Source organism: Streptomyces sp. NPDC051664, from assembly GCF_044453545.1.
GTDB lineage: Bacteria > Actinomycetota > Actinomycetes > Streptomycetales > Streptomycetaceae > Streptomyces.
Genome location: NZ_JBITCU010000016.1, coordinates 110,653 through 167,023 on the forward strand (window position 1 = coordinate 110,653; position 56,371 = coordinate 167,023).

A 56,371-nucleotide genomic window follows, 5' to 3' on the forward strand; every position below is an offset into this window, starting at 1 on the left:
GGCGGGCTCGGGCTCGGTGCCGTTGCCGGAGCCGGTGTCCGTGCCGGGCCCAGTGCTGGTGCCGGCGTCGGCGTCGGTCTTCTGTGCCCCGTCCGTCGCGTCGTGGGCGGGTTCCGGCCGGGCAGCCGGCGCGGGGGCCGCCGCGCTGACCGGGGCGGGTGCCGGGACTCCCGCCGGGGTCCGGGTGATGAGCTCCTGCGGGAGCATCATCAACGCCCCCGTGCCGCCCCGCGCGGACGGCCGGAACGACACCGTCAGACCGTGCTTACGGGCCAGCCGGCCGACGACGGCCAGGCCGAGCCGGGTGCCGGACAGCCCGGCCAGGTCCTGGTCGGTGGCGGACACCGCGCGCTCGGCGCGCCGCAACTGCACATCGCTCATCACCAGACCGCTGTCCTCGACCGTCAGCACGACACCGGCCGGCACCTCCTCGACGTACACATGGACTTCCGCGGTGGGCGGCGAGAAGTTGGCGGCGTTGTCGAGGAGTTCGGCGAGGGCGTGCATGACACCCTCGGCGGCGTGACCGGCGATCGCGACATCACTGGTCGAGTGGAGACGTACCCGCTGATAGCCGCCGATCCGGCCCATCGCACCGCGCAGGATGGACTCCATCACGATCGGCTTCGCCCAGCGGCGCCCGGAGCGGGCACCGGTCAGCACGGCGATGGAGTCGGCCACCCGGCCGACCTGGGCGGTGCGGTGGTCCAGATGCAGCAGATCGCCGAGGATGTCCTCGGCGGAGTGCCGGTGTTCCATCTCGCGCAGGTCGGCGAGCATGCTCGTGGCCAGGGCCTGCATCCGGCCCGCGGCATTGGCGCATGCGGCGACCGCGGCGGAGCGCTGGGTGGCGCTGCGGGCCGCGCGGGCGGTCAGCTGCTCCACCTCGGCGCCCAGCCGGGCGGTGTCGGCAGCCGCCTGCTCGGCGATCCGGGCGGTCTCTGCCGCGGCGGCGGCCTTGATCCTGGCCGTCTCCGCGGTGAAGCGCTGGGCCTCGGCCGCGGACGACGACACCAGCCGCGAGGTCTCCGAGGTGAACCGCTCGGCCTCCACCCGGTGACGCGCGCGCAGCAGGCGCATGGTGGCCCGGGCGTGAACGGTGACGGCCACGGCGACCGACAGGAGCACGGCGGCGGCGCCCGCCCCCCAGGCCAGCGGGGTCCTTACCGAGGCGGGGGCGGCGCCGACCGCCCACAGGCAGCAGGAACCGGTGACGGCCGCCGAGACCAGCAGGGCCAGTGCGGTCGGCCGGGATGAGGAGCGCAAGCGGAGTCCTTGGGGCGGACGGTGACGGACAGGGCGGATCCGGACACTTCGGCACGGGAGAGGGTGAAGGCGATAACTGGAGCTGATAATTCCTAATCAAGTCGAGGTCACTATATGAGAATTGACGATCTGTTTGGGAAGCGCTTGCGGCTTTCTTTGTTACGTATGTGACTACGGGGCTGACGTATTCCGACGTATTCCGACGTACTGACGTATTCAGCGCATTCTCGCGAGGAACCCCGGAGCTTCGGCCCCGGGAGGAATCGCGTCCTGGGCGGGCGGCGCGGAGTGCCGCAGTGTCGCGCCACCGGGCGCGTGCCCGCACAGCCGCCCGGCGGAGCCGGACAAGGCCACGAGCGTTGGAGGCGAACGCGTGGGCGATGGATCACTGGTGCGGGTGGAAGGTGAGCGGACTCCGCCGGTTTGTGCGATTGGCGCACTAGAGTCCGTTGTCATGAAGTTGGTGGTGCGGGTCAAGTTGCTGCCGACGCCGTTGCAGTCGTCGGCGCTTGAGGCGACCCTGACCGCGTGCAACGAGGCCGCGACCTGGGCCGCGACAGTGGCGTTCGAGACGGGCGTGCGCAGGAATCTGCCGCTGCGCAGGCTGACCTATCGGGAGATCAAGTCCCGGTGGGAGCTCGGGGCGCAGGCTGCTCAGCATGCGGTCAAGAAGACCTGCGACGCGTATACCGCCCTGGCGGCGAACTTGCGGAACGGCCGTTGTGGCAGGCCCGGTTCGAAGCGCCGCGCCCGGGTTTCGGGCAAGCCGGTCGCCTTCCGGCCCCAGGCGGCCCAGCCGTATGACGACCGGATGCTGTCCTGGCAGCACGAACGACGTACGGTATCGATCTGGACCACCGGCGGGCGCATGAAGAACGTGGCCTTCACGGGACAGACGGAACAGTTGGAGGTCCTGGCCCGGTATCGGCAAGGCGAGTCCGACCTGCTGTGTGAGGGCGGGCAGTGGTACCTGCTCGCGACCTGCGAGATCCCCGAGGCCGAACCGAACACACACCCGGCCGCGTTCCTCGGTGTGGACTTCGGGATCGTGAACGTCGCCGCCACGAGCGACGGCACCAGGTACTCCGGGCGCAGGATCAACCGCAAGCGGGCCAGGGACCGAGCTCTGCGTTCCAAGCTGCAGAGGAAGGGCACGAAGTCCGCGAAGCGGCGGGCGAAGAAGTACGCGGGCCGCGAGGCCCGCCGCAACAAGGACATCAACCACAAGATCAGCAAGCGGATCGTGGCAGAGGCTGCACGCACCGGTCGCGGAATCGCCCTGGAGGATTTGGGCGGTATCCGGGAGCGGGCACGGCTGAGAAAGCCCCAACGCACCACGCTCCACTCCTGGCCTTTCGCCCAGCTCGGCTCCTTCATCGCCTACAAGGCGAAGCGGGCCGGAGTGCCGGTGGTGCACGTCGATCCGGCGTACACCAGCCAGGAATGCTCGCAGTGTCATCATGTCGAACGCGGCAACCGGCCTTCCCAGGCCGTGTTCGCCTGCCGGTCCTGCGGCTTCGTTGAGCACGCGGACCACAACTCGTCCCACAACATCGCCCACAGAGGGTGGTACGCGTGGGTCCGCGGGGCCGAGTCAACGGCCCCCGCTCTCACGCTGATCGCGTGAGAGCTGGACGCAGCCGGACTCATCGAAGCCACCGATGACCCGAGCAGCAAGCCCGGGAACTTCAATCCGGGTCGTTGACGGGAAACGCGCGGGGCGGCAGCTCCAGTGGCCCGGTCGACGGGACGATCGACGGCATCCTGGGCGCATGACCGACGAGCAGATGCGGACCTCTCTTGTGCGGGCCCTCTCCGGCGCTGTGCGCGGAGAGGTGGAGTTCGATGCCACCGCACGGGCGCTGATGACGATGGACGCCTCCAACTACCGTCGCGTACCGCTCGGCGTCGTCGCCCCGCGCGACGCCGACGACATCGCCGCCGCGCTCGCCATCTGCCGTGCGCACGAGGTGCCCGTGGTGCCGCGCGGCGGCGGAACCTCCATCGCCGGGCAGGCCACCGGCACCGGTGTGGTCCTCGACCTCACCCGCCATCTGCGGTCGATCGTGGAGCTGGACGCCGGGGCCCGCACGGCCGTCGTCCAGCCCGGCGTGATCCTGGACGACCTGCGCCGGGCCGCCGCACCGCACGGCCTCACGTTCGGCCCGGACCCGTCCACGCACAGTCGCTGCACGCTCGGCGGGATGATCGGCAACAACTCCTGCGGCTCGCACTCGGTGGCCTGGGGCACCACCGCCGACAACGTCGAAGCACTGACCGTCGCCCGCTACGGCGGCGACACGCTGCGGCTGGGTCGCGGCCGCTGGGACGGCGCCCCCGCCGGTCTGCGCGAACTGGCCGGCAGTCACCTCGCCCTGCTGCGCACCGGCTTCCCCGAGCTCCCGCGCCGCATCTCCGGGTACGCCCTCGACGCCCTGCTCCCGGAGCGCGGACCGGACCTCGCCCGCGCCTTCTGCGGCAGCGAGGGGACGCTCGGCGTGGTGACGGAGGCGACCGTACGGCTGGTCGAGGCGCCCGAGGCCCGCGCCCTCGCCGTACTCGGGTACGCCGACGAGTCAGCGGCCGCAGAGGCCGCCCCCGGCCTCCTCCCGTACTGCCCCCTGACGGTCGAGGGCATGGCCGCCGATCTCGTACGCGAACCGGCCGGTCTGCCGCGCGGCGGAGCCTGGCTCTTCGTCGAGACGGGCGGTGCCACCCCGGCCGAGGCGCGGGCACACGCCGAACAGATCCTGCGGGCGGCCGACGCGGTGGACGCGGCCGTCGTCACCGACCCGGCCGGGCAGCGGGCCCTGTGGCGCATCCGGGAGGACGCATCCGGCACGGCGACCCGGATGCCCGACGGCAGCGAGGCCTGGCCCGGCTGGGAGGACTGCGCCGTACCACCCGCCCGCCTCGGCCCCTACCTGCGCGAATTCCGCGCCCTGCTCACCGCCCACGGACTGCGCGGCACACCGTACGGGCACTTCGGCGACGGCTGCATCCACGTGCGGATCGACTTCGACCTGCTGAGCGGTGACGGCGTGGCCCGGTTCCGCCGCTTCTCCGAAGAGCTGGCCACGCTCGTCGTCGCGCACGGCGGCTCACTGAGCGGGGAACACGGCGACGGGCAGGCCCGGTCCGAGCTGCTTCCCCGCATGTACGGAGACGAACTTGTCGCGCTCTTCGGGCGGTTCAAGGACCTCTGGGACCCGGACGGCGGCATGAACCCCGGGGTGCTCGCCCGACCGGCCCGGCTCGACGAGAACCTCCGCTTCGACGTCCTGCCGAAGCGCCCGGTGGACGTCACCTTCGGCTACCCGCACGACGACGGCGACTTCTCGGCGGCCGTACGACGGTGTGTCGGCGTCGCGAAGTGCCGTACGGCGCAGGCGCCGGGCGCGGGTGTTATGTGTCCGTCGTTCCGGGCGACCGGCGAAGAGGCGCACTCCACCCGCGGCCGGGCCCGGCTGCTGCACGAGATGCTCGCGGGTGAGGTGATCACGGACGGATGGCGGTCGAAGGAGGTCCGGGACGCGCTCGACCTGTGCCTGTCCTGCAAAGGATGCCGCAGCGACTGCCCGGTGGGCGTGGACATGGCCACGTACAAGGCGGAGTTCCTGCACCACCACTACCGGGGGCGGCTGCGCCCCGCCACCCACTACGTGATGGGCCGGCTGCCGGGGTGGCTGCGGCTCGCCGCCCCGTTCGCGCCCGTGCTGAACACGCTGGCCCGGATCCGCCCGCTCGCCGCACTGGCGAAACGGCTCGCGGGCATTGCTTCGGAGCGGACGATTCCGGTTCTGGCGGGGGAGACGTTCACCCGGTGGGCGGCCAAGCGCAGGCGCCGGGGGACGGCGCTCCTGTCGAACGACCAGGTGGTGACGGTCTGGCCGGACACCTTCACCAACCATCTCTCCCCGGAGGTCGGCAGGGCGGCGGTCCGGGTCCTGGAGGCGGCGGGCCGGACGGCCCTGTACCCGGGGCGGGGGGTGTGCTGCGGCCTCACCTACGTATCGACGGGCCAGCTGGACAAGGCCCGCAGGGTCATGCGCCGCACGCTGGACCGGATGGGGCCCTCCCTCGGCGACCCGCTCGTCGTCCTCGAACCGAGCTGCGCCGCCACCCTCCGTACGGACCTCCCGGAACTCCTCCCCGGCGACCCCCGTGCCGCCGAACTCGCCGCATCCGTACGCACGCTGGCGCAGTACCTGGAGGAGTACACCCCCGGCTGGCAACCGCCGCGCCTGGACCGCCCGGTCACCGGCCAGACCCACTGCCACCAGCACGCGGTCCTCGGCGACGCGGCGGAACGACGGCTCCGCGGACGCGCCGGGCTGGAAGGGGAACTGGCCGGTGGCTGCTGCGGACTGGCGGGGAACTTCGGTTTCGAACGAGGCCACTGGGGGGTGTCGGTGGCATGTGCGGAGGAGCAGCTGCTGCCGTCGGTACGCAGTGCGGAGCCCGGCACGGAGATCCTGGCCGACGGCTTCTCCTGCCGGACCCAGCTGGCACAACTGGCAGGCGTGCGGTCGAGACACCTGGCAGAGCTGCTGGCAGAGGGGCTGAACGGTACCGACACCCACCCGGTCTGACCTCGGCCGCTGCGGCCACACCCCCTGCGGCACCCGATCCAGGCCCTGGCGGCAAGAACCCGAGCCCCTGCGGCGATTGAGCAGCGGGTTACGGGGCGGAGCCCCGGGTTCGGGAAGGGGCGGGGGGCGGGGGAACAGAACCTCCCCCGCCCCGCCCCGCGCCATCAGCCCGTGGCGACCGCCCGTACCGCCGCCGCCACCAACCGCTCGTTCTCCGGCGCCGCCCCGCCAGGAAACGCATATCGCCGCCGCGTGTACCCGTACGCCACCCCACTGACCGGATCGGCGAGCGCCTGCGACCCCGCCGCACCGCAGTGCCCGAACGCCCCCTCCCGGCATTCACAGCACCCCAACTCCCTTGCTGTGCAGGGAAATTTCCTCACCCGGTCAGGTCTTCTCCAATGATTTCGCGGGCCATTGCGGCGAGGTTCGGCAGCGCCGGATGGCCGGGTGCGTCGCGGCGGGCGAGCAGCAGCGGCACGGTCGGGGCGTCGACGAGCGGGCGGTACGCGACCCCGGCGTGCGGATGCATGTCGGCGGTGGAGGCGACCGACACGCCGGAGCCGCGCCCGGCCGCGATGGCGGTCAGCCAGTCGTCGGTGTTGGCGACGGTGAGGGTGGCGGCGGGGCGGGCGTGCGGCGGCCACAGGTCGACCGTGGTGGTGCCGGAGACCGTGTTGAGGACGACCGTGCCGTCCGCGAGATCGGCGAGACGGAGCGTGCTGTGTGCGGCGAGCGGCCCGTCCGCGGTCACCGCCGCCACCCGGTCCTCGCTGAACAGCACCTCGGTGACGAGCCCCGGCGCGTCGACGGGCCCGCGCAGCAGCGCCGCGTCGACCTCGCCGCGGGTGAGCCCGGCCGTGCGGTCGTCGATCCGCAGCAGTTCGAGAGGGGTCTCCGGGTACCGGTCCTGCCAGCCGCGTAGCAGCGGTGTGGTGTACGGGCCGAACGCGGACCAGGCGTGTCCGAGCCGCAGCGGCCGGTGGCGCAGGCCGCCGGAGTCGACCGCCTCGTCGAAGGCGGCGACCGCGGCGGCCGCCTTGTCGCGGAAGACGACGCCCTCGGAGGTGAGGGCGAGGTGATGGGTGGAGCGGTCCACGAGCCGGACGCCGAGATGCTGCTCAAGGGCGGCGAGGGTGCGGGAGACGGCGGGCTGGGTGAGCCGGAGCGCGGCTGCGGCGCGTGTGACGTTGCCCGCGTCGGCGACGGCGAGGAAGGCCCGCAAGTGGCGCAGCTCGACGCTGCGGCCCTGTCCTGTGCTCATGCGTCAGCAGCATAACGGGAGCGCATTCCGCATTTCACGCGCCGCGCGGAGGTCTCTACGGTAAAGAAACGGCCCGCGCCGCAAGAGTGCAGTATCTTCAATCGTGAAGTGCAATACAGTGCACTCTATCCCGCTCAGCCCCTCGAGGACGAAGGCCGCCACGTGAACGACCAGCGCAGTGCCGCAGAGCCGGCCGCAGCAGCCGTCGCCGTACCGGAGGCGGTGTCCGCCCTCGACGGGGCGGGCCTCGCGCGTCCGGGCGCCCGCAGGGCGGCGCTCGCTCCGGTGGCCCTGGTGGTCGCGGGCGGCCTCTCCGTGCAGTTCGGTTCGGCGGTCGCGGCCCTGCTGATGCCGCGGGCCGGCGCGCTCGGGGTGGTCACGCTCCGGCTGGTGGTCGCCGCGGTCGTCCTGCTGGTCGTCTGCCGCCCGAAGCTGCGCGGTCACTCGCGGGCCGACTGGGGCACGGTGGTCGCGTTCGGCATCGCCATGGGCGCCATGAACATGCTCTTCTATCAGGCTCTCGACCGCATTCCGCTGGGTGCGGCCGTCACCCTCGAGGTGCTCGGCCCGCTGGCGCTCTCGGTGATCGCCTCCCGCCGCCTGATCAACTTCGTCTGGGCGGGGCTCGCGCTGGGCGGGGTGTTCCTGCTGGGCGGCGGAGGCTTCGACCGACTGGACCTGCTCGGTGCTGCGTTCGCGCTGGGTGCGGGGGCGATGTGGGCGACGTACATCGTCTTCAGCGCCCGCACCGGCCGTCGCTTCCCGCAGGCCGACGGTCTGGCCCTGGCGATGGTCGTCGCCGCAGTGCTGTCACTGCCGCTGGGCATCCTGGAATCGGGCGCGAAGCTGGCGGTCCCGTCGACACTGGCGATGGGTGCGGCGGTGGCGCTGATGAGCTCGGTGCTCCCGTACACCCTGGAACTGATGGCGCTGCGACGGCTGCCCGCGCACACGTTCGCCGTACTGATGAGCCTGGAACCGGCCATCGCGGCGACGGCCGGCTTCCTCATCCTCGACCAGGCCCTGACGGCCACCGACGCGCTGGCGATCGCGCTGGTCATCGGGGCGAGCATGGGTGCGGTCCGCAGTCAGGTGGGCGCCGGCCGCCGCGCGAAGGCGAACTCCTAGGGGGCCTGCCGTCACCACCCGCAGGCCGCGTCCAGGTCCCAGACCGAATCCGCCAGTTCCGCCGGAGGCGTCGGCCAGCCGGAAGCGTGCCAGTGTGCGATCCGCCAGGACAGGCGGCGGGGCCAGAGCGGAGTGGTGGGCAGGTCGGAGACCGGTACCCAGACCGGGACGCCCCCGTAGTTGTCCAGGGTCTCCGGTGCGCCCACCTCGCCCTTCGCCTCCATCGTGAAGTAGTGGCCCCGGGTGCCGCCCCGCCAGATCCGGGCCACCTCGCGTACGACCGTTCCGTGCAGGCCGGTCTCCTCCCGGAGTTCGCGGACCGCCGCCACCTCCGGTGTCTCGCCGGCTTCGACGCCGCCGCCCGGGATCTCGTAGTGGCAGCCGTCGTCCCCGGGGAAGTGGATCAGTAGCATCCGGCGGTCGCGGATGACGATCGCGCCGCCACGGACCCGCGTCGGTTCGGCTGTCGTCGGGTCGTCCAGGGTGGCCGTGTCCTGCGGCGGAGCCCCCTGCGACCACGCGCGCAGGACGTTCTCCGCGGTGCCGACCGGGCGGATGCGGGCGTGCAGCGCCTCGGTCAGGGAGAGCGCGGCCGATGCGCCCTCGGCGGTCCGGCCGTCGGTGCGGAAGGAGCCCGCGGCGGAGCTCAGGGCGAGGCCCGGGAAGGAGTAGTAGATGCCGGTCTCGTCCCGATACTGCTCCAGGACAAGCCTGTTGTCGTCGAAACGCACACCCGCGGTGCGAGGTTCGTCAGTCATCGGCGGAGGCTAGCAGCCGGGTCCTGGCCCGGCCGTGGAGTCGGACGCATCAAATAATGCAAGCATGCTTGCTTGTTTCCTGGTCCGCTGACATGCTCCTGGGCACACCGCCACGCCCCGAGGGGAGCGCACCCGTGTCCGATGCCGCAGCCGTGCTCGACGATCTGAGCAGCGAGAGCGACGAACTCGACCTGCTGGTAGCGGAGTCGAGTGCCGAACAGTGGGCCGGGCCGACCCCCGCCGAGCGCTGGACAGTCGCCCACCAGATCGCCCATCTGACCTGGACCGACGAGGTCGCCCTGCTCGCCGTCACCGACCCGGACGCCTTCGCTGCGGAGGTGGCCAAGGCGCAGGCGGCACCCGGCAGCTTCGTCGACCAGGCCGCCGAGGAGCTCGTGGCCGAGGAGCCGGCCGCGCTGCTCGCACGCTGGCGCGACGGGCGCGACCGGCTCCAACGAGCCCTGCGCGCCGCCCCGCCCGGTACCCGCATCCCCTGGTACGGGCCGCCCATGAGCGTCGCGTCCATGGCGACCGCGCGGCTGATGGAGACCTGGGCGCACGGGCAGGACATCGCCGACGCCCTCGGTGCCGTACGCGCCCCGACCACCCGGCTGCGCCATATCGCCCGGATCGGGGTGCGGACCCGTGACTACGCCTTTCTCGTACGGGGGATCAAGGCACCCGATGAGGAGTTCCGCGTCGAACTCGAAGCCCCCGACGGCGAGGTGATCGCATTCGGGCCCGAGGATGCCGGACAGCGTGTCACCGGGCCGCTGCACGACTTCTGTCTCCTCGTCACCCGGCGCGCCCACCGTGACGACCTCGCCGTCCGTGCCGTCGGGGCCGACGCCGACCAATGGCTGGACATTGCCCAGGCCTTCGCCGGTCCGCCCGGCCCCGGTCGCGCACCCGGGGGCGGTGCACGGGGCGGCGCCCGATGACCGCCGCACCGCTGCGGATCGGGAACGCCTCCGGGTTCTACGGTGACCGCTTCGACGCCGTACGCGAGATGCTCACCGACGGCCCCCTCGACGTCCTCACCGGCGACTACCTCGCCGAGCTGACCATGCTCATCCTCGGGCGCAGCCGGCTGGCGGACCCCGCCCGCGGCTACGCCACCACCTTCCTGCAGCAGCTCGAAGAAGGCCTCGGGCTCGCCCACGAGCGCGGCGTGAAGATCGTCGCCAATGCCGGGGGGCTCAACCCGGCCGCACTCGCCGGGGCCGTCGCCGAGCTGGCGCGCAAGGTGGGCGTTCCGGTCCGGGTCGCGCACGTCGAGGGCGACAGCCTGCCCGTGCCCGACGGGTTCCTCACCGCCAACGCCTACCTCGGCGGCCACGGCATCGCCGCCTGCCTGCGCGCCGGGGCCGATGTCGTCGTCACCGGCCGGGTCACCGACGCCGCCCTCGTCACCGGCCCCGCCGCCGCCCACTTCGGCTGGGGGCCGGACGACCACGACGCCCTCGCCGGGGCCGTCGTCGCCGGGCACGTCCTGGAGTGCGGCACCCAGGCCACCGGAGGGAACTACTCCTTCTTCCGCGGCCACGACATCCGCCGGCCCGGCTTCCCGCTCGCCGAGATCCACGCCGACGGGTCGTCCGTCGTCACCAAGCACGACGGCACGGGCGGCTTCGTCGACGTCGGGACCGTCACCGCCCAGCTGCTCTACGAGACCGGCGGCGCCCGGTACGCCGGGCCGGACGTGACCGCCCGGCTCGACACCGTACGCCTGACCCAGGACGGGCCGGACCGGGTCCGGATCTCCGGGGTGCGCGGCGAGGCCCCGCCGCCCACCCTCAAGGTGGGGCTCACCCGGCTCGGCGGCTGGCGCAACGAGGTCGTCTTCGTGCTCACCGGGCTCGACATCGAGGCCAAGGCACAGCTGGTGCAGGACCAGTTCGCGCAGGCGGTCACCCGGTCCCGTACCGGGCCGCCCGACGAGGTGCGGTGGGAACTGGCCCGTACCGACAGGGCCGACGCCGACACCGAGGAGACCGCCGCCGCCCTGCTCCGGCTCGTCGTCCGCGACCAGGATCCGGAGGCCGTCGGAAGGTCGGTCTCCGGGGCCGCGATCGAGCTGGCCCTCGGCAGCTACCCGGGCTTTCATGTCACCGCCCCGCCGGGCAAGGGCGCGCCCTACGGGGTCTTCGAGGCGAGGTACGTACCGGCGGAAGACGTCGAGCACTTCGCCGTGGGGCCGGACGGGCGACGGGAGCGGGTGACACCACCCGTACGGACAAAGGCGCTCGAGGAAGTGGACGAGCCCGCTCTCCCCGAACCTCTGCCTGCCGGGCTGACTCAGCTGACCCCCCTCGGCCGTATCGCCGGCGCCCGGAGCGGCGACAAGGGCGGTGACGCCAACATCGGCATCTGGGTCCGCACCGACGACGCCTGGCGCTGGCTGGCGCACGAACTGACCGTCGAACGATTCCAGGAACTGCTGCCCGAGACCGCCGAGTTGACCGTCGTGCGGCACGTCCTGCCGAATCTCCGCGCACTGAACTTCGTCGTCCACGGCCTCCTCGGCGAAGGCGTCGCCGCACAGGCCCGCTTCGATCCGCAGGCCAAGGCGGTGGGGGAGTGGCTGCGGTCCCGGCACCTCCCCATCCCCGTGACCCTGCTCGAAACCACCGACGCACCGGAGGCGCACGCATGACCGTCCTGGCCACCGGGCTCGACACCACGAGTCCCGAATACGCCGCGAACCGCGCCACCATGCTCGACCGGATCGGCGAACTCGACACCGAGCACGGCAAGGCCCTCGCGGGCGGCGGCGAGAAGTACGTCGAGCGGCACCGGGGGCGCGGCAAACTCCTCGCCCGGGAGCGGATCGAGCTGCTGGTCGATGCCGACACACCGTTCCTGGAGCTGTCGCCGCTCGCCGCCTGGGGCAGCGAGTACGCCGTGGGCGCCTCGCTCGTCACGGGCATCGGGGTCGTCGAGGGCGTCGAGTGCCTGATCACCGCCAACGACCCGACCGTACGCGGCGGCGCCTCCAACCCCTGGACCCTGAAGAAGGCCCTGCGCGCCAACGAGATCGCCTTCGCCAACCGGCTGCCCTGCATCAGCCTCGTCGAGTCCGGCGGGGCCGATCTGCCGTCCCAGAAGGAGATCTTCATCCCCGGCGGCGCGCTGTTCCGGGACCTCACCCGGCTCTCCGCCGCCGGCATCCCCACCGTCGCGGTCGTCTTCGGGAACTCCACGGCCGGCGGGGCGTACGTCCCCGGCATGTCCGACCACACCGTCATGATCAAGGAGCAGTCCAAGGTCTTCCTGGGCGGACCGCCGCTGGTGAAGATGGCGACCGGCGAGGAGAGCGACGACGAGTCCCTCGGCGGCGCCGACATGCACGCCCGCACCTCCGGACTCGCCGACCACTTCGCCGTCGACGAGCACGACGCGCTGCGCCAGGCACGGCGGATCGTCGCCCGGCTCAACTGGCGCAAGGCACACGCCGATCCGGGGCCCGCCGAGCCACCGAAGTACGACGAGGACGAGCTGCTCGGGATCGTGCCCGGGGATCTCAAGATCCCTTTCGATCCGCGCGAGGTGATCGCCCGGCTCGTCGACGGCTCCGACTTCGACGCGTTCAAACCGCTGTACGGGACGAGCCTGGTCACCGGTTGGGCGCGGCTGCACGGCTACCCCGTCGGCATCCTCGCCAACGCGCAAGGCGTGCTGTTCAGCGAGGAGTCGCAGAAGGCCGCCCAGTTCATCCAGCTCGCCAACCAGCGCGACATCCCCCTCCTCTTCCTGCACAACACCACCGGCTACATGGTCGGCAAGGAGTACGAGCAGGGCGGCATCATCAAACACGGCGCGATGATGATCAACGCGGTGTCCAACTCCAGGGTCCCGCACCTGTCCGTGCTGATGGGCGCCTCGTACGGGGCCGGGCACTACGGCATGTGCGGGCGCGCCTACGAGCCCCGCTTCCTCTTCGCCTGGCCCGGCAGCAAGTCCGCCGTGATGGGCCCGCAGCAGCTCGCGGGCGTGCTGTCCATCGTCGCCCGGGCCTCCGCCGCCGCGAAGGGACGGCCCTACGACGACGAGGCCGACGCCGGGCTGCGCGCCATGGTGGAGCAGCAGATCGAGTCCGAGTCGCTCCCGATGTTCCTCTCCGGGCGGCTGTACGACGACGGGGTCATCGACCCGCGCGACACCAGGACCGTCCTCGGGATCTGCCTGTCCGCGATCCACACCGCCCCGGTCGAAGGCGCCCGCGGCGGCTTCGGCATCTTCCGGATGTGAGGACGAACATGATCAGCACCCTGCTCGTCGCCAATCGGGGCGAGATCGCCTGCCGGATCTTCCGCACCTGCCGTGCCCTGGGCATCGCCACCGTCGCCGTGTACTCGGACGCGGACGCCGACGCACTGCACGTCAGGGAGGCCGACACCGCCGTACGGCTGCCGGGGGCCGCGCCCGCCGACACCTATCTGCGCGGCGATCTCGTCGTACGCGCCGCCCGCACGGCGGGTGCCGACGCCGTGCACCCCGGCTACGGCTTCCTCTCCGAGAACGCCGGGTTCGCCCGGGCCGTGCAGGACGCCGGGCTCGTCTGGGTCGGCCCGCCGGTCAAGGCCATCGAGATGATGGCGTCCAAGACCCGGGCCAAGGAGCTGATGGCCGCCGCCGGAGTGCCGCTGCTCGCACCCGTCGACCCGGCGCAGGCGACCGCAGGTGACCTGCCGCTGCTGCTGAAAGCCGCGGCGGGCGGCGGCGGGCGCGGCATGCGAGTCGTGCGTGAACTGGGCGCGCTGCCGGGCGAGATGGCGGCCGCCACGGCCGAGGCTACGAGCGCCTTCGGGGACGGCGAAGTCTTCGCCGAGCCCTATGTCGAACGCGGCCGGCATGTCGAGGTCCAGATCATGGCCGACGCACACGGCACCGTATGGGCGCTCGGCACCCGCGACTGCTCGCTCCAGCGCCGCCACCAGAAGGTCATCGAGGAGGCCCCGGCGCCCGGCCTCGACGACGCGCTGCGCACCCGGCTGCACGACGCGGCGACCGCAGCGGCCCGCGCCGTCGGCTACCGGGGCGCGGGCACCGTCGAGTTCCTCGTCGCCGCCGACGGATGCCCGTACTTCCTGGAGATGAACACCCGGCTCCAGGTCGAACACCCCGTCACCGAAGCTGTTTTCGGGCTCGACCTCGTCGCCCTCCAACTGTCCGTCGCCGAAGACGAACCCCTCCCCACCACGCCACCCGCCCCGCACGGGCACGCCGTCGAGGCCCGGCTCTACGCGGAGGACCCGGCCCGCGACTGGCAGCCACAGACCGGAGCACTGCTCACGCTGGACGTACCGGACGAACCCGGTCTGCGCCTCGACACCGGATACACCGGCGGCGACACCATCGGCATGCACTACGACCCGATGCTCGCCAAGGTCATCGCCCACGCCCCCACCCGCGCCCAGGCCGTACGCCTCCTCGCCCGCGCCCTGGAACGCGCCCGCATCCACGGCCCGGTCACCAACCGCGAGCTGCTCGTACGGTCACTGCGCCACCCCGACTTCACCGGCGCCCGCCCCGACACCGGCTTCTACGACCGCCACCTGGACGCCCTCACCCGTACCCCGGGCGACGACGCGGACCGGCACCTCGCGGCCCTCGCCGCAGCCGCCGCCCACGCAGCCCGGCACCCGGACGCCATCGGTACATCCCGCTTCGGCGGCTGGCGCAACCTCCCCTCCCAGCCGCAGACCAGGCGCTACCGCAGCGAACCCGACGGCGCCGAACACGAGATCGCCTACCGCACCACCCGCAGCGGCGCGATCGACGCCCCCGGAGCCCGGATCCTCACCGCCACCCCCGGCCACGTCACCGTCGAAACCGACGACGGCGTCACCCACCGCTTCCGCCTCGCCACCCACCACGACCGGGTCCACGTGGACGGCGCCACCGGCTCGCACACCTTCACCGCCCTCCCCCGCTTCACCGACCCCACCGAACGCACCGAACCCGGCTCCCTGCTCGCCCCCATGCCCGGCACCGTCGTCCGGCTCGCCGACGGCCTCGCACCCGGCGCCGCCGTCCGGGCCGGGCAGCCCCTCATCTGGCTCGAGGCGATGAAGATGGAACACCGCATCCTCGCCCCCGCCTCCGGCACCCTCACCGCGCTCCACGCCGCACCCGGCCTCCAGGTGGAGGTCGGCGCCCTGCTCGCAGTCGTACAAGACGCACAGGAGGAACCGACCCCATGAGCACCGCCCTCGAAACCGAAGAGCAGCAAGCCCTGCGCGCCGCCGTCGCCGCACTCGGAAAGCGGTACGGGCGCGACTACATGACCTCCGTCGTACGCGACGGCGCCCACCCCCGGGAACTGTGGACCGAAGCCGCCAAGCTCGGCTACCTGGGAGTCAACCTCCCCGAGGAGTACGGCGGCGGAGGCGGCGGCATGGCCGAACTCTCCATAGTCCTGGAAGAGCTGGGAGCGGCAGGATCGCCCCTCCTCATGATGATCGTCTCCCCGGCGATCTGCGGCACCGTCATCGCCCGCTTCGGCACCGACACCCAGAAACAGCAGTGGCTCCCCGGCCTCGCCGACGGCACCCTCACCATGGCCTTCGGCATCACCGAACCCGACGCCGGCTCCAACTCCCACCGCATCACCACCACCGCCCGCCGCGACGGTGACGACTGGCTGCTCACCGGGCGGAAAGTGTTCGTCTCCGGCGTCGACATCGCCGACGCCACCCTCATCGTCGGGCGCACCGAGGACGCCAGGACCGGCAGGCTCAAGCCCTGCCTCTTCATCGTCCCGCGCGACGAGCCCGGATTTCAGCGCTCGCAGATCGACATGGAACTGCAGGCACCGGAGAAGCAGTTCGAGCTGGTCCTCGACGACGTGCGGCTGCCCGCCGACGCCCTCGTCGGAGGGGGTACCTCCCGCTCGAGCGAAGCCGGGAGCGGGGGAGAGGACGCGGGCCTCCTCCAGCTCTTCGCCGGACTCAACCCCGAACGCATCATGACCGCCGCCTTCGCCCTCGGCATGGGCCGGTACGCCCTCGGCCGCGCCGTCGAGTACGCCCGGACCCGGCAGGTATGGAAGGAGCCCATCGGCTCCCACCAGGCCATCGCCCACCCCCTCGCCCAGGCGCACATCGAACTCGAGCTGGCCCGCCTGATGATGCAGAAGGCCGCCCGGCTCTACGACGAGGGCGACGACATCGGCGCGGGCGAAGCCGCCAACATGGCGAAGTACGCCGCCGCCGAGGCCTGCGTGAAAGCCGTCGACCAGGCGGTGCACACCCTCGGCGGCAACGGCCTCACCCGCGAATACGGGATCGCTTCCCTGATCACCGCAGCCCGCGTCGCCCGGATCGCACCCGTCAGCCGGGAAATGATCCTGAACTACGTTTCCCACCAGTCCCTGGGTCTCCCCAAGTCGTACTGACACAGGGGACTCTGTCCCTCCAGCCGCCGTTCGAAGGGACCCGCCATGGTGAACGTGTTCCGCAGCGAGTACGCAGACGTCCAGCCGCTCGACCTCCCCATCCATGACGCGGTCCTCGGGCAGGCCGCCGGCACCTACGGCGACACGATCGCCCTGATCGACGGCACCGACGACACCACCACGCTCACCTACCGGCAGCTCGACGCATTCCACCGCCGGATCGCAGCGGCGCTCGCCGCCACCGGGGTCCGCAAGGGCGACGTCGTCGCCCTGCACAGCCCCAACACCCTCGCCTACCCGACCGTGTTCTTCGGAGCCACCCGGGCAGGCGCCACCGTCACCACCGTGCACCCCCTCGCCACGGCGGAGGAGTTCGCCAAACAGCTCCGCGACTCCTCCGCCCGCTGGATCGTCACCGTCTCCCCGCTCCTCCGAACCGCCCGCCGCGCCGCCGAACTCGTCGGCGGCATAGAGGAGATATTCGTCTGCGACCGGGCCGACGGACACACCTCCGTACTCGACATGCTGGGCTCCACCGCCCCCGAACCGCGGATCACCATCGACCCGGCCGAGGACATCGCCGCACTGCCGTACTCCTCCGGCACCACCGGCACACCCAAGGGCGTCATGCTCACCCACCGCTCCATGGCCACCAACCTGGAGCAGCTGCGGCCGTTCATCCCCATGAACCCCGGCCACCGGATCCTCGCCGTCCTCCCGTTCTTCCACATCTACGGGCTGACCGCCCTGATGAACGCCCCACTGCGGCTCGGCGCCACCGTCGTCGTCCTGCCGCGCTTCGACCTCGTCCAGTTCCTCACCGCGATCGAGAAGCACCGGATCAGCGGACTGTACGTGGCCCCGCCGATCGTCCTGGCCCTCGCGAAGCACCCGGCCGTCGCCCAGTACGACCTGTCCTCGCTGGAGTACATCGTCAGCGCCGCCGCCCCGCTCGACGCAGGACTCGCCGCCGCCTGCTCCCGGCGCCTCGGACTGCCACCGGTACGGCAGGCGTACGGCATGACGGAACTCTCGCCCGGCACCCACGTCGTCCCGCTCGCCGCCGAGAACCCGCCGCCCGGCGCCGTCGGGAAACTCCTGCCGGGCACCGAGATGCGGATCGTGTCCCTCGACGACCCGGACCGCGACGCCGGCATCGACACCGACGGCGAGGTACTCATCCGCGGCCCGCAGGTGATGAAGGGCTACCTCGGCCGGCCCGAGGCCACCGCCGAAATGATCGACACCGAGGGCTGGGTGCACACCGGCGACATCGGCCGTGTCGACGCCGACGGCTGGCTCCGCGTCGTCGACCGGGTCAAGGAACTCATCAAGTACAAGGGCTACCAGGTCGCCCCCGCCGAACTCGAAGCCCTGCTGCTCGGCCACCCGTCGATCGCGGACGCCGCCGTCATCGGGGTGTACGACACCGACGGCAACGAAGTCCCCAAGGCATATCTGGTCCGGCAGGCGGGAGTCGCCCCCGACGACCTCACCGCCGACGACGTCATGGCGTACGTCGCCGAGCGCGTCGCCCCGTACAAGAAAGTCCGGCGGGTCGAATTCATCGGCGCCGTACCCCGCGCCACCTCCGGAAAGATCCTCCGGCGCGAACTGCGCGACCGGGAAAACACCGACGAAGAAGTCATCGAGAAGGCGGCAGAGGCATGAAACTGGTCCGCACCGGCCGAGAACGTGGCATCGCCACCGTACGGATGGACTCGCAGACGAACCGCAACGCACTCTCCGCGAGGCTCGTCGCCGAACTCCGCGAAACCCTCGCCCGATACGGCGAGGACGACACCGTACGTGCCGTGGTCCTCACCCACACCGGCAACACGTTCTGTGCCGGCGCGGACCTCGGCGCACCTCCCGACCCGGCAGCGTTCGTCGCCCTGATGCGGGAGATCGTGTCCCTGCCCAAACCGGTGGTGGCCCGCGTCGACGGACACGTCCGGGCGGGCGGCCTCGGACTCCTCGCCGCCTGCGACATCTCGGCCGCCGGACCCGCCTCCACCTTCGCCCTCACCGAATCCCGGCTCGGTCTCGCCCCGGCCGTGATCTCCCTGCCCCTGCTGCCCCGCACCGACCCGCGCGCAGCCGCCCGTTACTACCTCACCGGAGAACGTTTCGACGCGACCGAAGCCGCCCGGATCTCCCTGATCACCCTCGCCGCCGACGACGTGGACAAGGCGCTCGTACCCGTACTCGACGGACTGCGCCGAGCCTCACCACAGGGGCTGGCAGCATCGAAGGAGCTGGTCACAGCTACTGTGCGGGAAAGTTTCGACCAGTACGCCGAAGACCTCATCGCCCGCTCGGCAGCGCTCTTCGCCTCCGCCGAGGCACGGGAAGGGATGACGGCCTTCCACGAACGACGGGACCCCGCATGGGTGTTGTGACGCCCCCCACCGACAGGACCCCCAAGCAGGACCGCAGCCGCGCCACCCGCCGACGGCTGCTCGAAGCCGCGGTCGCCTGCCTCGCCGAACACGGCTGGGCAGGCTCCACGGTCTCCGTCGTCGCCGAACGCGCAGGCGTATCGCGCGGCGCCGCCCAGCACCACTTCCCCACCCGCGAGGACCTGTTCACCGCAGCCGTCGAATACGTCGCCGAGGAACGCTCCGCCGCCCTGCGCACCCTGCCCGTCCAGGGCCGCGCAGCCGTCGTCGCCGCGCTCGTCGACCTCTACACGGGACCGCTGTTCCGCGCCGCACTCCAGCTCTGGGTCGCCGCCTCCAACGAGGCGTCACTGCACCCCCGCGTCAGCGAACTCGAAGCCCGCGTCGGCCGCGAGACCCACCGCATCGCCGTCGAACTCCTGAAGGCCGACGAATCCCGGCCCGGCACCCGCGAAACCGTCCAGGGCCTCCTCGACATGGCCCGCGGCCTCGGCCTGGCCAACGTACTGACCGACGACACCGCCCGGCGGCAGAGGGTCGTCGCACAGTGGGCGGCCCTGCTGGACGACGCACTGAACTGAGCCCCGGGGCGGCGACCGCCTCGTGGCGTACGTCAGCCCCGGCTCCCCCTGCCGGGGACGGGCCGGCCCGACCCACCACTTCCGCACCGGGTCCGACCCGACCGGACACAGAGGGCGCGGCGCCCGACATCGGACACCGCACCCGTCCGACACCCGGCCGGCTCATCCCGTGATGTCGTCGTACCCCTCGATCGCCCGCGGATCACGCGGCCCCGGCCCGACATACCTCGCCGACGGCCGCACCAGCCGCCCCGTCCGCTTCTGCTCCAGAATGTGCGCCGACCAGCCCGCCGTACGCGCACACGTGAACATCGACGTGAACATGTGCGCCGGTACCTCCGCGAAGTCCAGCATGATCGCCGCCCAGAACTCCACGTTCGTGGCCAGCACCCGGTCCGGACGCCGCGCGTGCAACTCCTCCAGGGCCGCCTTCTCCAGCGCCTCCGCCACCTCGAACCGCGGCGCGTCCAGCTCCTTCGCCGTACGCCGCAGCACCCGCGCCCGCGGGTCCTCCGCCCGGTACACCCGGTGCCCGAAGCCCATCAGCCGCTCACCCTTGTCCAGGGCCTTCTTCACATACGCGGTCGCGTCACCGGTCCGCTCGATCTCCTCGATCATTCCGAGGACCCGGGACGGCGCACCGCCGTGCAGCGGCCCCGACATCGCACCCACCGCACCGGACAGCGCCGCCGCCACGTCGGCGCCCGTCGACGCGATGACCCGCGCGGTGAACGTGGAGGCGTTCATGCCGTGCTCGGCGGCCGACGTCCAGTACGCGTCGACGGCCTTCACATGCTTCGGGTCCGGCTCACCGCGCCAGCGGATCATGAACCGCTCCACGACGGACTGCGCCTTGTCGATCTCGCTCTGCGGAACCATCGGCAGCCCCTGCCCGCGCGCCGACTGGGCGACGTACGACAGCGCCATCACGGCAGCGCGCGCCAGATCGTTGCGCGCGGTCTCCTCGTCGATGTCGAGCAGCGGCTTCAGACCCCACACCGGCGCCAGCATCGCCAGCGCGGACTGCACGTCGACCCGGATGTCACCCGAGTGGACCGGGATCGGGAACGGCTCGGCGGGCGGCAGACCGGGGTTGAACGCCCCGTCGACCAGCAGACCCCACACGTTCCCGAACGACACCTGACCGACGAGATCCTCGATGTCGACCCCGCGGTAGCGGAGCGAACCGCCCTCCTTGTCGGGTTCGGCGATCTCCGTCTCGAACGCGATGACTCCCTCGAGCCCGGGTACGAAGTCGGACATCATGCGGCTCCCTCGGATCGGCGGCTGTACGGAGGCCACACTGGCCTGCCCCAAGATATTGGCGGGTTCCCACGACGCGGGGAAGCGTGACATCCCGCACAGCGCCCGGCATTACCGATGCGCGGTTGACACCCCACCTCGCCGGGCAGACTGGGCCGCTGCGGCAGGATGACCCCGTGCCCACCGCAGATTCCCCTTCCGATGCCGCCACCGATCCAGCCGCGATGCGCGAGCAGTACCGCTCCGAGGCCTTCACCGAGGACACACTCGCCGCCGACCCCATGCATCAGTTCGCTCACTGGTTCCGGCAGATCGCCGCAGGTGGAATGGTCTATGAGCCGAACGCCATGGTGGTCTCCACCGCCACCCCCGACGGCCGCCCGTCCTCCCGCACTGTGCTGCTGAAGAAGTACGACGCCCGAGGCTTCGTCTTCTTCACCAACTACAACTCCCGCAAGGGCCGCGAACTGGACGCCGACCCGTACGTCTCGCTGCTCTTCCCCTGGCACCCGCTGGCCCGCCAGGTCGTCGTCACCGGCACCGCGGCCCGCATCGCCCGCGAGGAGACGGTCGCCTACTTCCGTACCCGCCCCCACGGCTCCCAGCTGGGTGCCTGGGCGAGCGAACAGTCGTCGGTGATCGGCTCCCGCCAGGAACTCATCGACCGGTACGAGGAACTGGCGGCCCGCTACCCCGAGGGCGAACGCATCCCCGCACCCCCGCAGTGGGGCGGCTTCCGAGTCGTACCGGAGACCATCGAGTTCTGGCAGGGCCACGAGAACCGGCTGCACGACCGGCTGCGGTACGTACGCGAGGGCGACGGCTGGCGCGTCGAGCGCCTGTGCCCGTAGCAAGCCCCTCCGCACACGCAGAAACCCGCAGGCTCTGGTTCCTCCTTGCGGAGGAGCCGGCCGGACTTACCGGCGAGCCTGCGGGTCGGTGACTGCTTGGGATTGGCCGATGACCGGCCTGCACTGCAAAGAGCGCGACAACGGGCGTCAGCCCGCAGTCACCTCACGAGTCCGAGAAGAAATCACTTCCGGAACACCTCCTTTCTTCGCTGGCAGCAGCCTAGGAACCCTCGGCGAATGTCTCAACCCATTTATTCGGTGACTTCCTGCCGGTAGCTGTACGCGTATCCGGGACACGGTGCAGCGACCCACCGGCCTGCTGAGACTGTGTTTCCCGGAAGCGCGGACGGAGATGCGTCCGGTCCGAGTGCCTGCCCACTTGCCCCTGGATATGGAGGCGTGGACGAGGTCGCCGGTGGCGAAGCCGTGAATGCCGCTTCTGGCGCGCGCGGGCGAGCCGGGGGAATCCGTACCGGTCGGGGGTGGTGCGGGCGTGGCTTCCGCGCCCCGTTGCCGTAGCGACGTGGACCTGCTGGGGTACGCGGACGGTCCCAGCCCCGCCTCGTGGTCGAGCTGCCCGACGCAGAGGGCGTCGAGTGTGTGTTCGGCGTGTCAGCAGGACGGATCCTGCTCCGGGGACGGGGCGGATTTCCTGGAAGTCGATGTGTGCTGGGTCACGTTCGAGTTCAATGGTCTGACGTGCGGCAATGGCGGACACGTCCTGCAGGGGGTCCGGGATGAGCGCTTCCACGAGCAGTGGGACCACTGATGCCCTCGGCCCCGACCCGATCCCCGGGTCGGAGCTGCTTGCGGCGTTGCTCGACGGGATGGACGCGGCGCTCTGTGCCTTCGGCGCGGACGGCACGGTCACGCACTGGAACCGTGAGGCGGAGCGGATTCTCGGCTGGTCGGCCGAGGAGGCCGTGGGGCGGCCCGGGTTCGCGGGGTGGGCGGTGCGCAGTGCGGACGTGGGTGAGGTGCAGGGGCGGCTGATGGCGGCCATGGATGCGCCGGGGCGTCAGGTGCATGAGTTCGCTCTGCTGCGCAAGGACGGCGGGCGCGTGCTCGTGCGGATGCAGTCGGCCGGGGTCCGGGGTGCGGACGGGAAGCCGGCCGGGGTGTACTGCGCGTTCAGCGAGGTGCATGCGCAGATCGATCTGGAGCGGTCGATCGCGCTGAGTGAGGCGCTGTTCGAGGACGCGTCGTGGGGTGTGGTCCTCGTCGATGTGGATCTGCGGCCGACGGTCGTCAATGCGTGTGCGGCGCGGGCGCTGGGCGGTGGGCGTACGACGCTGTTGGGGCGTCCGCTCGCCGAGCTGGTCGTGCAGGGGGTGGAGGAGCTCGAGGGTGCGCTGCAGCATGTCCTGGCCGAGGGGCAGCCGCCCGCACCCACCGAGTTGTGGGTGACGCTGCGGTCGGCGGACGGGGACCGGCGGCGCTGCTGGCGCAGCGGGTTTCTGCAGCTGGCGTCGCCGCTCGCGGAGGAGCCGGTGCCGTTGGGGGTCGGCTGGCTGTTCCAGGATGTGACGGCGGAGAAGCTGGCGGCGCAGGAGGCGGACCGGGTGCGGTTCCGGTCGAATCAGCTGTACCGGGCGTGCCGGTCGGCGGCCGAGTGCGAGGACCCGATGGAGGCGGCGACGTCGTATCTGGATTTCGCGCTCGCGGGTTTCGCCGACCATGTGCTGATCGATGTGCTGGTGGGGGAGCGGCTGGTGCGGGCGGCGGCGACGCCGGCCGATGCCCCGGGTCCGTGTCTGCCGGTGGCGGGCGGCGGCCTTCCCCTGCGGTACGCGCCGGGGCATCCGGCGCTGCAGGCGGTGGACCGGACGGGTGCGGTGCGGTCGAGCGCCGGTCCGGGTGCGGAGGCCTGGGCGGATGAGCGTCAGTGGCCCAAGGGGTCGGTGCACGCGCTGTGCGCGGTGATGCGCAGCCGGGGCCGGACGCTGGGTGTGGTGACGTTCCTGCGGGCGGCGCATCGCACGGCCTTCGAGCGCCCGGACGCGGCGTACGCGGAGAGCGTCGCGATCCGGGTGGCGGGCGCGGTGGACCTGGCGCAGGTGCTGGGCGGCTGAGCCGGCCCGACCAGGGGCGAGATCGCCCGGGACGGGTCTGCCGGCCGGTCTCTACCCGGCCTGGCGGGCGTCGCGGGTCCCGTCGGCGGAGGCGCTCCGGCGTTGAGTGCGGTTGCGTGCCGGGCCCGGTGCGTGCCGGGTGCCCGCACGCACCGGCTCCGGGTGCGTGCCGGGCGCCGGTTCCGCTACTGCCGGTAGAAGATCCGGTCCGCGTACTCCGTCATCACGTGCCCGTTCCACTCGTGCCCGCCGTCGACGTTCCCGGACCGCAGCAGCGGCGGCTCGATCCCCCGCTCCACCAGCCGCTCCGCGGCCGCCGCCATCATCGCCTGCATCAGCGCACTGGTGACCACCGTCGAGGCGGGCGCGAACGGTGCCTCGATGCCCTCCGCGGTCAGCTCCGCGTCACCGATCGCGATCTTGCTGTCGACGACGATGTCGCAGTGGTCCCGCAGGAATCCGCCGGAGCTGTGCCGCGACCGTGTCGCGTCCGCGTAGGCCACCGAGGTGACGCCGACGACCGTCAGTCCGAGCGCGCGGGCGTCCCGCGCCATCTCGACAGGCAGCGCGTTGCGTCCGGAGAGCGAGATGATCACGAGCAGGTCGCCCGCGCTCGCCGGGCTGGAGTCCAGCACGGCACCGGCCAGACCGTCGACCCGCTCCAGTGCCGAGCCGAGGGTCGCGGGCATCACGTCGACGCCGAGCGTGCCGGGCACGGCGAGAAGGTTCATCAGCGCCAGACCGCCGGCCCGGTAGACGACGTCCTGGGCGGCGAGCGACGAGTGGCCGGCGCCGAACGCGAAGAGCCGGCCGCCGGCCGCGACGGTGTCGGCGATCGCGGCCCCGGCGGCCGCGATGTTGCCGGACTCCTCGTGGCGTACGCGCTCCAGCAGGCCGATCGCTGCGTCGAGGAACTGACCGGCCAGCTTGCTGTCGCTCATCGAGGAGGCCCTTTCGGCGGGGGTGGGTGGCCGTGGGGTGTCCGTGCCGCGGATCACGTTGCGGTCTGGACCAGTGACCTGTCAATACCGCCCGGGCCCGCACGCGCGGTCCAGGGTTCGGTCGGCGCGGCACGGTTGTCCGAGGTATGCGTCAGAATTGGCTGAGGGCCAGCGCATGGCGTTGACGGCGTTTTTCATGTCACAGCATCGAGGGGCACGAATGTCCGGACTGATCGACACAACGGAGATGTATCTCCGCACCATCCTCGAACTCGAAGAGGAAGGCGTCGTCCCCATGCGCGCCCGGATCGCGGAGCGGCTGGACCAGAGCGGTCCGACGGTCAGCCAGACGGTGGCGCGCATGGAGCGCGACGGGCTGGTGCAGGTCGCGGGCGACCGGCATCTGGAGCTGACGGAGGAGGGCCGCCGGCTGGCGACCCGGGTGATGCGCAAGCACCGGCTCGCCGAGTGCCTGCTCGTCGATGTGATCGGCCTGGAGTGGGAGCAGGTGCACGCCGAGGCCTGCCGCTGGGAGCACGTGATGAGCGAGGCCGTGGAGCGCCGGGTGCTGGAGCTGCTGCGGCACCCGACGGAGTCTCCGTACGGGAATCCGATCCCGGGCCTGGAGGAGCTGGGCGAGAAGGCCGAGGCCGACCCGTTCCTGAACGCGGACATGGTCAGCCTGTCCGAGCTCGACCCGGGAGCCGAGGGCAAGACCGTGGTGGTGCGGAGGATCGGTGAGCCGATCCAGACGGACGCCCAGCTGATGTACACGTTGCGGCGGGCGGGCGTGCAGCCCGGCTCCGTGGTCAGCGTGACCCAGTCGCCCGGCGGGGTGCTGGTCGGCAGCAGTGGCGAGGCGGCGGAGCTGGACGCCGAGGTCGCTTCGCACGTCTTCGTCGCCAAGCGCTGACCGGGATCTGAAGCGTAACGTCCGCTTTCCGTTTTTCCGTCCGGAATTGCAGCGCTCGGGCGGATCGCGTGCCAGGCTGTGGCTGAGGCATACCTGAGAGTGGCGGCGGCCTGGCCACGCGGTCGGGGAGGGAGCAGGAGATGCGCCCGTCGTACTGGCATGTGCACCAGAAGGTGACTGCCGCGAGCCCAGCCGCCCCGACGACCGCGCCCGGCCGGCCTGCCCCACCCGCACACGCTCCGGCGCCCGCAGGCCCGGTCACCCCGGCTGACCGCACTCCGGCGCAGACCGCCCCGCACGCCCCCCTGGCATGGGAGGGCCCCGGCGCCGCGCGGCGCCGGGGCCTGTCCTCCCCTGTTCCGACCTGGAGCCCCGAGCTCTCAAGGTCGGTCCCCGCGGGCCCTCATCCCCGAGTGGTCCGCCTCCCGAAGAAGATCTCCCCGCCGAGGCCGACGTCAATCCTTGGGGGCTGTCACTCGAACGAGGGGTGTTGCGAGCCGGAACCCGTTGTTCGAATAAAGGTTCGATAGTCTGGCGTGACGCGACCGCACGGTGAGCGAGCGGTGATCGAGGACCAGAAGGGGGTGCCAGGACATATGGTGCGGCGCATCGATGTGACGGGATCCGACGGCGTACGCCTCGCGGCCTGGGAGTTCGCCGATCCGCCCAAGGGGCGCACGGAGGGCGAGCGCGCCCCCGGGGTCTTACTGCTCCACGGACTGATGGGCCGGGCCTCCCACTGGGCCCCCACCACCCGCTGGCTCGCCGAGCGGTACCGGGCCGTGAGCCTTGACCAGAGGGGGCACGGCCGCAGCGAGAAGCCGGCCGAAGGCCCGTACACCCGCGACGCGTACGTCGCCGACGCCGAGGCGGCGATCGAACAGCTCGGCCTCGGCCCCGCCACCGTCGTCGGCCACTCGATGGGCGCCCTCACCGCCTGGCAGCTCGCCGCGAAGCGCCCCGATCTCGTCCGGGCCCTGATCATCTGCGACATGCGGGCCTCCGCGCTCGGAGCCGCCTCGCAGCGGGAGTGGGAGGACTGGTTCAAGTCCTGGCCGCTGCCGTTCGCGACGCTCTCCGACGTACGGAAGTGGTTCGGCGAGGACGACCCCTGGGTGGAGCGGCCGAACCCGTCCCGCGGCGAGTTCTTCGCCGAGGTGATGGCCGAGCGGGCCGACGGCTGGCGGCCGGTCTTCTCCCGCCGCCAGATGCTCCAGTCCCGCGCGACCTGGGTCCACGACGCGCACTGGGAGGAGTTGGCGCAGGTCCGGTGCCCGACCCTGGTGGTCCGTGGCCTGGACGGCGAACTGGGCCGGGCGGAGGCCCAGGAGATGGTCCGCGTACTGCCGCGCGGGCAGTACGCGGAGGTGGCGGACGCCGGTCATCTCGTCCACTACGACCAGCCGGAGGGCTGGCGCGCCGCGGTCGAGCCGTTCCTCGAGCAGTTCGCCGAGGACCCCCAGGACGACCGCGAGCCCGTCTCCTCGTAACGAGAGCAGCACCCCGGCCGGACCTGCTCAGGTCACCCCTTGCTGACCGCCGCCAGGATCTCCGGAAGCCGGTTCGCCGTGCGGGGAGCCGCCAGCCGCAGCCCCGCCCAGGCGATCAGCGTCCCGTACACGCCACCCACCGGTAGCAGCAGCCACAACCAGTCCTCCGCATCGGCGAGATGCAGCCAGATCGTCGCCACGATCACCGGCGCGCACAGCACCGCCGCCGAGACCATGCCGCCGAAGATCGAGATCCAGGCGAGCCCGGCCTGCCCCGGTGCCACGTTCTTGAACGCGCCGTCCTGCGGGATCGAGTACGGGAAGTTGGCCGATGCCACCGCGCCCGTCGCCAGCATCGCGCCCAGCAGGGCGAAGGAGAGACCCATGACGCCCGGCAGCGGCTCCCAGTCCCCGAGCACCGCCGCCGTCACGACGGTCACCAGGATTGTGTACGGGAGGGTGATCACCAGCAGCGCCAGCGCCCGCGCCCGCAGTTCGAGGTACGCGTCCCGGGTGGAGGAGACCGTCAGCGCCACTATCCAGAACGCGGAGGTGTCCTGCCCGAACTGGTTGTACATCTGGATGCCGAGCATCCCGGCGGCGAAACACGCGAAGTAGACCGAGCCGGTGCCCTGCACCGCGTTGAGCAGCGGCACGATCAGGCCGATGGCGAGCGCCGTCACCCAGGCGGCCTTGGTCTTCGGGTCCCGTGCGACGTACCGCAGACTGCGCCACATCACCGTCCCCGTGCGCCCCTCGGGCAGCAGCGTGGAGAGCCGGGAGCCGGCCGCCGCGGACTTCTTGCGGGCCGGTTCGGCGGCGGCGAGCGTCGAACCGTCCGGGGCGGTCATCAGCTTCACCAGACTCCGCTGCCACAGCCACAGCAGTGCGACCAATCCCGCGACGGAGAGCAGCAGTTGCAGCACGGCCCGGCCGTACGAGCCCTGCGCCGCGGAGTCCACCGCGCCGATCGCCGAGGCCGGCGGCAGCCAGCGCACCACGTCCGCGGCCGGGTCGAGCGCGGACAGCCCGCCGGACCGGCCGAGCCGCTGCGCACCGAAGTTGACGACCTGGATGCCGACCGCGATCACCAGCCCGCTGAGCACCGCCAGGTCGCGGCCCTTACGGGAGGTCAGCAGCCGGGTGTTGGCCGTGGCGACCGCCCGGGCCAGTGCCACGCACACCAGCAGGGTCAGCGGCGCGGCCACCACCGCGCACGCCACGGCCGCCGCCCCGTGCGCCACCGCGAACGCCGAACCGACCGCCAGGCAGAGCGTGAACAGCGGACCGATGCCGACCAGGGACGCCATCAGCAGCGCCCCGATCAGCGGACGCGGCCGCAGCGGCAGCATCACCAGCCGGCTCGGGTCGAGGGTCTCGTCGCCGCTGGGGAAGAACAGCGGCATCACCGCCCAGCCGAGCGCCAGCACCGCCATGAGGAGCACCACGAGCGAACCTGCGTGGGCGTTGCCGCGCAGCGCGATGAGCCCGATGACCTGGCCGGCGGCGATCAGCAGGGTGACGACGACGGACGAGATGTAGGCGGCCCGCCGGCCCGACGACTGCCGCAGCCCGTTGCGCAGCAGTGTCAGCTTGAGCCGTACGAAGACGGAGACGAGTCCTTCACCGCCCCGGCCGTCCGACGGGCGGGGAGCGGGGATGACGGGGGTGTCGAGCACGCTCATCGGGCGCCGCCCAGCCAGTCGAGGGACTCGCCGGTGTCCCGGTCGCCGGCGCCGACGAGTTCGAGGAACGCGTTCTGCAGCGACGACGCCGAGCCGCGCACCTCGGAGAGGGTTCCTTGGGCCCGGATCGTGCCGTTCGCCATGACGGCCACCCAGTCGCACAGCGATTCGACGAGCTCCATCACATGGCTGGAGAAGACGACGGTCGCCCCCGAGCCGGTGTACCGCTCCAGCACCCTGCGGATGGTCTGTGCCGAGACGGGGTCGACGCCCTCGAACGGCTCGTCCAGGAAGAGCACTTCGGGGTTGTGCAGCAGAGCCGCCGCGAGCCCGATCTTCTTCCGCATGCCGGTCGAGTAGTCGACGACCAGCTTGTGCTGGGCGCCCGCCAGATCCAGTACGTCCAGGAGCTGGGTGGCACGCTTGTCGACCTCGGCGCCCGGCAGCCCGCGCAACCGGCCGGTGTACGCGAGGAGTTCACGCCCCGAGAGACGCTCGAAGAGCCGCAGCCCCTCCGGCAGGACGCCGATCCTGGCCTTGACGTCCACCGGGTCTCGCCAGACGTCGCGCCCGCCGACCTCGATCGTGCCGTGGTCGGGGCGGAGCAGGCCGGTCACCATCGACAGCGTGGTGGTCTTGCCTGCGCCGTTGGGTCCGACCAGACCGATGAACTTCCCGGCGGGCAGCTCCAGATCGATCCCGGCGACCGCGGTCTGCTCGCCGAACCGCTTCCAGAGGCCCTGCACGCGAACGGCTGGCGGCGCCGTCACCGCCCCGCTCGCTTCCACTGCTGTCCGGTCCGACATGGTGCACTGCCTTTCGGTGTCCCCGTATGTGGTGGACAGCCTACGAAAGGCGTGCGCGCGCGGCGGCTGCTTCCCGCCCGCAGGCGTACGCGAGCGGGCTGATGACCTCCGCCGCGTCCGGCAACCACCGGTTTGCGGGGGTGGGGCGGCGCGCCCACTGAACCGCACCGCGCCCGCCGATCCGGGTCGGCGGCGCCGCCACGTAGTCACCGTCGCCGCGTCCGGACAGATCGATCGCGGCGGCGCTCCAGCCCAGCTTCCGTACGAGATCGTCCACCTTGGCCGCCGCCCCGGGCAGTACGAAGAAGAGCATCCGGCGGCCGGGGGTGCAGGTGACGGGGCCGAGCGGCAGGTTCATCCGCTCCATCCGGGCCAGAGCGAGGAAACCGGCCGACTCCGGTACGTCGATCGCGTCGAAGCTGCGCCCGGTGGGCAACAGGACCGATGCCGTGGGGCACTCGGACCACATCCGGCGGGCTGCGGCGCCGCTGCCGGTCGACCGGCCCGCCCAGTCGGGCCGGGTGGGGTGGGCTCCGGGGGAGGCGCAGCCGGCCTCCCCGCACGAGCATCGCTCCGCCCCTCCCACCGCCTCGAGCCAGGTGCCGGGGAACACGTCCCAGTGGCGCCCTTCCGTGTATCGCACTACGGCGTCGAGCAGTAGTTCTCCAAGCTGCCTGGGGATCTGTGCGGCTTCCATGACATTGATGGGCTCTTCCACGAACACCTCAACTGCCGCAACCACCTGGGGTTACGGGCGGGGCGAACGCGGTCACGGTGCACCGATCCGGCATATGGGGCGCATGGATGCATAGACGGGGGCGCGCATGAGGCGGTGCGTCGATGGGCGGGTAGCCACTTGGGAGGAATCCGGAACAGTTCACCCAAGACGAATACGTACCAAAAGCGCTCAATGACACGATGAACACGCGAACACCCTGAACAACGTGAAACGACCAACACGATGTATGTGTGCATTTCTTGTGTAATCGCCGGGCAGTGATCTCCCCATCGATCACTGCGGTCTCAGGGGGAAACATGGCAGCCAGGCCTCTCGTCGCCCGCCAGCCGAACGAACGGCTCCAGGGACTCATTCAGGAAGCCGGATGCTCCAACGCGGGCCTGGCCCGCCGCGTCAACATGGTCGGAGCGGAGCGTGGCCTCGATCTCCGGTACGACAAGACGTCCGTAGCCCGCTGGTTGCGCGGACAGCAACCCCGTGGCCGGGCACCGGGAATCATCGCCGAGGCGCTCGGCCGCAAGCTCGGCCGCACGGTCACGATCGATGAGATCGGGATGGCCAACGGCAAGAATCTGGCGTCCGGCGTCGGCCTGCAGTTCGCGCCGACCGTGACCGGCGCGATCGAGCAGGTCTGCGAGCTGTGGCGCAGCGATGTCGGCCGCCGCGACTTCCTGTCCGGATCGGCGGTCGCGTCGTCGGCGCTGGTCGAGCCCAGCCGGGACTGGCTGATCACCGCCGCCGACCCGCAGGTGGCGCGGGCCGCCGGGGCCCGGGTCGGGATGCCGGACGTCGAGGCGGTGCGGGCGATGACGGCCGCGCTGATCGACCTCGACCACCGGTTCGGCAGCGGGCACGTCCGGCCGGTGCTGGTGCACTACCTGAACAGCGTGGTCTCCGGGCTGCTCGCGGGCGCGTACCGCGAAACGGTCGGGCGGCAGCTGTTCGCGGCCGTCGCCCGGCTCACCGAACTCGCCGGGTACATGGCGGTCGACACGGGCCAGCCCGGGCTCGCCCAGCGGTACTACATCCAGGCGCTGCGGCTGGCGCAGGCGGCGGGCGACCGGGCGTACGGCGGCTATGTGCTGGCTGCGTCGATGAGTCATCTCGCCGCCCAGCTCGGCAACCCACGGGAGATCGCGCAGCTGGCGCGGGCGGCGCAGGAGGGGGCGCGGGGGCGGGTCACCCCGCGCGCCGAGGCGATGTTCTACGCGGCGGAGGCCCGCGGGCACGCCCTGCTCGGCGACGCCCGCACCTGCCAGCAGGTGACGGGTCGGGCGCTGACGGCCCTGGAGAACGCCGATCCTGACACGGGCGACGACCCGGCGTGGATCGCGCACTTCGACCACGCCTATCTGGCCGACGAGCTGGCGCACTGCCACCGCGACCTCGGGCAGGCCGAGGCGGCCGTCCGCCGGGCGACGGAGTCCCTGGAAGGCCACCCGGAGTCCCGGGCCCGCCGCCGCGGCATCGGCCTGGTGCTGCTCGCGACGGCGCAGGTGCAGCTGCGCGAGGTGGAGCAGGCGTGTCATACGGGGATGCGGGCGATGGAGCTGCTGGGGACGGTGCGGTCCAGCCGGGGCACGGAGTATCTGGACGATCTGCAGCAGAGGCTCGTGCCGTACGGGGACGAGCCGGCGGTACGGGAGTTCGGGGCGCGACTCGAACTCCAGGCGGCCTGACCGGGGCGTCCCTTAACTGCGCCGTGCGGGCGCTGTGTGTTACTGCCCCGGTGCAGCGGCGGCGAGCGACAACGGGCGCTTGGCAAAGGGTGGCAACCACCCGATAGCGTGGGCCGACGATTCCGTAGGTTTACACGTAGGAGTCCCGGTGACGCAGAGCGGACAGGGTGACGAGCAGCTCCCTGCTGTACGGCCCACGCACGAAGGTGTCGTGCTGCCCGCAGATGGCGGAGAGCCCTGGATACCGGGCGGAGCGGCCGACCAGGCCGCTCCGGCGGGTGGGCAGCCGTGGGGCCAGCCCTGGGGGCCTCAGGCGTCACAGGGGCAGTACGGCCACGACCAGTACGACCAGCAGGTCCCGTACGACCAGCAGGGCCGGTACGACCAGCAGGTCCCGTACGGCCAGGAGCCTCCGTACGGACAGCAGCCCCAGGGGCAGCCCCTGCCCCAGCCGTATGCGCAGCCGTTGCCCCCGGAGGTCGTGCCGGGCATGGGCATGGGCGCGGGTGCGGACGCCGATGCGACGCAGTACATCGCGCCGGTGCCGGCCGGTCCCGCGCCGGGCGGACTCCCGCCCGAGAGCCCCGCGGAGGCCACCCAGTTCCTGGCCCACACCCAGCCGCCCGCACCGGCTTCCGACGCCGAGGCGACCCAGTACATGCCGCCGGTGCCCGGCGGCGCTCCGTACAGCATCAGACCCGGGACGCCCGGCGAGCGGCAGCCGCCCGCCGAGTTCGACAACCTGTTCCGCAGCGAGGAGCCCGCGGGCGCCACGCAGCAGATGCCCCGGTTCGACCCGGGACAGGCCGCACCGTACGGAGGCGCCCAGCAGCCGCCGTTCCAGCAGCCGCAGCAGCCGCAGCGCAGCGATCCGCCGCAGGGGCGGGCCGGGCAGCGCAAGAAGTCGTCGCACGTCCCGCTGATCGCCGCGGTCGTGGTCGGCTGCGCGATCATCGGGCTGGGCGCGGGTGCGCTGATGAGCGGCGACGACAAGGGCAAGGACGACAAGCAGCCGGTGGCCGCGGCGAGTTCACCCGCCGCGCGGCCCTCCACGCAGGCGGCGGCCGACCCGGCGAAGCCGCAGGCCGAAGCGCTCGACAAGCTGCTGGCGGACAGCAACAACAGCCGCTCCGCCGTGATCGGGGCCGTCGAGAAGACCAAGTCCTGCACGGACCTGGACCAGGCGGTCACGGATCTTCAAGGAGCCGCTCAGCAGCGCCGCGAGCTGGTGACACGGTTGCAGGGGCTGTCCGTCGACAAGCTCCCCAACCACGCGCAGCTGACCGAGGCGCTCAGGAAGGCCTGGCAGGCATCGGCCTCCGCCGACGCGCACTACGCGGCGTGGGCGCGCCAGGCCAAGAACGGCAAGAAGGTGTGCAAGCACGGGAAGGCCCGTCCGACGTCCGAGACGGCTCAGGCCACCGTGGCGAGCGGTGAGGCGAGCACGGCGAAGCAGCAGGCGTCAGGGCTGTGGAACTCGATCGCGACGAAGTACGGGCTGACTCGGCGATCGTCGACAGATCTCTGATCCGGAAACCGGCCTGCCCGGGGGCGCAGCCCCCGGGCATCGGGCAGGGAGGCGGGCCTTGTGCCCCACCCCTCACCCCTTCGCGCTGGCGTCCGCCAATGTCTTCGTCACGTCCACGAATCCCTTGTTCTCCGCCACCAGCCGACCCTTCCGCACCACCTGGAACGTCACCTTCCGGTTCACGATCCGCGGGTACGCCGACGACCCCAGCATGTCCTGGAACCGCCACCTCAGCACCGGAGTGAGCCCGCCGGTGTCCACCCGGGCACCCCGGTTCAGGGCAACCGTGAGCTCGCCCGCGGTGACCTCCGGTTCGTCGATCGCCGCGACGAGCTCCTTCAGCACCGTGTACGCGATCCACGTCGTCTGGACACCCGTGTTGTCCGGGTCGATCCGGTTGTCGCCGAAGGCGTGCTTCCGGATCACCTCGCGCATCTCGTCCCAGCGGGTGTCCCCCGCGTCCGGGTACCAGCCGGTGACGTACGCCCCCTCGAACGGGCTCTCCCGGCCTCCGGTGCGGTCGATCAACGGCTGGTCGACACTGCCGAGCACGGAGGAGATCCGTACGTCCCCGTACGACGGTTCGAGCCGGCGGAAGGAGTCGAAGAACGTCTCGGTGCGGTCCCCGAGCACCGCCGTCACACACCCGTCGGCCGTTCCGGCCCCCTGCAGCGCCTGACCGGCCGCCTCGTCGTACGACGTCGCCGCCTCCGCGGCCCGGACGTCCGTCGCAGCCGGACGTTTCGCTTCCTTGAGGCCGGTGTTGAGCAGCCACGCCTGGTTGTCGCCGCCCAGCGTGTCGGGCCGCACCACGGAGACCCGCTCGCAACCGCGGGCGAGCTGCTTGGCGTTGCCCGCGAGGAGCGCCGGCTGGCCGCCGTTGACCGGGTACGAGTCGTAGCTGCTGAACTCCTCCTCGGAGGCTCCGTAGCCGCCGATGTACGGGATCCCGGCGACCTCCAGCGGCGCCATGAAGGCCTGCCCGTGCCGGCTGTACGAGCCGACGACCGCGACCGCCTTCTCCTTGACCGCCTGCCGGGCGCAGTTCCCCGCTCCGGCCGGGGTGTCGCCCTCGTTGCATGTGACGACGAGCAGCTTGTGGCCGTCGAGCCCGCCGTTGTTGTTCACCCAGCGCGCGTACGCCCGCGCCATGGCGGTCATACCGGCCATGTTCGCCGCATCGGGGCCGGTGGAGCCGTTGGGGGCCCAGGTCATGACGGTGACGGGCTCCCTGGAGTCCCCCGAGGCCCCAGGGAGCACGCCACAGCCGGTCATCAGCAAGGCCCCGACCGCCGCCGTACATGTGAGGACTCTGTAGGGACGGGGGGAGGTGAGGCGTCGCCATCCGGTCATGGGCATGAACATTTCCGCGCTCCGGGTAACGCAGACGTGTGCTTCGCTCAACGCTCGGTGACATCCAAGTGAATTGCAGGGGCCGATGCATGCCCGGCGGCAGGGAACGTACGATCGACAACCGTGCAGCAAGGTTCGGAGAACACTTCCCGTCGCGGCCGTCGCTCCTCCACCATGGGCGGCATGCCGCTCAATGACGTTCCCTGGTGGCGCTGGCGCAGCAACGTGCGCTCGGCGCTGCACATGCTCTCCGACCCCGTCTTCCACCACGAGTGCTGGCTGGCCGGCCGGGAAGGGTACGGCGACATCACCGACGCCGTGTACCGCCTGGTCGAGGACACCTGGCTGGACAACTGGTCCGCCGAGAAATACGTCGGGACGGTCTTCCGTGACTCCGGCGAGGCCGCTCTCGTCGACGTCGCCGTGCTGCGGGTGCTGCGCATCATGCACCAGATCGGTGCGGACGCGCCGGTCTCCGCCTATCTGGAGCACCACGGCTGGCCGGAGGCCGTACGGGCCGCCCGCGAGGCCCATGTGCTGCTCGCCACGAACGACGGCGAGGACCCGGACGTTCCGCCGCGTTCACTGGATGTGCTTCGCATCATGACCAGGACCGCCTGAACCGTGGTCGGTATGGCACGCTACGGGCATGACCGCGCCGCAGCCTGTCGAGACCACCCCCGAGCAGTACGTCCTCACCCTCTCGTGCCCGGACAGACAGGGCATTGTGCACGCCGTGTCGAGTTATCTCTTCATGACGGGCTGCAACATCGAGGACAGTCAGCAGTTCGGTGACCACGACACGGGTCTCTTCTTCATGCGCGTCCACTTCTCGGCGTACGCCCCGGTGACCGTGGAGAAGCTGCGGGCCAGCTTCGCCGCCGTCGGGGACTCGTTCCGGATGGAGTGGCAGATCCACCGGTCGTCGGATCGCATGCGGGTCGTGCTGATGGTCAGCAAGTTCGGCCACTGCCTCAACGATCTTCTCTTCCGCGCCAGTATCGGGGCGCTGCCGGTCGAGATCGCGGCCGTCGTCTCCAACCACACGGACTTCGCCGAGCTCGTCGCCTCGTACGACATCCCGTTCCGGCACATCCCGGTGACCAAGGACAACAAGGCGGAGACGGAGGCGCAGCTGCTGGAGCTGGTGCGCGCGGAGAACGTCGAGCTGGTCGTCCTCGCCCGCTACATGCAGGTCCTCTCGGACGACCTGTGCAAGCAGCTCAGCGGTCGGATCATCAACATCCACCACTCCTTCCTGCCCAGCTTCAAGGGCGCGAAGCCGTACCACCAGGCGCACGCCCGCGGGGTGAAGCTGATCGGTGCGACGGCGCACTACGTGACCGCCGACCTCGACGAGGGGCCGATCATCGAGCAGGAGGTCGAGCGGGTCGGGCACGGTGTGACGCCGGACGAGCTGGTCGCGATCGGGCGCGATGTGGAGTGCCAGGCACTGGCCCGCGCGGTGAAGTGGCACGCGGAGCGCCGCATTCTGCTCAACGGCCGACGCACGGTGGTCTTCGCGTAGCGCGCCTGGCGGTACGGCTCAGAGGCGGCTGAGGGACGCCGCGGCGAACAGGACGTCGCGGATCGCCTCGCGGTCGCCCTCCTGCCCGGCCGCCGCCTCGACGGGCGACACATGGCCCGCGACCAGCTGGCAGAACTCGGCGCCGTCCAGTGCCACCTGCGCGACCGCGTGGGCGGGTGAGCCGAGCGCGGCCGGGGAGTCCAGCGCGATGTACCAGTCGCCGCCGCCCGAGCCCTCGATCTCCAGATGGAGCGAACGGCCCGGCGAGCCGGCCGTCACCAGATGACGGGCGGGCCCCGCGAGCCCGGCCCGGCGGCGTCCGGCGAGGGCGGCCGGGAGGAGCCGCGCGGCCAGGTCGATCATCCGGTGGAGATGGGCGGCCGACGGGGCCTCGTACGGATAGTCCACCGCGTCCGCGATGTCGCCTCCGTGCACCCAGCACTCGAAGGCACGGTCCAGCATGGAGTCCTGCAGCGGAAGGGCGAAGTCCCCGTACGGGACGGAGAGCTCGGCGGCCCCGCGGCCGGCGAAGGACACCGTGCGGATGAGGGCGTGGCTCTGCTCGCGCCAGGGCTCGCGGACGGCCCGGGTGGGCGGGCGCCGGGCGGCCGACCAGTAGGCCTCGGTGCGCGCGCCGGGGGAGAGCAGGACGCCACTCGGGGCGGAGCCGCTCCCGCCCCGTTCGCCGATGGCGTTGCCGAGCGGATCGTCCAGGCCGAGGGCCGTGCTGACCAGTCCGTCGACGGTCATGAGATGGCCGATCACGCCGGCGACCGTCGTCTTCCGGTTGACCGCCCGCTCACGCTCGAACCACTTCAGCCGCACCGGCGCGTGCCACTCCGAGCCGCCGATGTCCCGGAGCAGCGCATCGAGCCGGGCCGTCTCCGCGTCGTACGGAGCAGCCCAGTCCGGCACCGGGATCTTGGCCGGGCGGCGGCTCAGACAGGCGTCGAGCACCCGGGAGCGCAGCATCGGATCGAGGTCCAGGCTGCCGTCGGTGTGCAGCAGGCCGACCGCGTCGCGCAGCCGCAGCGCCTCGTCCGCACAGGCGGCGCACTCGGTGAGGTGTGCCTCGACGGCTTCGGTCTCCTCGGCGGAACAGGCGGCGAGGGCCCACGCACCGAGGAGGGACTTGAGGATGCGGTGGGGGAGCACCAGGGCAGGCGAGGTGGCCAGGGCCGGCGGTGCCGGGGGTTCCATGGGTGCCGTACGTCCCGTGGGCGCCATCTGCCCCGCCGGTTCGGCCGTGGGCTCAGGCTCCGCTTCCGGCTCCGGTGCCCTCTGCTGTGTGGGGTCCGTGCGCGGGGCGGGCAGCGGCACGGCGTCGAGGTCGAAGTCGTCCGCGGCGGCGCGCGGTCCCGGTATGAGCCGTGCGCCCTGCGCCTCGTCGTCGTGCCCGTTGCCCTCGCGCCCGTCCGCGTCGTCGTTCGCGCTCACAGGGCCCGTCCGTATCCGGGTGGCGAGGACCCTTCGAGCGGGCGGGTGTCGGCGGTGGAGAGCAGCTGCAGCCCGAGCCGCAGGCGACGGCGGGCCTCGTCCTCGGTCACCCCGAGGTCGGCCGCGGTCTGCCGGTAGTCCCTGCGCTGGATGTACGCGAGCTCCAGCGCGGCCCGCAGCGGTGCGGGCATGGAGGCGACGATGTAGTCGGCGCGGGCCGCGGCCGTGGCGCGCCGCACCCGCTCCTCCAGTTCCTCCTGGGCCACGGTCTCTTCCGCACCGCCGGTCCTGCCGTCGTCGTCGGTCCCGTCCTCGTATCCCTGCGCGAACGCGGACGGCGCCGTCCCGCGCAGCCGCCGCACGGACTGGCGGTGGGTGAGCCGGGCCACCCAGGACCGCATCGAGCCCTGCTTGGGGTCGTACGCGTCGGGGTTCTCCCAGACGTAGCCGAAGACTTCGCGGGTCACCAGGTCGGCGGCCGACTCGTCGTCGAGCATCCGGTGGGCCTGGCTGTGCACGAGCGAGGCGAAACGGTCGTAGAGCTCGCCGAGGGCTGCCGCCTCGCCGCGTGCCAGCCGTTGCTGCATCCTGCGGTCCCAGCGGGGTGGTGTGTCTTTCGCCATAGGACCCCCAGCCCTGTACCCCTCGTCACGTCGAATGTAGTCGGCCGTACTGACCATGCACGTCTCTTTGCGGCAAGTACGCCCCCGCGAACGCCCTGGATGGTAGGGAATGCGGCGTCGAGGGTGTTGGAATCGGACCTGAAGTGATCATTTCTGCCTGAAACCAACTGTGCCTTCCTCGGCGGGCCGGTGTTTCATGGGCGCGTGGCAGGGCAGCCGCGAGGAGGAACGGATACTTCCGGATCACTGGGATCCCTGGAACGAGAGGCCGAGTTGCGTGACTCTGCAAGTGGCCGAGACCGAGCAGGGCCCATGGACCGTACTGCGCATATACGGCGAACTGGATCTGGTGACGTCCCCGGTCGTCCGCCAGAGCATCCACGACGCGGTCGCCCTCGGGCGGCACGATGTGGTGCTCGACCTCTCCGGGGTGCTGTTCTGCGATTCCAGCGGCGTCGGCGTGCTGGTCGCCGCCCGCCGCCTGATGCGCTCCTGCGGCGGCCGGCTGCGACTGATTTTGCCCGCCCGGGGCGCCGAGGAGGGCTCCCACGTCAACCGGGTGCTGGCCGCCCTCGGCGTACGACGGCTGTTCGAGGTCTACCCCGACCGGGACGCGGCCATCGACGAACAGGCCCCGCCGCTCTCGGCCTGAAACGTGTCCGCCACCCGGCGTTAAGACCAGGTTGTAACACCGGTGGCGCGCGTAAGTGACACGTGACGCCGTTCGGCGTCGTACGCTCCCCGCATGGACAGCGCAGAGTACGAGCGCAAGATCGCTTTCCGGTTCGCCGCCTTCGACCAGGACGGCAACGGATACATCGATCGCGCCGATTTCAATGCCGCCGCGGCCCGTCTGCTCGCCGAATTCGGTACGACGGCCCGCTCCGACAAGGGCCAGGCGCTCTACACCGGGGCCGAGGCCTTCTGGCAGGGCATGGCGGGCATCGCCGATGTCGACGGGGACCAGCGCGTCACCCGTGAGGAGTTCGTGGGCGGGGCCGTGAAACGGCTGCGCGACAACCCAGAGCGCTTCGCGGAGATCGCCCGCCCCTTCCTTCGCGCGGCGATCGCCGTGGCCGACAACGACGACAACGGCGCGGCCTCGGTGCCGGCCGTGGAGCGCGCGCTGAAGGTGCTCGGTGCGAGTGCCGAATCGGCGAGTTTGGCGGCACGGAGCCTGGATGCGGACCATGATGGCCGGATCGCCGAGGAGGAGGCGGTGGCCGCGTTCGCCGTCTACTTCACGGTGATCGAACCGGACGCCTAGGGCTTTCCCTTCGGATCGGTCCGCAGCGCGTCACCGACCGGGCCGGGTGGGTGGCCTCCTCGCCGGGGCCCCACCCCGGCGCGCCGGGGTGGGGTGTCCCGCGTGTCCGCGGGGGCGTGTCCCGGCGGTCCACGGGTGTGCCCCGTGTGCGCGTATCAGGAGAACTGCTCGCGCAGCTTGTACTTGAGCACCTTGCGCAGCGTCTCGTTGCGCGGCAGCGCGTCCACCACCTCCAGCTGCTCCGGCAGCTTGTGCACCGCGAGCCCCTCCGCGCGCAGATACCCGGCGAGCTCCGCCAGCGTCAGCGTCCCGGCCCCGGCCGGCTGCTCGACGACCGCGCAGACGCGTTCCCCCCGCTCCATGTCCGCCAGGCCGATCACGGCCGCGTCGGCCACGCCGGGGTGGCGGTGGAGGAGGTCCTCGATCTCCTTGGCGGAGATGTTCTCGCCCTTGCGGATGATGATGTCCTTGAGCCGGCCGGTGAGGACCAGATGGCCGCTCTCCCGGAGACGGCCGACATCACCGGTGATGAGGAAGCCGTCCCGGTCGAAGGCGTCCCGTGTCGCGGCCGCGTCCAGGTAGCCCTGGCAGACGGCCTCCCCGCGCAGCCGTACCTCGCCGTCCGTGCCGTACGGCAGCGGCTTGCCGTCCTCGTCGGTGATCCGTATCTCCATGCCCTCGGGCGGCCGGCCCTCCGTCTCGGCGAGGTGCTCCACCGTGTCGTCCGGGGCACCCATGGTGATCATGGGGACCTCGGTCATGCCGTAGCCGTGGGTGAGCTGGACGCCCATCTCGCGTACGACCGCGTGGTAGATCTCCGGCGGCTTCGGCGCCCCGCCACCCGCCAGCAGCCGCAGGGTGGGGACCACCCTCGCCGTGGGGTCCTTGCGCTGTTCGGTCAGGAACATCGAGTAGAACGCGGTCGAGCCGCCCGCAACCGTCACTCCGTGGCGCCGGTAGGCGTCCAGCGCGCCGGGCATGGCGAACTGCTCGAAAAGGACCGCCGGGAAGCCGTAGAGCAGCAGCATCACGGTGTAGTCCGGCCCGGCGATATGGGCGAACGGGAACGCCATCGAGCCGATGTCGTCGGCCGACAGGTGCAGCGCGTGGGCCAGGCACGAGCCGCCCGCGATCAGGCTCCGGTCGGTGTGCAGGACGCCCTTCGGATCGGAGGTCGTCCCCGACGTCCAGTAGATCCAGCGCACCGCCGTGCCGTCGGTCGGCGGTGCGGGCAGTACCGCCGGGTCGGCGTCCGGCAGCTGGTCGTACGCCTCGAAGATCAGCGGTGGACGGTCCAGCTCCGCGGCCAGCCGGTGCGCCATCGCCGTGTGGTCGAAGCCGCGCCAGGTGCCGGGTACGGCGAAGAAGCCGGCCTTCGACTCGCGCAGCGCGAACCCCACCTCACGGTCCCGGTAGAACGGGATGACGGGTGTCTGGACAGCCCCGATCCGGGTGAGGGCGAAGGAGAGCAGCGCCGTTTCGAGGCGGGTCGGCAGCTGCCAGGCGACCACACTGCCGGGGCGCACCCCCAGCTCGTACAGCCCGGCCGCGACCCGCTCGCAGCGCTCGCGCAGCTCGCCGAAGGTGAGGGAGCGGTCGTCCTGGAGCAGGACGGGACGGTCCGGGGTCAGCGCGGCGCGGCGCTCGATGAGCTCCCAGAAGGTGGCCGATGCGCCCAGGGCGTGTGCGGTCTCGTTCACTGCGTTCCCCGTTCCCTCATAACTGACGGGTAGTCAGATCGTGCGGAGAGCGTAGAGCGCTGCGCCTTGTCGGTCCAGGGGTGCGGGGCTAGCCTGGGAGTCGGACTGAATCTGACGGGTCATCAGATATGTATCGGATGCGTACCGGACGCGCGTCCGGTACGAGCCGTGTGCGCCGAAGGGGACACCATGACGGAACTGCCTCGGATCGTCAGCGTCGACGACCATGTGATCGAGCCGCCGCACCTCTTCTCGACCTGGCTGCCCGCCAAGTACCGCGACCGCGGTCCGCAGCCGCTCACCGCGGGCATCGGCGAGCTGGCGTACACGGGCGGCAAATACGTGATCACCATGGATCCCGACGGCCCGCCGACCGACTGGTGGATCTACGAGGACCTGAAGTTCCCGTACAAGCGGAACATCGCCGCCGTCGGCTTCGACCGCGACGACATGACGCTGGAGGGCATCACCCGCGCCGAGATGCGCCGGGGCTGCTGGGACCCGGTCGCACGGCTCGAGGACATGGACCTCAACCACGTCGAGGCGTCGCTCTGCTTTCCCACCTTCCCGCGCTTCTGCGGCCAGACCTTCGCTGAGGCGCAGGACAAAGAGGTGGCGGTTGCGTGTGTCCGCGCCTACAACGACTGGATGGTGGAGGAGTGGTGCGGCGACAGCGGCGGCCGCCTGATCCCGCTGTGCATCATCCCGCTCTGGGACATCGACCTGGCGGTCGCGGAGATCAAGCGAAACGCCGCGCGCGGGGTGCGGGCGGTGACCTTCTCCGAGATCCCGACCCATCTCGGGCTGCCGTCGATCCACACCGGCCACTGGGACCCGTTCTTCGCGATCTGCCAGGAGACCGGCACGGTCGTCAACATGCACATCGGGTCCAGCTCGCAGATGCCGGCCGCCTCGCCGGACGCCCCGCCCGCCGTACAGGCCTCGCTCTCCTTCAACAACGCGATGGCCTCGATGATGGACTTCCTGTTCAGCGGGGTGCTGGTGAAGTACCCACGGCTGAAGCTCGCCTACAGCGAGGGCCAGATGGGGTGGATCCCGTACGCCCTGGAGCGCGCCGACGACGTGTGGGAGGAGCACCGGGCGTGGGGCGGGGTGCGCGATCTGATCCCCGAACCGCCGTCGACGTACTACTACCGGCAGATGTTCTGCTGCTTCTTCCGCGACAAGCACGGTGTCGCGTCGCTCGATGTGGTCGGGCGGGACAACGCGACGTTCGAAACCGACTACCCGCACGTCGACTCGACCTTCCCGCACACGAAGGAGGTCGCCCTCGACCACGTCAAGGGACTGGACGACGAGACCGTCTACAAACTGATGCGCGGAAACGCGATCCGGATGCTGGGCCTGGACCTCGACCGGGACCTCGGCAAGTGACGGATCTGTCGTACACGCCCGAGGAGGAGGAGTTCCGGGCGCGGCTGCGGGAGTGGCTCGGCGACGTGCTGCCCGGACTGCCCGTGAAGCCCCGTCCCGACGACTGGCCGGGGCGGCGGGCGTACGACACCGCCTGGCAGCGGATGCTGTACGACGCCGGGTACGCGGGCCTGCACTGGCCGGTCGACGCGGGTGGGCGGGGCGCCACCCCCACCCAGCACTTGATCTTCCTGGAGGAGACGGAGAGGGCCGGGGCGCCGTACGTCGGCGCGAACTTCGTCGGACTGCTGCACGCCGGGCCGACGATCGCCACCGAGGGCACGGCCGAGCAGCGGGCCCGCTGGCTGCCGCCGGTCCTGCGCGGCGACGAGATCTGGTGCCAGGGGTTCAGCGAACCGGAAGCGGGCTCCGACCTGGCCTCGCTGCGGACCCGGGCGGTCCGCGACGGCGACCACTACGTGGTCGGCGGCCAGAAGATCTGGACCTCGCACGCGGAGGTCGCCGACTGGTGCGAGCTGCTCGTGCGCACGGATCCGGCCGCGCCGAAACACCGCGGGATCAGCTGGCTCGCGATGCGGATGGACGCCCCCGGCGTCACCGTCCGCCCGCTGCGCACGCTCGCCGGGTCCACCGAATTCGCCGAGATGTTCCTCGACGAGGTGCGGGTGCCGGTCTCCGACCGGGTCGGCGCGGAGAACGACGGCTGGCGGGTCACCATGGTCACCCTCTCCTTCGAGCGCGGTACGGCGTTCGTCGGCGAGGTCGTCGCCTGCCGTCGTACCCTGGCCGCCCTGGCCGCCGAGGCCCGGGCGAACGGCCGCTGGGACGACCCGGTGCTGCGCAGGACGCTCGGTAGGCTGAACGCCGAATTCCGGGCGCTGTGGCGGCTCACCCAGTGGAACGTCAGCGAGGCGCAGCGGGCCGGGGGCACCGGTGGCGTGCCCGGCACCGGTGGCTCGGTCTTCAAGCTGCGCTACTCGCAGGCCCGCCAGGAGCTGTACGACGCGGCGGCCGAGGTGCTCGGCGCGGACGGGGCCGATCTGGACCGGGAGTGGGTCCTGGACCGGCTGACCTCGCTCTCGTACACGATCGCCGCGGGCACCTCGCAGATCCAGCAGAACATCGTCGCCGAGCGGATCCTCGGCCTGCCGAAGGGGCGCTGAGCGGACTGTGGACTTCCAGCTTTCGGACGATCAGCGGGCTCTGCGGGCCGGGATACGGGAGCTGCTCGCCGGCCGCTTCGGCAGGGACCGGATGCGGGCGGCGCTCGACGCGGGCACGGACGTCGACCGGGTGCTGTGGGGAGAGCTGGGCGCGGCCGGGTTCTTCGCGCTGCGGCTGCCGGAGGCGGAGGGCGGGGTGGGGCTCGGGCTGCCCGAGTCCGTCCTGCTGTTCGAGGAGGCGGGGCGGGCGCTGCTGCCCGGACCGCTGGCGGCCACGCATCTCGCCGCCGGTGCGGTGAAGGGGGCGGCGGAGGGCGGGACGGTGGTCGCGGTGCTGGACGAGGGCCGCCCGGTCGCCCACCTGGGCTCGGCGGACGCACTGATCGCCCTGGTGGGAGGGGAGATGCGGGTGTTGGAGGGGGCTGCGCTGCGCGAGTTCGTACGGGGCGCCGCCCACCCCGTACGGTCGCTCGATCCGCTCACCCCGCTGCACCGTGTGACGGCACCGGCCGCGCTCGGGGACTCCCGGGCCGGGGCCGAGGCGGCGCGGTTCCGCCAGGAAGGCGTTCTGCTGGCCGCCGCCGAGCAGCTCGGCAGCGCCGCCCGCACCACCGAGATGGCTGTTCAACACGCCCGTGGGCGCGAGCAGTTCGGCTCGCCGATCGGCGCCTTCCAGGCGGTCAAACACCTGTGCGCCCAGATGCTGGTACGCGCCGAGCTGGCCCGTACCGCGGTGTACGCGGCGGCCGTGACCGCGGACCCGGCCGAGATCGCCGGCGCGAAACTGCTCGCCGACGAGGCGGCCGTCCGCAATGCGCGGGACTGTCTCCAGGTGCACGGCGGGATGGGCTTCACCTGGGAGGCGGACGTCCATCTGCACCTCAAGCGGGCGTGGCTGCGGGCCGGGCAGTGGCTGACGGCGGCCGAGGCCGAGGAGACGCTTGCGGCCGATCTGCGCTGAGCGCGCGGCGGACCGAGGGCTGACCGTGTACGGGTGCAGCTGCGGTCGGGAGATGGGTGCGGAGTGCATGCACGTCACGCGAAAGCCCCCTGAACTTCACGCTGCGGAGTCACGCAGTGCAGTCGGTAAATGCCGATACCGGCTTGTGTCCTTTGCGTGATTCGTCACGGGCCGCAGTTGCCGTCGGCTCGGGTACGCTCCGTTGGATGCGAGTGGTTGTGGAACCCGACGATCCGGGTGTTGCCCGTGGGGCGACTCCGGTCCGGACGAGGTGCCCTGCTCGCGTTCCCGTCAGAAGCGCCGGGCCTGCCCGTGGGGCGATTCCCGCGCCCTCCGTGTGCTTCTGTTCGACCCCCCGCAGCGTGCGTCGCACAGTATGCACCACGCGTACTCCTTCGCGCTGGAATATGCCCGAAGCGCTTGTTGCGGTGACTGTACGTCAACCATGCTGTCTCGTAAGGGAATCACGTTCCGTGACCCTGAGGAGGCGCGAGGCGATGTGTCCGCCGGTTCGGATGGTGTGAGCGGTGCAGGTGCTTCAGGTTCAGTTGGAGGTCGGGCCGGATCCCGCAGAGGTCGGGCGGGCCCGCAGGTGGGCGCGGTCGAGACTGGTCGGGTCCGGAATAAGGGACGACGAGCCGCTGGCCGAGACGCTCATCCTGCTGATCTCGGAGCTGGTCACCAACGCGGTCGTCCATACCGGCTGTCCGGCCGTGCTGCGCATGCTGTTCGGCGCGGCTGAAACGGCGGGGGCAGCCGGGACCGTACGGGTCGAGGTGACCGACACCAGCTGCCGCCCGCCGCAGCAGCGGCACGCGGCGGGCGAGGACACCGGCGGCCGGGGCCTGGAGCTGGTCGACGGCCTCGCCGACCGCTGGGGCTGGCAGCCGGAAGGCGCCGGCAAGCAGATCTGGTGCGAGGTGGACCGCGGGGCGCCCGTGGTGCAGGTCCAGATGCAGGTGGGGGCGCACGGGGCCGGCGTGCATGAGCCGTCGCCCGCCGTCGTCACCCATCCCGCTTAGGAGTCACAGGACGGCCACCGGGGCGACCGGGGTGCCGGTGGCGCCGACGAACGGTTCCGGCATCGCGGCGAGCAGGAAGCCGTAGCGCCTCGCCTCCGCGCAGGCTGTGGACAGCGCTTCCAGATTCCAGTTCTGGCCCTGCAGCATGCCCATCTCGACCAGGTCCAGCGCATGCACACCCAGCCACAGATCCTCGATCTCCGGCGGGAAGATCTCGAAGGTCAGGGTGTCATCGGCGACCGCGGCGACATCGCGCGCGTGGAACCACTCGGGCGTCCGGATCGACAGACCGGGAGACGGATAGGCGTACGCATGCTTGTCGCCCGCCAGATAGACCTGGATCTGCCCGGTCCGTACGAGGGCGATATCACCGGCCCGGACCCGGATCCCGCCGAACTCCTCGGCCGCGTCCAGGTCCTCCGGGGTCACGGCGTGGTCGCCGGGCAGCCGGTCCACACCGCGGGCGCGCGCCACGTCCAGCAGCACGCCGCGTGAGACGAGGTGCGGGGGTGCGGCGATGGAGCTGAACTGTGCGCCGCCGTGCGCGGTGACAGTGGCGGCGGGGCGGCCGTTGTAGATCTTCCCGGAGTGCGAGGCGTGCGTGAGCGCATCCCAGTGGGTGGCCGCCTGCAGGCCGAGTGTCACGACGTCGTCGCTGGTGGCGACCGTGCCGGGGCCGAAGATCTCCTGATTGATCTGGACCATGGCATGCAGCGGATTGACCCGCCCCGGAATCAGCCCGCTCTGCACGCCGTCCTGCTGGAGGGCGAGCGCGAGAGGGATCCGCTGCCCGGTGCGGACGGTCGCCGCCGCGTCCCGGACCACCGCGTCGGTGATCAGGTTGAGCGTTCCGATCTCGTCGTCCGCGCCCCAGCGGCCCCAGTTGTTCACGCGCTTGGCGATCTCGTGGAACTCGGCCGGCAGTGGCATGGGGGCCTCCTGGAATCGATGGGTCGCCGGTCTTGTGCTGACGGAGCCGACTACCCGTAAAATCTAACGGTCCGTCAGAAACCGCGGGAAGGGGCCGGGCATGGGGAACTTCTTGGCAGGCAAGGTGGTGGCCGTGACCGGTGCCGGCCGTGGCATCGGACGAGCGGTCGCGCTGGCCGCGGCGGCGCAGGGGGCCCGGGTCGTCGTCAACGACTACGGCGTCTCCATCGAGGGCGGCGAACCGAGCAGCGAGATAGCCGAGTCCGTAGTGAAGGAGATCGAGTCGGCGGGCGGCGAGGCCGTAGCGGTCGCCGACGACATCTCCACGATGGCGGGCGGACAGCGGATCGTGGATACCGCGCTGGCGCGGTTCGGACGGATCGACGGAGTCGTGTGTGTGGCCGGGATCCTGCGCGAACGAATGCTGTTCAACATGTCCGAGGAGGAGTGGGACCCCGTCGTCGCCACCCACCTGAAGGGCACCTTCACCGTCTTCCGGGCGGCCTCGGCGGTCATGCGGAAGCAGGAGGGCGGCGGCACGCTGGTCGGCTTCACCAGCGGCAACCATCAGGGCAGCGTCGCCCAGGCCAACTACAGCGCAGCGAAGGGCGGGATCATCTCGCTCGTCCGGAGCGCGGCCCTCGGTCTGCACAAGTACGGCGTCACGGCGAACGCGGTCGCCCCGGTGGCCCGGACCCGGATGTCCGCGAACGTCCCGATGGAACTGAAGGAGATCGGCGAACCCGAGGACGTGGCCGCACTCGTCGTCTACCTGCTGAGCGATCGGGCCCGCGAGGAGAAGATCACCGGTCAGGTCTACACGATCGCCGGCCCGAAGATCGCCGTCTGGGCGCAGCCGAGGGAACTGCGGGCGGGGTACGCGGAGGGGGCCTGGACGCCGGAGCGGATCGCCGACTTCCTGCCGGGGACGGTGGGGGTGGATCCGATGCCGATGCTGGCGCAGCTGGAGGCGATGGCGGCCGCGGCGTCGGCGAAGGCGAGGCCCAACGCGTGACCTCCCGCCGGGGCCCCGCCCCGGACCCCGCTCCTCGATCGACGGAGGAGCTGGACTTTCCGCCCGACCCCAAGGAGTGGACCGTGGACTTCGCGTTCGACGCGGCGGACGACGCCTTCCGCCAGGCGGCCCGGTCCTGGCTGGAGGCCCACCTCACACAGCCCTGCGCCATCGAGGGCGGCCGCGCCTGGGAGCAGGAGCTGGGCCGCGCCGGCTGGATCGGCCTCGGCTGGGACACCGGGGCAGCCGACTACGGAAACCGGCACGCCACCCTCACCCAGCAGGTCGCCTGGGCGGAGGAGTACGCGCGCACCACCGCCCCCGCCCGCGTCGGCCACATCGGCGAGAACCTCCTCGCCCCCACCCTCGTCGCGTACGGAACCGACGCGCAGAAGCAGCGGTTCCTCCCCGCCGTCGCCCGGGGCGAGGAGCTCTGGTGCCAGGGCTACAGCGAACCGGGCGCCGGCTCCGACCTCGCCGGGGTGCGGACCACCGCCGTGCCGGACGGCACCGGCCGGTACCTCGTCACCGGCCAGAAGATCTGGACCTCGCTCGCTCAGGACGCCGACTGGTGCTTCGTCCTCGCCCGCACCACCCCCGGCTCGCACCGTCATCACGGACTGTCGTTCCTGCTGGTGCCGATGGACCAGCCGGGTCGTGTCGAGGTGCGCCCGATCCGTCAGATGTCCGGGACGAGTGAGTTCAACGAGGTCTTCTTCGACGGCGCGCTCGCCGAGGAGGTGGTCGGCGGCGAGGGCAACGGCTGGACCGTGGCCATGGGGCTGCTCGCCCTGGAGCGCGGCGTCTCCACCCTGGTCCAGCAGATCGGTTTCGCCGCCGAGCTGGACCGTGTGGTCCGGGCCGCCGTCGCCGGCGGCGCGGTCGCCGACGCCGTACTGCGCGAACGGCTCGTCCGGCAGTGGGCCGAACTGAGGACCATGCGCTGGAACGCCCTGCGCACCCTGGGCGGTTCCGGCGACGCGGGCGCCCCGAGCGTCGCCAAGCTGCTCTGGGGCGGCTGGCACAAACGGCTCGGCGAACTCGCCGTGGAGATCAGGGGCGCCGCCGGAGCCGTCGGCCCGGACGACTGGTCGCCCACCACACCGTACGAACTCGACGAGGCACAGCGCCTGTTCCTGTTCACCCGGTCCGACACCATCTACGGCGGCTCGGACGAGATCCAGCGGAACATCATCGCCGAGCGGGTGCTCGGCCTACCGAGGGAGCCGAGATGAGAGGCGTCGTCTTCGACGGCAAGCAGACCGAGGTCGTCGACGACCTGGAGATACGTGACCCCGGACCCGGCGAGGTGCTCGTCGCGGTGGCCGCCGCCGGCCTGTGCCACAGCGATCTGTCGGTCGTGGACGGGACCATTCCGTTCCCGCTGCCGGTGGTGCTCGGGCACGAGGGTGCGGGCGTGGTGGAGGCGATCGGCGCGGGCGTCACGCATGTCGCGCCCGGCGACCATGTCTCGCTGTCCACGCTGGCCAGCTGCGGCGCGTGCGCCCAGTGCGACCGGGGCAGACCGACGATGTGCCGCAAGGCGATCGGGATGCCCGGTCAGCCGTTCTCGCGCGGCGGCAAACCGCTGTACCAGTTCGCCTCCAACTCGGCGTTCGCCGAACGGACCCTCGTCAAGGCCGTGCAGGCGGTGAAGATCCCCGCCGACATCCCGCTGACGTCGGCCGCCCTGATCGGCTGCGGTGTGCTGACGGGAGTCGGAGCCGTACTCAACCGGGCCAAGGTCGACCACGGCGACACGGTCGTCGTGATCGGCACCGGCGGCATCGGGCTCAATGTGATCCAGGGCGCGCGGATCGCCGGCGCGCTGACGATCGTCGCGGTGGACGCCAACCCGGCGAAGGAGGCGGTGGCGCGGCAGTTCGGTGCGACGCACTTCCTGCCGTCGGCGGACGGCGTACGCGAGATCCTGCCGACCGGCGCCGACCACGCCTTCGAGTGCGTGGGCCGCACGGAACTGATCCGGCAGGCGATCGACCTCCTGGACCGGCACGGCCAGGCGATCCTGCTGGGTGTCCCGGCGGCGACGGCGGAGGCGTCGTTCCTGGTCTCGTCGATGTACCTGGACAAGTCGATCCTGGGTTGCCGGTACGGCTCGTCGCGCCCGCAGCGGGACATCACGCTCTACGCGGACCTGTACCGGGACGGGCGGCTGCTCCTCGACGAACTGGTGACGGAGACGTACCCGGTGGAGGACTTCGCGAAGGCGGCGGACGACGCGCACCACGGGAGAGTGGCGCGCGGCGTGCTGGTGTTCTAGGCGCCGCATCCGCATCCGCGCCCTCACCGACCGCCCACCCCCGCCCGGAACGTCCGCCGGTACACCGTCGGTGACACCCCCAACGCCGCCTGGATGTGCTGACGCAGCGACGTCGCCGTCCCGAACCCCGCTTCCCGTGCCACCTGGTCGACCGACAGGTCCGTGGCCTCCAGCAGCCCCCGTGCTCGCTCCACCCGCTGCTGGGTCAGCCACTGCCCGGGACTGATCCCGACCTCCTCACGGAACCGGCGCGTGAACGTCCGTACGCTCATCGACTCCTGCTGCGCCATGTCGCGCAGCAGGATCGGCCGGTCGAGCCGCCCGAGCGCCCAGGCCCGCGCGCTCGTCGTGGTCGCGGACTGTGCCTCGGGGAAGGGGCGTTGGATGTACTGCGCCTGCCCGCCGTCGCGGTGCGGCGGTACGACCGTGCGGCGGGCGACGTCATTGGCGACGGCCGTGCCGTGGTCGCGGCGCACGATGTGCAGGCAGAGGTCGATCCCGGCGGCGACCCCGGCGGATGTGAGGACGTCCCCGTCGTCGATGAACAGGACGTCGGGGTCGACCCGGACCTGCGGGAACAACTGCTGGAAGTGGTCGGCGGACGACCAGTGCGTGGTGGCCGGGCGTCCGTCGAGACGCCCGGCGGCGGCAAGCACGTAACTGCCGGTGCAGATCGAGACGAGCCGGGTGCCGGGCCTGATGTACGCGAGCGCCGTGGCCAGCGCGTCCGTCAGCCTGCCCTCCTCGTAGACGGGGCCGAGTTCGTAGGAGGAGGGGATGATGACCGTGTCGGCGGTGGCCAGCGCCTCGGGGCCGCGCTCGACGGCGATGGTGAAGTCCGCGTCGGTGGCGACCGGTCCCGGTGGGCGGACGGAACAGGTCACGACTTCGTACAGCTTCCCGCCCCGGTCGCCGGGTTCGGAACCGCGCGCCAGGCCGAAGATCCTTTGTGGGATGCCCAGTTCGAAAGGGAGCAGCCCGTCGAGGGCCAGGACGACGACTCGATGCCGCATGGGCGGACTCCCTTCACCCCTAGTGGTATAGACCTTAAACTGATACATGTCACTGACGTGAAGGAAAAGTCAGCAGAGCACGAGTGCATTCCCGGCGCGATCCGCGAGGGCGCCCCACCCCCTCCGTCCTCCCTCGGCCCTACGGCTTCCTTGCCGCCCCTGGCTGCGCGACGGGACGGCGACCGACCGGGGAGCGAGCTCTGGAACCGTAACTTCCGGCTCTTCTTCATCGCCCGTACCGCTGCACTCTTCGGTGACGGCATGATCCCCGTGGCGCTCACCGCGGGTCTGCTGGGAGCCGGCCGGCCGCACTCCTCCGTGGGCTTCGCGCTGGCCGCCTGGATGGGGCCACTGGCGCTCTTCGTGCTCTTCGGCGGCGTACTGGCGGATCGGTTCACCCCGCGCCGGATGATGATCATCGCCGACGCGCTGCGCCTGGTCGGGGCATCCGCGCTGGCCGTCTCCTTCGCCAGCGGCAACCCGCCGCTGTGGGCGGTGTACGCACTGAGCTCGGTGGCCGGCGTCGGCGCCGCGCTCTTCCAGCCGGGCGTCGCATCGACGGTGCCCCGGGTGGCGCTCGACGTGCAGCGCGGCAATGCGGTGCTCCGGGTCTCCGAGGCGCTGATGACCATGGCAGGCCCTGCCTTCGCGGGACTGCTGGTCGGGTTGGCGAGCGCCGGAGCGGTGTACGCGGCGAACGCGTCGACGTTCGCGGTCTCCGGCGCCTGTCTCTTCCTGCTGCGCCTCGCCCCGATGCCGGCGGACGAGGCGCCACGCGGCACATTCGTCGCCGAACTGGTCGATGGATGGCGGGAGTTCAGGGCGCGCAGCTGGTTGTGGGGAGTGATCGCGATCTGGACGGTGTACGGCTTCACCGTGATGGGTCCGATGCTCCCGCTGACCGCGGTCGAGGTCACCGAGGCGCACGGCTCGGGCACGTACGGCGTGATGATGGCGGTGAACGGCGCGGGCAGCGTGGTCGGCGGCCTGCTGGCCCTGCGACTGAGACCGCGCCGCCCGCTCGCGGCGGGTGCGATGGCCCTGACCGGGGTGTGCGTGAACCTGGTGGTGCTGGGCCTCGAGATGCCGGTGTTCGCGCTGGGGGCCGGGCAGTTCGTGGCGGGTGGGGTGTTCGCGTTCTGGCTGGTGATGTGGTCGACGACGGTCCAGACGCACGTCCCGCCGGAGGCCCTGAACCGGCTGCACGCCTACGACGTGGCGGGCTCCCTGCTGATGCTGGCGGCGGGCCGCGCGCTGGCGGGACCGGTCGCGGACGCGGTGGGCGCTTCGGAAGTGCTGCTGGCCGGAGCGGTGATCAACGCGCTGGTGGTGGGGGTGCTGCTGGCGGCCCGCCCGATCCGCCGCCTGGAGCGGATCGGGTGAGCCGGGCAACCGCGGCGGCAGCGGTGGCGCTGACGGTCGCGGCCGGGCTCGGAATCCGGGCGGTGGCGACCGGCGGCCTGGCCAAGTACGCCGGGGACGCGCTCTACACCGTGCTGATCTACGCGCTGGTGGTGCTGATCGCGCCCCGCGCGAGGCCGCAGGCGGTGGCCGGGGCGGCGCTGGCGTTCAGCTGGGCGGTGGAGCTGCTGCAGCTGACGGGGGTGCCCGGGGTACTGTCCCGGCACAGCACGGTCGCTCGTCTGGTGCTGGGCTCGACGTTCAACGCGCCGGATCTGTTCTGGTACGGGGTGGGGGCGGGTGCGGCCTGGGCCGTGCACCGCGTGGCGGCTGCTCGGACGGCCGGCTGACCGGCCGGGCCGACGACCGTCAGCGCTTCTGGCGGTCCCGCTCCTCGGACTTCTGCATCTCGATGACCTGGAAGACATGCGCACTGGTCTGCCTGCGCACACTGCCACCGACGAGCAGCGCGGAGCCGAGGACGGACAGGACCCCGGAGACCGCCAGGACGGTGAGCTGCTTGGGCAGTTCCGACACCACCGTGCACTGCATGGTGACGCGGTAGCAGTACGCGTCCGCCTGATCCGCCAGCAGGAACGCCAGCCAGATCCAGAGCCCGGCGGCGACGAGCAGCAGACCGGCGCCCCACGCCTGCATCAGTGCGGAACGGTGATGGAACTGCTGACGCGCGACCCATTGCATGAGATCCCCCGGTTCGATCGGCTCGTCCGTCTCATCAGGCCGGGTGAGCGATGGCCCCGGCCGACGGATGATCGTACGCCTTCCCCTGTGGCCCGATCCCTGCGAACCATGTCCTTCGGGCCACTCGCGAGGACATGCCCCGGGACCGGATGCTGAGTGACGTGACCCAGACAACCGATAGCGCCGCCGCAGGTCCCGCGCAGGACGACGGCCGCCCGGTCGACCGCACGCCGTCCCGCCTGCGTATCCACCGTGCCTGGATCGTCGCCGTCGTCACGTTCGTGACGATCATCGGCGGCGCCGCGTTCAACTCCCTGCCCGGCCTCCTCATCGACCCGCTGCACACGGAGTTCGGCTGGTCGCGCGGGGAGATCGGGCTGGCCGTCTCGATCGACATGGCGCTGTACGGACTGACCGCGCCGTTCGCCGCCGCGCTGATGGACCGGTTCGGCATCCGCCGGGTCGTCGTCGTGGCCCTCTCCACGGTCGCGGCGGGGGCCCTGGCCAGTGTCTGGATGACGGCTTCCTGGCAGCTGATGATCTATTGGGGCCTGCTCGTCGGTCTCGGCACCGGCTCGATGGCGTTGGCCTTCTCGGCAACGGTCACCAACCGCTGGTTCGTCGCCAGGCGCGGCCTGGTCACCGGCATCCTCACCGCGGCCGGCGCCTCCGGCCAGCTGGTCTTCCTGCCGCTGTGCGCCTGGATCGTCGAGGAGCACGGCTGGCGCCCGGCCTCGGTGACCGTCGCGCTGGCCGCGCTCGTCGTCGTCCCGTTCGTCTGGCTCCTGATGCGCGACCACCCGGCCGATGTGGGCCTGGCTCCGTACGGCGGTGCGTACGTGGAGAAGCCGGCGCCGGCCCGGGGCGCGGCGGCCCGTACCGTACGCGTCCTGTTCGACGCCGCCCGCACCGGACCTTTCTGGCTGCTCGCGGGCACGTTCGCGATCTGCGGCGCCTCGACCAACGGCCTGATCCGTACGCACTTCGTGCCGTCGGCCCACGACCACGGCATGCCCATCACGGCAGCCGCCTCGCTGCTCGCGGTCATCGGGGTCTTCGACATCATCGGCACGGTCTTCTCCGGCTGGCTCACCGACCGCTTCGACGCCCGCCGGCTCCTCGCCGTCTACTACGCGCTGCGCGGCATCTCACTGCTCTTCCTGCCGATGCTGATGGCGCCGACGGTGCACCCGCCGATGGTCTTCTTCATCGTGTTCTACGGCCTGGACTGGGTGGCCACGGTCCCGCCGACGCTGGCCCTGTGCCGCGAGCAGTACGGCGAGGACAGCGCGATCGTCTTCGGCTGGGTCCTCGCCTCCCACCAGGTGGGCGCGGCGCTGGTGGCGTTCCTGGGCGGTGTGGCGCGCGATGTGTTCGGCTCGTACGACATGGTCTGGTACGCGTCGGGGGCGCTGTGCGCGACGGCGGCGCTGATGGCGCTGGTGATCCGGCGGCAGGCGCAGACCCCGGAGCCGGTGGTGCTGACCGGCACCGGCTGAGGCGGTCACCGACCCGTACGCGAAGAAGCGGACAGGCGGATACGCATGCTGAGCCCGGAGGGAGAGGGCGCGCGCCGCGCCACCGTTACCAAAGCTGTGGGGCCCGTCCGAAGCTCGGCGGGAGTGCGGCGGCATCGACGCACCGCGCCGGTACTCGCTCACCCGCTGAAGCGCCCGAACGCCCCTCGGTGGAACAGCAGCGGACCGACCCCGTCCGCCGCCCCCAGTGCCTCCACCCGCCCGACCACGATCAGATGGTCGCCGCCCGTGTGGACGGCCTGGACACGGCAGTCGACCCAGGCCGGTACGGAGGCCAGCAGCGGCGACCCGGTCGCGGGAGCGGCCCCGTACGTCACCCCGGCGAACTTGTCGGCCCCGCTCACCGAGAACCCCCGGCACAACGCGCCCTGCTCCGCGCCCAGGATGTTGACGCAGAACGCCCCGGCGCGGGCGATACGCGGCCAGGTCGTCGACGTGCGGGCGACCATGAAGGTGACGAGCGGCGGGTCGAGGGAGAGCGAGGCGAACGACTGGCAGGCGAACCCCGCAGGGCCGTCCGGGTCGTCAGGGTCGTGGGCGGTGACGACGGTGACACCGGTCGCGAAGTGACCGAGCACGCGCCGGAACTCGGCCGGATCGACGGGCAGCCGCTCGCCGTCGGCGACGGCCCGCAGATCGGGGCGCGGCAGCGGATCGACCGGCGCCGGACCGGCGGTTGTGGCGGCGCCGACGGACCTGAGGTACCGGACGGCGGTGGCGGCCATGCCTGCGTGTCCCATCACATCTCCCATTTAAACTGACGGATCGTCAGATCAGAAGGGCTGGGTCCGGATCGTCACAGCCCCCGGTACTTCGGTGCGCGGCGTTCCACGAAGCTCGCCACGCCCTCGCCCGCGTCCTGCGTCGTCATGTTGATCTCCTGGGCCATCGCCTCGGCGGCGAACGCCGTTGCGCGGTCGGCGTCCAGGGATGCGTTGACCAGCTGTTTGGTGAGGGCGAGGGCGCGGGTCGGGCCGTCCGCCAGGCGTTGCGACCACGCGCGGGCCGTTGCCGTCAACTCCTCGGCCGGCACCACCCGGTTGACCAGACCCAGGCGTTCCGCCTCCGCCGCGGGGAGTGCGTCGCCGAAGAACATCAGCTCCTTGGCGCGCTGCGGTCCGATCAGGCGGGGCAGCAGGTACGCGCCGCCGCCGTCCGGTACGAGGCCGCGGCGTACGAACACCTCGATGAATTTCGCCGAGTCGGCGGCCAGCACCAGGTCGCAGGCGAACGCCAGATGCGCGCCGATGCCCGCCGCCGTGCCGTTGACGGCCGCGATCACCGGCTTCTCGCAGTCCAGGACCGCCGCGATCAGACGCTGCGCGCCGAGCCGGATGGTGCGGGCCACATCGCCGGCGATCCGGTCGCCCGTGGACGGGGCGCTGCGCAGGTCGGCGCCCGCGCAGAACCCGCGGCCCGTGGCGGTCAGGACCACGGCCCGGACCGCCGGGTCGGCGGAGGCCCGGGCGAGGAGGGCGATGAGGCGTTCCCGCTGGTCCCAGGTCACGGCGTTCATCGCTTCGGGGCGGTTGAGAGTGATCCATGAGACGCCGTTGTCAGTGGCGTGGAGTACCAATGAGTCGAGCGGGTCGGCGGACCCGGTGGTGTCTTCGGGGGAGGACGGCATGAGACGGCTCCTCGACAGGTGGCGTGGGCGGTCAGCAGCAGACGGCGAGGGCGTCCAG

Annotated in this window: 49 protein-coding genes and 1 pseudogene (2 of these 50 running past the window's edge); 31 read left to right on the forward strand and 19 right to left on the reverse strand. The window is 71.6% G+C overall.

Features of this window, described 5'->3' with window-relative positions:
• On the reverse strand, positions 1-1,266 hold the 5' portion of the coding sequence (locus ACIA8E_RS26815; protein WP_399301855.1) for an ATP-binding protein. The gene continues 195 nt to the left of window position 1, outside the view; only the first 1,266 of its 1,461 coding nucleotides appear in the window; it begins with the start codon at positions 1,264-1,266; its stop codon lies beyond the left edge, outside the window.
• Positions 1,267-1,720: 454 nt separating this feature from the next.
• Between ACIA8E_RS26815 and ACIA8E_RS26820 the strand changes: the two genes are divergently transcribed.
• On the forward strand, positions 1,721-2,893 hold the full coding sequence (locus ACIA8E_RS26820; RefSeq protein WP_399301856.1) for an RNA-guided endonuclease InsQ/TnpB family protein: 1,173 nt from the start codon (positions 1,721-1,723) through the stop codon (positions 2,891-2,893).
• Between the two features lie 145 nt (positions 2,894-3,038).
• Entirely contained in the window at positions 3,039-5,858 is a 2,820-nt protein-coding gene (locus tag ACIA8E_RS26825; protein WP_399301857.1) for an FAD-binding and (Fe-S)-binding domain-containing protein, read from the forward strand.
• Between the two features lie 164 nt (positions 5,859-6,022).
• On the opposite strand, the pseudogene ACIA8E_RS26830 reads toward ACIA8E_RS26825, so the two are convergent.
• Positions 6,023-6,187: pseudogene (locus ACIA8E_RS26830) on the reverse strand (EstA family serine hydrolase); the annotation flags it as partial.
• Positions 6,188-6,237: 50 nt separating this feature from the next.
• Complete coding sequence (locus ACIA8E_RS26835) at positions 6,238-7,122, reverse strand: LysR family transcriptional regulator (RefSeq protein ID WP_399301858.1); 885 nt, start codon at positions 7,120-7,122, stop codon at positions 6,238-6,240.
• Between the two features lie 162 nt (positions 7,123-7,284).
• Between ACIA8E_RS26835 and ACIA8E_RS26840 the strand changes: the two genes are divergently transcribed.
• Positions 7,285-8,250: an EamA family transporter gene (locus tag ACIA8E_RS26840; protein ID WP_399301902.1), complete on the forward strand. Its 966-nt coding sequence runs from the start codon at positions 7,285-7,287 to the stop codon at positions 8,248-8,250.
• 11 nt (positions 8,251-8,261) lie between these two features.
• Here the strand turns inward: ACIA8E_RS26840 and ACIA8E_RS26845 are convergent, their stop codons facing one another.
• Complete coding sequence (locus ACIA8E_RS26845; RefSeq protein WP_399301859.1) at positions 8,262-9,008, reverse strand: NUDIX domain-containing protein; 747 nt, start codon at positions 9,006-9,008, stop codon at positions 8,262-8,264.
• Between the two features lie 134 nt (positions 9,009-9,142).
• Here ACIA8E_RS26845 and ACIA8E_RS26850 point away from each other — a divergent pair, with 134 nt between their 5' ends.
• Genes ACIA8E_RS26850 through ACIA8E_RS26885 form a run of 8 tightly spaced genes read left to right on the forward strand, consistent with a single transcriptional unit; the run spans position 9,143 to position 19,390 of the window.
• The gene (locus tag ACIA8E_RS26850; protein WP_399301860.1) at positions 9,143-9,949 is read left to right on the forward strand and encodes a TIGR03084 family metal-binding protein; all 807 of its coding nucleotides are present in this window, start codon (positions 9,143-9,145) and stop codon (positions 9,947-9,949) included.
• Positions 9,946-11,664 carry an acyclic terpene utilization AtuA family protein gene (locus tag ACIA8E_RS26855; RefSeq protein WP_399301861.1) on the forward strand — a complete coding sequence of 573 codons (1,719 nt, stop codon included), beginning with the start codon at positions 9,946-9,948 and terminating at the stop codon, positions 11,662-11,664. The genes ACIA8E_RS26850 and ACIA8E_RS26855 overlap by 4 nt, the downstream gene beginning before the upstream one ends.
• A complete protein-coding gene (locus ACIA8E_RS26860; protein ID WP_399301862.1) occupies positions 11,661-13,259 on the forward strand; it encodes an acyl-CoA carboxylase subunit beta in 1,599 nt (532 codons plus the stop codon). Before ACIA8E_RS26855 ends, ACIA8E_RS26860 begins: the two co-directional genes overlap by 4 nt.
• 8 nt (positions 13,260-13,267) lie before the next feature.
• Complete coding sequence (locus tag ACIA8E_RS26865; RefSeq protein ID WP_399301863.1) at positions 13,268-15,214, forward strand: acetyl/propionyl/methylcrotonyl-CoA carboxylase subunit alpha; 1,947 nt, start codon at positions 13,268-13,270, stop codon at positions 15,212-15,214.
• A complete protein-coding gene (locus tag ACIA8E_RS26870) occupies positions 15,211-16,407 on the forward strand; it encodes an acyl-CoA dehydrogenase family protein (protein ID WP_399301864.1) in 1,197 nt (398 codons plus the stop codon). The genes ACIA8E_RS26865 and ACIA8E_RS26870 overlap by 4 nt, the downstream gene beginning before the upstream one ends.
• Before the next feature lie 45 nt (positions 16,408-16,452).
• Positions 16,453-18,078: a 4-coumarate--CoA ligase family protein gene (locus ACIA8E_RS26875; protein ID WP_399301865.1), complete on the forward strand. Its 1,626-nt coding sequence runs from the start codon at positions 16,453-16,455 to the stop codon at positions 18,076-18,078.
• On the forward strand, positions 18,075-18,809 hold the full coding sequence (locus tag ACIA8E_RS26880) for an enoyl-CoA hydratase family protein (protein WP_399301866.1): 735 nt from the start codon (positions 18,075-18,077) through the stop codon (positions 18,807-18,809). The genes ACIA8E_RS26875 and ACIA8E_RS26880 overlap by 4 nt, the downstream gene beginning before the upstream one ends.
• The gene (locus ACIA8E_RS26885) at positions 18,797-19,390 is read left to right on the forward strand and encodes a TetR/AcrR family transcriptional regulator (RefSeq protein ID WP_093778247.1); all 594 of its coding nucleotides are present in this window, start codon (positions 18,797-18,799) and stop codon (positions 19,388-19,390) included. The genes ACIA8E_RS26880 and ACIA8E_RS26885 overlap by 13 nt, the downstream gene beginning before the upstream one ends.
• 162 nt (positions 19,391-19,552) lie before the next feature.
• Here ACIA8E_RS26885 and ACIA8E_RS26890 read toward each other — a convergent pair whose 3' ends face one another.
• Positions 19,553-20,653: a citrate synthase 2 gene (locus ACIA8E_RS26890; RefSeq protein ID WP_399301867.1), complete on the reverse strand. Its 1,101-nt coding sequence runs from the start codon at positions 20,651-20,653 to the stop codon at positions 19,553-19,555.
• A gap of 224 nt (positions 20,654-20,877) precedes the next feature.
• Here ACIA8E_RS26890 and pdxH point away from each other — a divergent pair, with 224 nt between their 5' ends.
• Together pdxH and ACIA8E_RS26900 are read left to right on the forward strand one after the other, a co-directional pair.
• Positions 20,878-21,504: a pyridoxamine 5'-phosphate oxidase gene (gene pdxH / locus ACIA8E_RS26895; RefSeq protein WP_399301903.1), complete on the forward strand. Its 627-nt coding sequence runs from the start codon at positions 20,878-20,880 to the stop codon at positions 21,502-21,504.
• Positions 21,505-22,241: 737 nt separating this feature from the next.
• Entirely contained in the window at positions 22,242-23,576 is a 1,335-nt protein-coding gene (locus tag ACIA8E_RS26900; RefSeq protein WP_399301868.1) for a PAS domain-containing protein, read from the forward strand.
• A gap of 185 nt (positions 23,577-23,761) precedes the next feature.
• Here ACIA8E_RS26900 and ACIA8E_RS26905 read toward each other — a convergent pair whose 3' ends face one another.
• Positions 23,762-24,517: an SIS domain-containing protein gene (locus tag ACIA8E_RS26905; RefSeq protein WP_399301869.1), complete on the reverse strand. Its 756-nt coding sequence runs from the start codon at positions 24,515-24,517 to the stop codon at positions 23,762-23,764.
• A 220-nt stretch (positions 24,518-24,737) separates the two neighbouring features.
• Here ACIA8E_RS26905 and ACIA8E_RS26910 point away from each other — a divergent pair, with 220 nt between their 5' ends.
• Positions 24,738-25,430, forward strand: coding sequence for a metal-dependent transcriptional regulator (locus ACIA8E_RS26910; RefSeq protein ID WP_030926443.1), 693 nt, complete (start codon positions 24,738-24,740; stop codon positions 25,428-25,430).
• 596 nt (positions 25,431-26,026) lie between these two features.
• Positions 26,027-26,920, forward strand: coding sequence for an alpha/beta fold hydrolase (locus ACIA8E_RS26915; RefSeq protein WP_399301904.1), 894 nt, complete (start codon positions 26,027-26,029; stop codon positions 26,918-26,920).
• A gap of 32 nt (positions 26,921-26,952) precedes the next feature.
• Here ACIA8E_RS26915 and ACIA8E_RS26920 read toward each other — a convergent pair whose 3' ends face one another.
• From ACIA8E_RS26920 to ACIA8E_RS26930, 3 genes are read right to left on the reverse strand one after another with little or no spacing between them, the layout of a single operon-like run.
• The gene (locus tag ACIA8E_RS26920) at positions 26,953-28,605 is read right to left on the reverse strand and encodes a transporter (RefSeq protein ID WP_399301870.1); all 1,653 of its coding nucleotides are present in this window, start codon (positions 28,603-28,605) and stop codon (positions 26,953-26,955) included.
• Positions 28,602-29,411, reverse strand: coding sequence for an ABC transporter ATP-binding protein (locus tag ACIA8E_RS26925; protein WP_399301871.1), 810 nt, complete (start codon positions 29,409-29,411; stop codon positions 28,602-28,604). Before ACIA8E_RS26925 ends, ACIA8E_RS26920 begins: the two co-directional genes overlap by 4 nt.
• Positions 29,412-29,451: 40 nt before the next feature.
• Positions 29,452-30,108 (reverse strand): bifunctional DNA primase/polymerase, encoded by a 657-nt coding sequence (locus ACIA8E_RS26930; protein ID WP_399301905.1) that lies wholly within the window; start codon positions 30,106-30,108, stop codon positions 29,452-29,454.
• Between the two features lie 338 nt (positions 30,109-30,446).
• Here ACIA8E_RS26930 and ACIA8E_RS26935 point away from each other — a divergent pair, with 338 nt between their 5' ends.
• Positions 30,447-31,829 carry a transcriptional regulator gene (locus ACIA8E_RS26935; protein ID WP_399301872.1) on the forward strand — a complete coding sequence of 461 codons (1,383 nt, stop codon included), beginning with the start codon at positions 30,447-30,449 and terminating at the stop codon, positions 31,827-31,829.
• 148 nt (positions 31,830-31,977) lie between these two features.
• Complete coding sequence (locus tag ACIA8E_RS26940; RefSeq protein ID WP_399301873.1) at positions 31,978-33,357, forward strand: hypothetical protein; 1,380 nt, start codon at positions 31,978-31,980, stop codon at positions 33,355-33,357.
• Between the two features lie 72 nt (positions 33,358-33,429).
• On the opposite strand, the gene ACIA8E_RS26945 is transcribed toward ACIA8E_RS26940, so the two are convergent.
• On the reverse strand, positions 33,430-34,710 hold the full coding sequence (locus ACIA8E_RS26945) for an ABC transporter substrate-binding protein (RefSeq protein WP_399301874.1): 1,281 nt from the start codon (positions 34,708-34,710) through the stop codon (positions 33,430-33,432).
• A gap of 174 nt (positions 34,711-34,884) precedes the next feature.
• On the opposite strand from ACIA8E_RS26945, the gene ACIA8E_RS26950 reads away from it, so the two are divergent.
• Together ACIA8E_RS26950 and purU are read left to right on the forward strand one after the other, a co-directional pair.
• Positions 34,885-35,331 carry a hypothetical protein gene (locus ACIA8E_RS26950; RefSeq protein ID WP_030975592.1) on the forward strand — a complete coding sequence of 149 codons (447 nt, stop codon included), beginning with the start codon at positions 34,885-34,887 and terminating at the stop codon, positions 35,329-35,331.
• 28 nt (positions 35,332-35,359) lie between these two features.
• Positions 35,360-36,238, forward strand: coding sequence for a formyltetrahydrofolate deformylase (gene purU, locus ACIA8E_RS26955; RefSeq protein WP_399301875.1), 879 nt, complete (start codon positions 35,360-35,362; stop codon positions 36,236-36,238).
• Positions 36,239-36,256: 18 nt separating this feature from the next.
• Here the strand turns inward: purU and ACIA8E_RS26960 are convergent, their stop codons facing one another.
• Entirely contained in the window at positions 36,257-37,675 is a 1,419-nt protein-coding gene (locus ACIA8E_RS26960; protein ID WP_399301876.1) for a maleylpyruvate isomerase N-terminal domain-containing protein, read from the reverse strand.
• Entirely contained in the window at positions 37,672-38,298 is a 627-nt protein-coding gene (locus ACIA8E_RS26965; RefSeq protein WP_399301877.1) for an RNA polymerase sigma factor, read from the reverse strand. Before ACIA8E_RS26965 ends, ACIA8E_RS26960 begins: the two co-directional genes overlap by 4 nt.
• A 277-nt stretch (positions 38,299-38,575) precedes the next feature.
• On the opposite strand from ACIA8E_RS26965, the gene ACIA8E_RS26970 reads away from it, so the two are divergent.
• Together ACIA8E_RS26970 and ACIA8E_RS26975 are read left to right on the forward strand one after the other, a co-directional pair.
• Positions 38,576-38,950, forward strand: coding sequence for an STAS domain-containing protein (locus ACIA8E_RS26970; protein ID WP_399301878.1), 375 nt, complete (start codon positions 38,576-38,578; stop codon positions 38,948-38,950).
• 93 nt (positions 38,951-39,043) lie between these two features.
• Entirely contained in the window at positions 39,044-39,565 is a 522-nt protein-coding gene (locus ACIA8E_RS26975; RefSeq protein ID WP_399301879.1) for an EF-hand domain-containing protein, read from the forward strand.
• Between the two features lie 155 nt (positions 39,566-39,720).
• On the opposite strand, the gene ACIA8E_RS26980 is transcribed toward ACIA8E_RS26975, so the two are convergent.
• A complete protein-coding gene (locus ACIA8E_RS26980; RefSeq protein ID WP_399301880.1) occupies positions 39,721-41,265 on the reverse strand; it encodes a class I adenylate-forming enzyme family protein in 1,545 nt (514 codons plus the stop codon).
• Between the two features lie 189 nt (positions 41,266-41,454).
• On the opposite strand from ACIA8E_RS26980, the gene ACIA8E_RS26985 reads away from it, so the two are divergent.
• The 4 genes from ACIA8E_RS26985 (at position 41,455) to ACIA8E_RS27000 (ending at position 45,806) form a co-directional block, all read left to right on the forward strand.
• Positions 41,455-42,660: an amidohydrolase family protein gene (locus tag ACIA8E_RS26985; RefSeq protein ID WP_399301881.1), complete on the forward strand. Its 1,206-nt coding sequence runs from the start codon at positions 41,455-41,457 to the stop codon at positions 42,658-42,660.
• The gene (locus tag ACIA8E_RS26990) at positions 42,657-43,823 is read left to right on the forward strand and encodes an acyl-CoA dehydrogenase (RefSeq protein ID WP_399301882.1); all 1,167 of its coding nucleotides are present in this window, start codon (positions 42,657-42,659) and stop codon (positions 43,821-43,823) included. Before ACIA8E_RS26985 ends, ACIA8E_RS26990 begins: the two co-directional genes overlap by 4 nt.
• A 7-nt stretch (positions 43,824-43,830) precedes the next feature.
• Entirely contained in the window at positions 43,831-44,784 is a 954-nt protein-coding gene (locus tag ACIA8E_RS26995; protein WP_399301883.1) for an acyl-CoA dehydrogenase family protein, read from the forward strand.
• 527 nt (positions 44,785-45,311) lie between these two features.
• Positions 45,312-45,806 (forward strand): ATP-binding protein, encoded by a 495-nt coding sequence (locus ACIA8E_RS27000; protein WP_399301884.1) that lies wholly within the window; start codon positions 45,312-45,314, stop codon positions 45,804-45,806.
• Between the two features lie 3 nt (positions 45,807-45,809).
• Here ACIA8E_RS27000 and ACIA8E_RS27005 read toward each other — a convergent pair whose 3' ends face one another.
• On the reverse strand, positions 45,810-46,736 hold the full coding sequence (locus tag ACIA8E_RS27005; protein ID WP_399301885.1) for a cyclase family protein: 927 nt from the start codon (positions 46,734-46,736) through the stop codon (positions 45,810-45,812).
• Between the two features lie 100 nt (positions 46,737-46,836).
• Between ACIA8E_RS27005 and ACIA8E_RS27010 the strand changes: the two genes are divergently transcribed.
• The 3 genes from ACIA8E_RS27010 to ACIA8E_RS27020 all read left to right on the forward strand — a co-directional run bounded on the left by ACIA8E_RS27010 (position 46,837) and on the right by ACIA8E_RS27020 (position 50,032).
• Positions 46,837-47,751, forward strand: coding sequence for an SDR family oxidoreductase (locus tag ACIA8E_RS27010; RefSeq protein WP_399301886.1), 915 nt, complete (start codon positions 46,837-46,839; stop codon positions 47,749-47,751).
• Between the two features lie 83 nt (positions 47,752-47,834).
• The gene (locus ACIA8E_RS27015) at positions 47,835-48,986 is read left to right on the forward strand and encodes an acyl-CoA dehydrogenase family protein (RefSeq protein ID WP_399301906.1); all 1,152 of its coding nucleotides are present in this window, start codon (positions 47,835-47,837) and stop codon (positions 48,984-48,986) included.
• On the forward strand, positions 48,983-50,032 hold the full coding sequence (locus tag ACIA8E_RS27020; protein WP_399301887.1) for a Zn-dependent alcohol dehydrogenase: 1,050 nt from the start codon (positions 48,983-48,985) through the stop codon (positions 50,030-50,032). The genes ACIA8E_RS27015 and ACIA8E_RS27020 overlap by 4 nt, the downstream gene beginning before the upstream one ends.
• A 23-nt stretch (positions 50,033-50,055) precedes the next feature.
• Here the strand turns inward: ACIA8E_RS27020 and ACIA8E_RS27025 are convergent, their stop codons facing one another.
• A complete protein-coding gene (locus tag ACIA8E_RS27025; protein ID WP_399301888.1) occupies positions 50,056-51,045 on the reverse strand; it encodes a GlxA family transcriptional regulator in 990 nt (329 codons plus the stop codon).
• An 87-nt stretch (positions 51,046-51,132) separates the two neighbouring features.
• Between ACIA8E_RS27025 and ACIA8E_RS27030 the strand changes: the two genes are divergently transcribed.
• A complete protein-coding gene (locus ACIA8E_RS27030) occupies positions 51,133-52,428 on the forward strand; it encodes an MFS transporter (protein WP_399301907.1) in 1,296 nt (431 codons plus the stop codon).
• Positions 52,425-52,796, forward strand: coding sequence for a DUF2809 domain-containing protein (locus tag ACIA8E_RS27035; protein ID WP_399301889.1), 372 nt, complete (start codon positions 52,425-52,427; stop codon positions 52,794-52,796). The genes ACIA8E_RS27030 and ACIA8E_RS27035 overlap by 4 nt, the downstream gene beginning before the upstream one ends.
• Before the next feature lie 19 nt (positions 52,797-52,815).
• Here ACIA8E_RS27035 and ACIA8E_RS27040 read toward each other — a convergent pair whose 3' ends face one another.
• Positions 52,816-53,148, reverse strand: a complete 333-nt coding sequence (locus ACIA8E_RS27040) for a hypothetical protein (RefSeq protein ID WP_399301890.1) — start codon at positions 53,146-53,148, stop codon at positions 52,816-52,818.
• 149 nt (positions 53,149-53,297) lie between these two features.
• Here ACIA8E_RS27040 and ACIA8E_RS27045 point away from each other — a divergent pair, with 149 nt between their 5' ends.
• The gene (locus ACIA8E_RS27045; protein WP_399301891.1) at positions 53,298-54,647 is read left to right on the forward strand and encodes an MFS transporter; all 1,350 of its coding nucleotides are present in this window, start codon (positions 53,298-53,300) and stop codon (positions 54,645-54,647) included.
• A gap of 158 nt (positions 54,648-54,805) precedes the next feature.
• Here ACIA8E_RS27045 and ACIA8E_RS27050 read toward each other — a convergent pair whose 3' ends face one another.
• The 3 genes from ACIA8E_RS27050 to ACIA8E_RS27060 form a co-directional block, all read right to left on the reverse strand.
• The gene (locus tag ACIA8E_RS27050; RefSeq protein ID WP_399301908.1) at positions 54,806-55,411 is read right to left on the reverse strand and encodes a flavin reductase family protein; all 606 of its coding nucleotides are present in this window, start codon (positions 55,409-55,411) and stop codon (positions 54,806-54,808) included.
• A 71-nt stretch (positions 55,412-55,482) separates the two neighbouring features.
• Positions 55,483-56,313, reverse strand: coding sequence for an enoyl-CoA hydratase/isomerase family protein (locus tag ACIA8E_RS27055; RefSeq protein WP_399301892.1), 831 nt, complete (start codon positions 56,311-56,313; stop codon positions 55,483-55,485).
• A gap of 31 nt (positions 56,314-56,344) precedes the next feature.
• Positions 56,345-56,371 carry the 3' portion of an acetate--CoA ligase family protein gene (locus ACIA8E_RS27060; RefSeq protein ID WP_399301893.1) on the reverse strand. It continues 2,202 nt past the right edge of the window, so the window shows 27 of its 2,229 coding nt (coding positions 2,203-2,229); its start codon lies beyond the right edge, outside the window — the gene reads right to left on this strand; it ends in the stop codon at positions 56,345-56,347.

What these genes read in the sequence shown, in the direction of transcription:
- ACIA8E_RS26820 (WP_399301856.1), top strand. Translation starts at nt 1,721, where the DNA reads ATGAAGTTGGTGGTGCGGGTCAAGTTGCTGCCGACGCCGTTGCAGTCG.
- ACIA8E_RS26825 (WP_399301857.1), top strand. Translation starts at nt 3,039, where the DNA reads ATGACCGACGAGCAGATGCGGACCTCTCTTGTGCGGGCCCTCTCCGGC.
- ACIA8E_RS26835 (WP_399301858.1), bottom strand. Translation starts at nt 7,122, where the DNA reads ATGAGCACAGGACAGGGCCGCAGCGTCGAGCTGCGCCACTTGCGGGCC.
- ACIA8E_RS26845 (WP_399301859.1), bottom strand. Translation starts at nt 9,008, where the DNA reads ATGACTGACGAACCTCGCACCGCGGGTGTGCGTTTCGACGACAACAGG.
- ACIA8E_RS26855 (WP_399301861.1), top strand. Translation starts at nt 9,946, where the DNA reads ATGACCGCCGCACCGCTGCGGATCGGGAACGCCTCCGGGTTCTACGGT.
- ACIA8E_RS26860 (WP_399301862.1), top strand. Translation starts at nt 11,661, where the DNA reads ATGACCGTCCTGGCCACCGGGCTCGACACCACGAGTCCCGAATACGCC.
- ACIA8E_RS26865 (WP_399301863.1), top strand. Translation starts at nt 13,268, where the DNA reads ATGATCAGCACCCTGCTCGTCGCCAATCGGGGCGAGATCGCCTGCCGG.
- ACIA8E_RS26870 (WP_399301864.1), top strand. Translation starts at nt 15,211, where the DNA reads ATGAGCACCGCCCTCGAAACCGAAGAGCAGCAAGCCCTGCGCGCCGCC.
- ACIA8E_RS26875 (WP_399301865.1), top strand. Translation starts at nt 16,453, where the DNA reads ATGGTGAACGTGTTCCGCAGCGAGTACGCAGACGTCCAGCCGCTCGAC.
- ACIA8E_RS26880 (WP_399301866.1), top strand. Translation starts at nt 18,075, where the DNA reads ATGAAACTGGTCCGCACCGGCCGAGAACGTGGCATCGCCACCGTACGG.
- ACIA8E_RS26885 (WP_093778247.1), top strand. Translation starts at nt 18,797, where the DNA reads ATGGGTGTTGTGACGCCCCCCACCGACAGGACCCCCAAGCAGGACCGC.
- ACIA8E_RS26890 (WP_399301867.1), bottom strand. Translation starts at nt 20,653, where the DNA reads ATGTCCGACTTCGTACCCGGGCTCGAGGGAGTCATCGCGTTCGAGACG.
- pdxH (WP_399301903.1), top strand. Translation starts at nt 20,878, where the DNA reads ATGCGCGAGCAGTACCGCTCCGAGGCCTTCACCGAGGACACACTCGCC.
- ACIA8E_RS26900 (WP_399301868.1), top strand. Translation starts at nt 22,242, where the DNA reads ATGAGCGCTTCCACGAGCAGTGGGACCACTGATGCCCTCGGCCCCGAC.
- ACIA8E_RS26905 (WP_399301869.1), bottom strand. Translation starts at nt 24,517, where the DNA reads ATGAGCGACAGCAAGCTGGCCGGTCAGTTCCTCGACGCAGCGATCGGC.
- ACIA8E_RS26910 (WP_030926443.1), top strand. Translation starts at nt 24,738, where the DNA reads ATGTCCGGACTGATCGACACAACGGAGATGTATCTCCGCACCATCCTC.
- ACIA8E_RS26915 (WP_399301904.1), top strand. Translation starts at nt 26,027, where the DNA reads ATGGTGCGGCGCATCGATGTGACGGGATCCGACGGCGTACGCCTCGCG.
- ACIA8E_RS26920 (WP_399301870.1), bottom strand. Translation starts at nt 28,605, where the DNA reads ATGAGCGTGCTCGACACCCCCGTCATCCCCGCTCCCCGCCCGTCGGAC.
- ACIA8E_RS26925 (WP_399301871.1), bottom strand. Translation starts at nt 29,411, where the DNA reads ATGTCGGACCGGACAGCAGTGGAAGCGAGCGGGGCGGTGACGGCGCCG.
- ACIA8E_RS26930 (WP_399301905.1), bottom strand. Translation starts at nt 30,108, where the DNA reads ATGGAAGCCGCACAGATCCCCAGGCAGCTTGGAGAACTACTGCTCGAC.
- ACIA8E_RS26935 (WP_399301872.1), top strand. Translation starts at nt 30,447, where the DNA reads ATGGCAGCCAGGCCTCTCGTCGCCCGCCAGCCGAACGAACGGCTCCAG.
- ACIA8E_RS26945 (WP_399301874.1), bottom strand. Translation starts at nt 34,710, where the DNA reads ATGACCGGATGGCGACGCCTCACCTCCCCCCGTCCCTACAGAGTCCTC.
- ACIA8E_RS26950 (WP_030975592.1), top strand. Translation starts at nt 34,885, where the DNA reads ATGGGCGGCATGCCGCTCAATGACGTTCCCTGGTGGCGCTGGCGCAGC.
- purU (WP_399301875.1), top strand. Translation starts at nt 35,360, where the DNA reads ATGACCGCGCCGCAGCCTGTCGAGACCACCCCCGAGCAGTACGTCCTC.
- ACIA8E_RS26965 (WP_399301877.1), bottom strand. Translation starts at nt 38,298, where the DNA reads ATGGCGAAAGACACACCACCCCGCTGGGACCGCAGGATGCAGCAACGG.
- ACIA8E_RS26975 (WP_399301879.1), top strand. Translation starts at nt 39,044, where the DNA reads ATGGACAGCGCAGAGTACGAGCGCAAGATCGCTTTCCGGTTCGCCGCC.
- ACIA8E_RS26985 (WP_399301881.1), top strand. Translation starts at nt 41,455, where the DNA reads ATGACGGAACTGCCTCGGATCGTCAGCGTCGACGACCATGTGATCGAG.
- ACIA8E_RS27005 (WP_399301885.1), bottom strand. Translation starts at nt 46,736, where the DNA reads ATGCCACTGCCGGCCGAGTTCCACGAGATCGCCAAGCGCGTGAACAAC.
- ACIA8E_RS27010 (WP_399301886.1), top strand. Translation starts at nt 46,837, where the DNA reads ATGGGGAACTTCTTGGCAGGCAAGGTGGTGGCCGTGACCGGTGCCGGC.
- ACIA8E_RS27020 (WP_399301887.1), top strand. Translation starts at nt 48,983, where the DNA reads ATGAGAGGCGTCGTCTTCGACGGCAAGCAGACCGAGGTCGTCGACGAC.
- ACIA8E_RS27025 (WP_399301888.1), bottom strand. Translation starts at nt 51,045, where the DNA reads ATGCGGCATCGAGTCGTCGTCCTGGCCCTCGACGGGCTGCTCCCTTTC.
- ACIA8E_RS27040 (WP_399301890.1), bottom strand. Translation starts at nt 53,148, where the DNA reads ATGCAATGGGTCGCGCGTCAGCAGTTCCATCACCGTTCCGCACTGATG.
- ACIA8E_RS27045 (WP_399301891.1), top strand. Translation starts at nt 53,298, where the DNA reads ATGCTGAGTGACGTGACCCAGACAACCGATAGCGCCGCCGCAGGTCCC.
- ACIA8E_RS27050 (WP_399301908.1), bottom strand. Translation starts at nt 55,411, where the DNA reads ATGGCCGCCACCGCCGTCCGGTACCTCAGGTCCGTCGGCGCCGCCACA.
- ACIA8E_RS27055 (WP_399301892.1), bottom strand. Translation starts at nt 56,313, where the DNA reads ATGCCGTCCTCCCCCGAAGACACCACCGGGTCCGCCGACCCGCTCGAC.